Annotated in this window: 44 protein-coding genes, 5 tRNA genes and 1 other annotated feature (1 of these 50 only partly in view); of the genes, 11 read left to right on the top strand and 38 right to left on the bottom strand. The window is 36.5% G+C overall.

The window, feature by feature from the left end; all coding sequences use genetic code 11:
- Window positions 1-755: 755 nt before the first annotated feature.
- Both RZN25_03640 and RZN25_03635 read left to right on the top strand, forming a co-directional pair.
- Window positions 756-1,454: a helix-turn-helix domain-containing protein gene (locus RZN25_03640; protein ID MEQ6375917.1), complete on the top strand. Its 699-nt coding sequence runs from the start codon at window positions 756-758 to the stop codon at window positions 1,452-1,454.
- Window positions 1,455-1,634: 180 nt separating this feature from the next.
- A complete protein-coding gene (locus tag RZN25_03635) occupies window positions 1,635-1,874 on the top strand; it encodes a DUF2626 domain-containing protein (GenBank protein MEQ6375916.1) in 240 nt (79 codons plus the stop codon).
- Between the two features lie 302 nt (window positions 1,875-2,176).
- Here the strand turns inward: RZN25_03635 and RZN25_03630 are convergent, their stop codons facing one another.
- A complete protein-coding gene (locus RZN25_03630; protein ID MEQ6375915.1) occupies window positions 2,177-3,289 on the bottom strand; it encodes an SAM-dependent methyltransferase in 1,113 nt (370 codons plus the stop codon).
- A gap of 308 nt (window positions 3,290-3,597) precedes the next feature.
- On the bottom strand, window positions 3,598-4,227 hold the full coding sequence (locus RZN25_03625) for an MBL fold metallo-hydrolase (GenBank protein ID MEQ6375914.1): 630 nt from the start codon (window positions 4,225-4,227) through the stop codon (window positions 3,598-3,600).
- Window positions 4,228-4,384: 157 nt separating this feature from the next.
- Between RZN25_03625 and RZN25_03620 the strand changes: the two genes are divergently transcribed.
- Entirely contained in the window at window positions 4,385-4,561 is a 177-nt protein-coding gene (locus tag RZN25_03620) for a DUF2759 domain-containing protein (GenBank protein ID MEQ6375913.1), read from the top strand.
- Window positions 4,562-5,165: 604 nt separating this feature from the next.
- Here the strand turns inward: RZN25_03620 and RZN25_03615 are convergent.
- The 5 genes from RZN25_03615 to RZN25_03595 form a co-directional block, all read right to left on the bottom strand.
- Window positions 5,166-7,022 carry an LTA synthase family protein gene (locus tag RZN25_03615; protein ID MEQ6375912.1) on the bottom strand — a complete coding sequence of 619 codons (1,857 nt, stop codon included), beginning with the start codon at window positions 7,020-7,022 and terminating at the stop codon, window positions 5,166-5,168.
- A 233-nt stretch (window positions 7,023-7,255) separates the two neighbouring features.
- On the bottom strand, window positions 7,256-8,233 hold the full coding sequence (locus tag RZN25_03610; protein MEQ6375911.1) for an ROK family glucokinase: 978 nt from the start codon (window positions 8,231-8,233) through the stop codon (window positions 7,256-7,258).
- A 17-nt stretch (window positions 8,234-8,250) separates the two neighbouring features.
- Window positions 8,251-8,448, bottom strand: a complete 198-nt coding sequence (locus RZN25_03605) for a YqgQ family protein (GenBank protein ID MEQ6375910.1) — start codon at window positions 8,446-8,448, stop codon at window positions 8,251-8,253.
- A gap of 631 nt (window positions 8,449-9,079) precedes the next feature.
- On the bottom strand, window positions 9,080-10,534 hold the full coding sequence (locus tag RZN25_03600; GenBank protein ID MEQ6375909.1) for a spore germination protein: 1,455 nt from the start codon (window positions 10,532-10,534) through the stop codon (window positions 9,080-9,082).
- Between the two features lie 68 nt (window positions 10,535-10,602).
- Window positions 10,603-11,652, bottom strand: coding sequence for a M42 family metallopeptidase (locus tag RZN25_03595; protein MEQ6375908.1), 1,050 nt, complete (start codon window positions 11,650-11,652; stop codon window positions 10,603-10,605).
- 132 nt (window positions 11,653-11,784) lie between these two features.
- Here RZN25_03595 and RZN25_03590 point away from each other — a divergent pair, with 132 nt between their 5' ends.
- Entirely contained in the window at window positions 11,785-12,666 is an 882-nt protein-coding gene (locus tag RZN25_03590) for a hypothetical protein (protein ID MEQ6375907.1), read from the top strand.
- On the opposite strand, the gene RZN25_03585 is transcribed toward RZN25_03590, so the two are convergent.
- From RZN25_03585 to rpmG, 6 genes are all read right to left on the bottom strand, one after another.
- Window positions 12,640-14,196, bottom strand: coding sequence for a rhomboid family intramembrane serine protease (locus RZN25_03585; GenBank protein ID MEQ6375906.1), 1,557 nt, complete (start codon window positions 14,194-14,196; stop codon window positions 12,640-12,642). The genes RZN25_03590 and RZN25_03585 overlap by 27 nt on opposite strands.
- Before the next feature lie 85 nt (window positions 14,197-14,281).
- On the bottom strand, window positions 14,282-14,482 hold the full coding sequence (locus RZN25_03580; protein MEQ6375905.1) for a sodium:proton antiporter: 201 nt from the start codon (window positions 14,480-14,482) through the stop codon (window positions 14,282-14,284).
- A gap of 49 nt (window positions 14,483-14,531) precedes the next feature.
- The gene (locus tag RZN25_03575; GenBank protein MEQ6375904.1) at window positions 14,532-15,500 is read right to left on the bottom strand and encodes an L-lactate dehydrogenase; all 969 of its coding nucleotides are present in this window, start codon (window positions 15,498-15,500) and stop codon (window positions 14,532-14,534) included.
- Window positions 15,501-15,572: 72 nt separating this feature from the next.
- Complete coding sequence (locus RZN25_03570) at window positions 15,573-16,352, bottom strand: DUF92 domain-containing protein (protein MEQ6375903.1); 780 nt, start codon at window positions 16,350-16,352, stop codon at window positions 15,573-15,575.
- Window positions 16,349-16,912, bottom strand: coding sequence for a 5-formyltetrahydrofolate cyclo-ligase (locus RZN25_03565; GenBank protein ID MEQ6375902.1), 564 nt, complete (start codon window positions 16,910-16,912; stop codon window positions 16,349-16,351). The genes RZN25_03570 and RZN25_03565 overlap by 4 nt, the downstream gene beginning before the upstream one ends.
- A gap of 238 nt (window positions 16,913-17,150) precedes the next feature.
- Window positions 17,151-17,300: a 50S ribosomal protein L33 gene (gene rpmG, locus RZN25_03560; GenBank protein MEQ6375901.1), complete on the bottom strand. Its 150-nt coding sequence runs from the start codon at window positions 17,298-17,300 to the stop codon at window positions 17,151-17,153.
- A 429-nt stretch (window positions 17,301-17,729) separates the two neighbouring features.
- Here rpmG and RZN25_03555 point away from each other — a divergent pair, with 429 nt between their 5' ends.
- Window positions 17,730-18,116, top strand: a complete 387-nt coding sequence (locus RZN25_03555; GenBank protein ID MEQ6375900.1) for a hypothetical protein — start codon at window positions 17,730-17,732, stop codon at window positions 18,114-18,116.
- Window positions 18,113-18,595 (top strand): hypothetical protein, encoded by a 483-nt coding sequence (locus tag RZN25_03550; protein ID MEQ6375899.1) that lies wholly within the window; start codon window positions 18,113-18,115, stop codon window positions 18,593-18,595. Before RZN25_03555 ends, RZN25_03550 begins: the two co-directional genes overlap by 4 nt.
- A 237-nt stretch (window positions 18,596-18,832) precedes the next feature.
- Here the strand turns inward: RZN25_03550 and RZN25_03545 are convergent, their stop codons facing one another.
- From RZN25_03545 to RZN25_03505, 9 genes are all read right to left on the bottom strand, one after another.
- The gene (locus tag RZN25_03545; GenBank protein MEQ6375898.1) at window positions 18,833-20,986 is read right to left on the bottom strand and encodes a penicillin-binding protein 2; all 2,154 of its coding nucleotides are present in this window, start codon (window positions 20,984-20,986) and stop codon (window positions 18,833-18,835) included.
- Window positions 20,987-21,056: 70 nt separating this feature from the next.
- Window positions 21,057-22,334: an MFS transporter gene (locus tag RZN25_03540; protein MEQ6375897.1), complete on the bottom strand. Its 1,278-nt coding sequence runs from the start codon at window positions 22,332-22,334 to the stop codon at window positions 21,057-21,059.
- A gap of 323 nt (window positions 22,335-22,657) precedes the next feature.
- Window positions 22,658-23,266 (bottom strand): superoxide dismutase, encoded by a 609-nt coding sequence (locus RZN25_03535; protein ID MEQ6375896.1) that lies wholly within the window; start codon window positions 23,264-23,266, stop codon window positions 22,658-22,660.
- Between the two features lie 228 nt (window positions 23,267-23,494).
- A tRNA-Phe gene (locus RZN25_03530) sits at window positions 23,495-23,570 on the bottom strand.
- Between the two features lie 302 nt (window positions 23,571-23,872).
- Window positions 23,873-23,965 (bottom strand) — tRNA-Ser (locus RZN25_03525).
- Between the two features lie 16 nt (window positions 23,966-23,981).
- Window positions 23,982-24,058: transfer RNA gene (locus tag RZN25_03520), tRNA-Ile, on the bottom strand.
- Window positions 24,059-24,102: 44 nt separating this feature from the next.
- Window positions 24,103-24,178: transfer RNA gene (locus RZN25_03515), tRNA-His, on the bottom strand.
- Between the two features lie 19 nt (window positions 24,179-24,197).
- A tRNA-Met gene (locus RZN25_03510) sits at window positions 24,198-24,274 on the bottom strand.
- 357 nt (window positions 24,275-24,631) lie between these two features.
- Window positions 24,632-26,266: a Na/Pi cotransporter family protein gene (locus RZN25_03505; protein ID MEQ6375895.1), complete on the bottom strand. Its 1,635-nt coding sequence runs from the start codon at window positions 26,264-26,266 to the stop codon at window positions 24,632-24,634.
- Between the two features lie 287 nt (window positions 26,267-26,553).
- Here RZN25_03505 and RZN25_03500 point away from each other — a divergent pair, with 287 nt between their 5' ends.
- A complete protein-coding gene (locus tag RZN25_03500) occupies window positions 26,554-27,336 on the top strand; it encodes a DUF1189 domain-containing protein (protein MEQ6375894.1) in 783 nt (260 codons plus the stop codon).
- Window positions 27,337-27,387: 51 nt separating this feature from the next.
- On the opposite strand, the gene RZN25_03495 is transcribed toward RZN25_03500, so the two are convergent.
- On the bottom strand, window positions 27,388-28,020 hold the full coding sequence (locus RZN25_03495) for an NfeD family protein (protein MEQ6375893.1): 633 nt from the start codon (window positions 28,018-28,020) through the stop codon (window positions 27,388-27,390).
- Window positions 28,021-28,164: 144 nt separating this feature from the next.
- On the opposite strand from RZN25_03495, the gene RZN25_03490 reads away from it, so the two are divergent.
- Together RZN25_03490 and ispG are read left to right on the top strand one after the other, a co-directional pair.
- Window positions 28,165-28,569 carry a hypothetical protein gene (locus RZN25_03490; GenBank protein MEQ6375892.1) on the top strand — a complete coding sequence of 135 codons (405 nt, stop codon included), beginning with the start codon at window positions 28,165-28,167 and terminating at the stop codon, window positions 28,567-28,569.
- A gap of 72 nt (window positions 28,570-28,641) precedes the next feature.
- Window positions 28,642-29,745 carry a flavodoxin-dependent (E)-4-hydroxy-3-methylbut-2-enyl-diphosphate synthase gene (gene ispG / locus RZN25_03485; GenBank protein ID MEQ6375891.1) on the top strand — a complete coding sequence of 368 codons (1,104 nt, stop codon included), beginning with the start codon at window positions 28,642-28,644 and terminating at the stop codon, window positions 29,743-29,745.
- A gap of 65 nt (window positions 29,746-29,810) precedes the next feature.
- Here ispG and RZN25_03480 read toward each other — a convergent pair whose 3' ends face one another.
- Window positions 29,811-30,260: a hypothetical protein gene (locus tag RZN25_03480; GenBank protein MEQ6375890.1), complete on the bottom strand. Its 450-nt coding sequence runs from the start codon at window positions 30,258-30,260 to the stop codon at window positions 29,811-29,813.
- Between the two features lie 86 nt (window positions 30,261-30,346).
- On the bottom strand, window positions 30,347-31,033 hold the full coding sequence (locus RZN25_03475; protein ID MEQ6375889.1) for a transglycosylase SLT domain-containing protein: 687 nt from the start codon (window positions 31,031-31,033) through the stop codon (window positions 30,347-30,349).
- 139 nt (window positions 31,034-31,172) lie between these two features.
- Here RZN25_03475 and RZN25_03470 point away from each other — a divergent pair, with 139 nt between their 5' ends.
- A complete protein-coding gene (locus RZN25_03470; protein MEQ6375888.1) occupies window positions 31,173-31,454 on the top strand; it encodes a DUF2624 domain-containing protein in 282 nt (93 codons plus the stop codon).
- Window positions 31,455-31,482: 28 nt separating this feature from the next.
- Here the strand turns inward: RZN25_03470 and RZN25_03465 are convergent, their stop codons facing one another.
- On the bottom strand, window positions 31,483-32,376 hold the full coding sequence (locus RZN25_03465; protein MEQ6375887.1) for a deoxyribonuclease IV: 894 nt from the start codon (window positions 32,374-32,376) through the stop codon (window positions 31,483-31,485).
- A 14-nt stretch (window positions 32,377-32,390) separates the two neighbouring features.
- Window positions 32,391-33,716: a DEAD/DEAH box helicase gene (locus RZN25_03460; protein MEQ6375886.1), complete on the bottom strand. Its 1,326-nt coding sequence runs from the start codon at window positions 33,714-33,716 to the stop codon at window positions 32,391-32,393.
- 181 nt (window positions 33,717-33,897) lie between these two features.
- On the opposite strand from RZN25_03460, the gene RZN25_03455 reads away from it, so the two are divergent.
- Window positions 33,898-34,848, top strand: coding sequence for a 4-hydroxy-3-methylbut-2-enyl diphosphate reductase (locus RZN25_03455; protein MEQ6375885.1), 951 nt, complete (start codon window positions 33,898-33,900; stop codon window positions 34,846-34,848).
- A 156-nt stretch (window positions 34,849-35,004) separates the two neighbouring features.
- Here RZN25_03455 and RZN25_03450 read toward each other — a convergent pair whose 3' ends face one another.
- The 11 genes from RZN25_03450 to RZN25_03400 form a co-directional block, all read right to left on the bottom strand.
- Window positions 35,005-36,114, bottom strand: coding sequence for a Nif3-like dinuclear metal center hexameric protein (locus RZN25_03450; GenBank protein MEQ6375884.1), 1,110 nt, complete (start codon window positions 36,112-36,114; stop codon window positions 35,005-35,007).
- Window positions 36,101-36,817, bottom strand: coding sequence for a tRNA (adenine(22)-N(1))-methyltransferase TrmK (locus tag RZN25_03445; GenBank protein MEQ6375883.1), 717 nt, complete (start codon window positions 36,815-36,817; stop codon window positions 36,101-36,103). The genes RZN25_03450 and RZN25_03445 overlap by 14 nt, the downstream gene beginning before the upstream one ends.
- Window positions 36,818-36,877: 60 nt before the next feature.
- The gene (locus RZN25_03440; protein ID MEQ6375882.1) at window positions 36,878-37,243 is read right to left on the bottom strand and encodes a cytochrome c; all 366 of its coding nucleotides are present in this window, start codon (window positions 37,241-37,243) and stop codon (window positions 36,878-36,880) included.
- A 1,194-nt stretch (window positions 37,244-38,437) separates the two neighbouring features.
- Window positions 38,438-39,556, bottom strand: coding sequence for an RNA polymerase sigma factor RpoD (gene rpoD / locus RZN25_03435; GenBank protein MEQ6375881.1), 1,119 nt, complete (start codon window positions 39,554-39,556; stop codon window positions 38,438-38,440).
- Window positions 39,557-39,607: 51 nt separating this feature from the next.
- Entirely contained in the window at window positions 39,608-41,431 is a 1,824-nt protein-coding gene (dnaG, locus tag RZN25_03430) for a DNA primase (GenBank protein ID MEQ6375880.1), read from the bottom strand.
- Between the two features lie 505 nt (window positions 41,432-41,936).
- Window positions 41,937-42,734 (bottom strand): pyruvate, water dikinase regulatory protein, encoded by a 798-nt coding sequence (locus RZN25_03425; protein ID MEQ6375879.1) that lies wholly within the window; start codon window positions 42,732-42,734, stop codon window positions 41,937-41,939.
- A gap of 20 nt (window positions 42,735-42,754) precedes the next feature.
- Window positions 42,755-43,387: a helix-turn-helix transcriptional regulator gene (locus RZN25_03420; protein ID MEQ6375878.1), complete on the bottom strand. Its 633-nt coding sequence runs from the start codon at window positions 43,385-43,387 to the stop codon at window positions 42,755-42,757.
- A 194-nt stretch (window positions 43,388-43,581) separates the two neighbouring features.
- Entirely contained in the window at window positions 43,582-45,675 is a 2,094-nt protein-coding gene (glyS, locus tag RZN25_03415) for a glycine--tRNA ligase subunit beta (GenBank protein MEQ6375877.1), read from the bottom strand.
- Complete coding sequence (glyQ, locus tag RZN25_03410; protein ID MEQ6375876.1) at window positions 45,662-46,558, bottom strand: glycine--tRNA ligase subunit alpha; 897 nt, start codon at window positions 46,556-46,558, stop codon at window positions 45,662-45,664. The genes glyS and glyQ overlap by 14 nt, the downstream gene beginning before the upstream one ends.
- Window positions 46,559-46,717: 159 nt before the next feature.
- Window positions 46,718-46,888 (bottom strand) — a binding site (T-box leader).
- Between the two features lie 48 nt (window positions 46,889-46,936).
- Window positions 46,937-47,695, bottom strand: coding sequence for a DNA repair protein RecO (gene recO, locus RZN25_03405; protein MEQ6375875.1), 759 nt, complete (start codon window positions 47,693-47,695; stop codon window positions 46,937-46,939).
- Window positions 47,696-47,724: 29 nt separating this feature from the next.
- Window positions 47,725-47,792, bottom strand: the 3' portion of a protein-coding gene (locus RZN25_03400; protein MEQ6375874.1) for a YqzL family protein. It continues 64 nt past the right edge of the window; only the last 68 of its 132 coding nucleotides appear in the window; its start codon lies beyond the right edge, outside the window — the gene reads right to left on this strand; it ends in the stop codon at window positions 47,725-47,727.

The following is a 47,792-nucleotide window of genomic DNA, read 5'->3' as shown; positions in this document are numbered from 1 at the left end:
ACCTTGGTACCCTACTTACGGCCCAAGATAGATAGAAACAACGTAGGGGCACGATTTGCTATTGATTTTCCAAATCGCTTCTTCCGATTGATTTTCCCATTCTTTTGATTACGAGTAGTATGTTTCGAACGCTTTTGCAAGGACTGAAACCGCATGGTTTCGACTCGAACATCAGAACTGAGAGAGAGGATTTCATTCTCCGATTTTTCATGTACCATTTCCCGTTGAACCTTGATCTTACGATAATGTTCTTTTCTTTTTTTACGCAACTTCTCGTGTTTTTTAGAATATGTCCGGGTTAGCTTTCCTTTTTTCATGGTGACATTTCGAAAAATTTTGAGGGTTCGTCTTTCGTTTAGACCTCTCCATTTTACGCTGAATTCGTCTTACTTCTTTTTCATTGGTTTGGCATTCTGGTGCTAGTTTTTGTAGCTCAACTTTGTTTTCGCTACAAACGGCGACAGTTGAGGTTCCAACATCTAAGCCTATCCACTTTTATTCATCGTGAGAAATCTTTCGGTTTCTTTTGGTTGTGGGATAGCCTTCAAACCACCGGTTCAACAATGGTACCCAATATTTGACCTCACTCTCATCCACACCTAAAGGAGTGGGCTTTTCCGTTTGGAAAATCTGTAATAAAATATATCCAATTTGTGTACGTTTTTTTACAAATGCTCTCTAGCCCCTAAATAACATTCCCATGGTAAAAATTATGTACTATAATAAAACTAGAATTTAAGAATGGGGTGAATAAGGTGGAACAAACCTTAAGAATCACAAACGTGCTCAGTGATCCAACAAGATTTTACATTTATCAATATATAACGAAACGCCATTCAGAAGTTACGGTTCAAGAAGTTGCAGATGCGTTTGAAATACACCCAAATGTGGCTCGTCTTCATCTTTCAAAGCTAGAAGATGTTGACATGTTGGTATCAGAAACTAAGAAAACTGGAAAAGGTGGTCGACCTAGCAGACTGTATAGATTGTCTGATGAGGTAGTACAATTAAATTTTCCTTATAGAGACTATCAATTATTATCAAAAATAGCTATACAATCATTCGTTGAACTAGGTCCATTAGGAAGGGACGCCTTGTATCAAACAGGAAAACGTTTTGGAAAAGAAATTATAGATCAAGATCATTCAGGACATACAGAGTCTCCTCATTTAAGTATTGAAAAGAAAATTAACATCATTAAAGATGCATCGACTATGCTTGGATTATTTCCTGAATTCACTTATCGTGAAAAAGAAAATAAGATTTCTTTTAAAATTTTCAATTGTCCATTCAAAGAAGTGGCCCATCATAACCAAGAAGAAGTCTGTAAAATGCATGGCTATTTTATCAAGGGAATGTTTGAATCTCTAATTGGTGAAATTGAATTAACAGAAGAAGATAATTTAATTAATGGTTGTGAAGCATGTTCCTATGAAGTACTTCTCGCCACTTAAAAACCAAGTTCAATTCGCTTGGTTTTTTCTTTATTATTGGGCATAATATAAATAATAGAATTTCGAACGAACTGTGAACATTCGTTTACAATCTTGTGATGAACGTTTATAATAACTATGGGAATTCATTTTATTATACAAATAGAATCGGGATGCCGGAACAAGGAGGGGAATACACAAATGGATCGCGTATTTCGTGTAATAGCTTTTTGGACTGGAATTTTTTCAGTTATGTTCTACGTTGGACATATGTATCCAGCTGCATTACTTTTCATGGTACAAACAGCATTCTTTTTAGCAATTAGTTATTTGAAATTGTCAGAACGTATGTACATGTACATATTTGGTGCCTATTTAACGGTATTTTTTGTCGGTTTTTCCTATTACACCTCATTCATTATGGTTCCAGGGTTTGAATAGACCAATTAGAAAAACTAGGCTTATCGCCAAGTCATAATGGCGAATGCCTAGTTTTTTCATGTACTATAAACTGACTAATGTTATAAATTCTGATAGTGCAATAAAGTAAAACTTCAACCACTCGCCGTCCCTACTAATTGCTAGCACCCTAGGTTGTATTATCTAAAGGCCCTTGGACCAATCGGACATTTACGAGCAGTTTCCCCACCTACTCTTCACGTTTTACATACGATTTATGGTGGGAAACCGCCATTCATGCGGGATTAAAAAGAAGCAATTCCTTTTAAAGGAATTGCTTCTTTTTAATCATTTACATAAAGAGAATGTATAGCCTTTGGGGATAAACTTTTGGATTGTAAGCAAACATCGAAGGAATTCCCTATTCCATCCCCCAAAATTAGGGATCGAATGGCTCGATTTTTTTTACTCTCTGCTGAAAAAGGATCAGTAGAATGATGCTCTACTAATTGATCAAGAATTCCAGTATGCACTAAAAATTCTCTTTGTTTCATTCGGTCTACAAAAGTCCAGCCGAACCCCTGGCCCATTCTTTCAACCACATCCCAATGAACATGATGAGTTATATCCATTTCTCCAGGATCAAGCAATACATTATTTTTCATTTGATGCTTTTGATATCCTCTTAGGCTTCCCTTTTTACGAGATGGATGCTTTCTCTCCTCGGCAGTATAACCATAATCAACAGTCACTATTAAACCCTTAGAAAGTAGATGATCTACTTTTTTAAGTTCCCCTAAGAGAAAGGATGGAACTTCTATACGGAATCCCTCTTCCAAAGACAATTGATTTTTCTCTAACCAATCTTTTCTTTCAGTAGATAACGGTACGTATTTCTCGCATAAATATCCTTTCTGATCCATTGACACCATGATTTCGTAGTCCTTATTGTTCTTTTTTTCAATAACATCAACTGGAAAAGCATCTAACCATTCATTAGAAAAAATAATGCCTTCTAATCCGTTTACCGTTTGAACTGCTTTCTCTAAAGATCCAAATACTTGGAGTTTTTTAAAGCTAAAGGTTCTTTCTTTTATTTTTGCGCGGTGATATGGACTAGACTCAATTATTATATATTCCCATTCACTCTCCAAAAGAGAAGAGGAAAGCTGTTGCGCAAAACGACCATCACCCCCACCGATCTCACAAATTATTTTTGGCATTCCTGTATAACTACATACCTTGCTAAAAAATTCTCCTAATTGCTGAGCAAAAATTTCATGAACAAAACTGGAGGTATAAAAATCTCCTTCTTTTCCAATCTTAGTTTCATTGTTCTGATAATAACCTTCTGTAGGATGGTAAAGGGCAAGTTCAATATATTTTGAATAAGGGATTGCTTTATTTGAAGACTGCTCAATCTCATGATGAATTGCTTGTATTAAATTTTTCCTCAAAAAAATTCTCCTTTTCCGTTTAACACTATTGACATAGTGTTAATGTTGTTATATAGTTTCAATAGTAGCTTAACTTTTATCCCTAACCAACAAAAGAACAGAGCACATCCCCCCTAAATCCTTTCTTCTTTCGAAGAAAGGATTTTTTTCATATTATAAATTGAAACTTAAATCAGCCTCCCCCCGCTGAATGTTAGCACTCAAGGTATGACTGACTTAAAGGCCCTTGAACCAATCGGACATTTGCAGTTTATCCCCTGCCTACTCTTTTCGTTTCACTTAAGACTTAAGGTGGGTATTACTACCCGTTAATCCGGGATAAAGGGGTTTGTTGATTTCTCAAACCATACAGATGTTTTTGGACCATGCCCAGGATAAATATCAAAAGGATCAGGATATAGAAAGATTTTTTCTTTTATACTCTTAAGAAGTTGATCAAAATCTCCACCTGGTAAATCAGTTCTCCCAATCCCCCCTTGAAATAGGAGATCTCCTCCAATGATCATTGTTGCTTCTTCAAATACAAAACTAACGCTTCCTGGAGAGTGCCCTGGAGTATGTAAAACTTGAAATTGAAAATTTCCAATCTTATATTTATCCTCATGCATAAGAAAATCTGGGCCCCTTTCAGTCGTTATATCACCTAACCCAAACCACTTTGATCCATTTAATGAAGAATCTTGAAGCCACTCCTTCTCTTCTTCATGAAGATAAACTGGTAGTTGTTGAAAATGGTTTCGGAAAAAGTCAATTCCACCAATATGATCAAAATGAGCATGAGTCAAGAGGATAGCAATTGGATTTAATTCATTTTCTTTTAAAAAGGAGACGATTTCGGCTGATTCTCCTCCTGGATCAATGATCAATGCTTCCTTTCCTTCAAATAAAATATACGCATTTGTTCCTAGGGATCCCAAAGAGTATTGCTTAATTTCCATGATTTTACCCCTTTCATTGAGAAATTTAGATTTTTACTCGACAAATACAAGATAATTTTATAAAATGTATGAGGAGAAACTTTATGGCCTATATTACATAGTAGTAAAGAAACTAAAGAATCGCAATATACTTTTTCAACATAAGGAGGTTAGCGAAATGGTTTTAGCAATTTTATTTTTATTTGTTACCATTCTTTGTGTTATCGCTACACTCAGAGAAGTAAAAAGAAAGAATATATTGGCTCTTGGTTTTGCTGGGATATCAGCATTAGTTTTTGGTTGGTTTACAGTTATGACCATGTATTCAGAGCTATTTACTTCAGCAGCCCATTAATATCTTTAACAGACATCGGTTATACGATGTCTGTTTTTATTTGTTCAACTAAAAAATAAAGTGACATTTCAATTAGTCGCCGTCCCACACTGATTGTTAGTACCTAAGAGTATGACCTAAAGGCCTTGAACCAATCGGACTTATCTTTGCAATCAGGTAATTATTGCAATCTCGGAAGATTCCAAGTCGTTTCCGGCTTGTTTCTTTTCTGAGTTTCTCTTTCAATCGTTGTTTTACCAACCTACTTGGCCGACATCCTACTTTCCCAAGAAATTTTGGATAGTAAACCCCAGAAAGGTTGCTGTTGTTGCCCCGCACACTTTACTTTTCTTTTGGTTAATCGTTAATTGTAAATCTTTTTCGATGTATTTTGTAATGCTTCCCATAACCCGTTCGCCCACTTCAGCCTTGGATATATAGTTTCTGTTCGTCAGTTCAAGAATTCGCTTCCGGCTTCCTTCAGATCCCTCCTCACGGAGGAGACACCCTTGTCATTAGCAAAGAGTTCTTACTGCCAGGCCTGTAATGGACTTACACCACCAAGTTATCGCCATGCCGGGCACACAAAAAGAAAAGAATGCTTGCTAAATAGCAAGCATTCTTTTTATTTTTTAGTGAAAAAACGAAGAAGATCCCCATAAATTACTTGATCAGAAGTCTCTAATTCTTCACTTACCTGCTCTTTAAATGGTTCACAAGACTCCCCGTTATTTTCAATTCCTGTGAGTCTATCATAACATTTTGATTCTGTGTAAATAGAATCATTCGTAATAAAGCTTCCATTTCTCAAAGCAATATACGGTTTTCTTTCTTCAGCAAACAAATCAGAACCAAAGCTAATATCATTTCCAGTCTCAAGGCCAAGAAGGTTCATGATCGTTGGTTTTATATCAATTTGCCCGCCAATATTAGTCATAACTTTATTGTTCTCATATCCAGGTATATGAATGAACAATGGTACTCTCTGCAGTTGAATGTGATCATATGGTGTAATCTCATCCTTACCTAGAAACTGGCTCATTGCTTTATTGTGATATTCACTAATCCCATAATGGTCTCCATATAAAACGATGATAGATTCTTCATATAAACCAGATTCTTTTAGTAAGTCAAAGAACTCTTTAAGTGAATCGTCCGTGTAACGTGCTGTCTGTATATATTGATTTAATGTTTTCGAATTAGAATCATATTTGTCAATATTAGCTTCTTCTTGTGGCAAATCAAAAGGAAAATGATTTGTCAAAGTGATGAATCTTGAATAAAAGGGTTTTGGTAATGTTTCTAAATACTTAATGGATTGCTCGAAGAACGCTTTATCACTAAGTCCCCATCCTATAGTATTTTCCTCTGTCAATTGATAATACTCTTCTGAGAAGAAGTGATCGAAATCTAAAGCATCATACATTACATCACGATTCCAGAAACTTTTGTTGTTAGCGTGAAATACACTGGTAGCGTATCCTTGCTCGCCTAAGATTTCCGGAAATGAAGTATATTCATTTTGTCCATGAGTGAAAAATACAGCTCCTCTTGGTAATGGATATAATGAGTTTTCTACTAAAAATTCAGAGTCAGAAGTTTTTCCTTGCTCTGTTTGATGATAGAAATTCTCGAAATAAAAACTTTCGCTTATAAGATCATTTAAGAAAGGTGTGATTTCTTCCCCATTATGGGTTTCATTTATTACAAAAGCCTGAAGTGACTCCATAGATATATAAATGACGTTCTTACCTTCAGCAATTCCTTTTAGTTCCTCATTTACATCGTCTGGAATATTTTCCTTGACGTAATTTTCAACATCGTTTATTTCACTACCATCTGCAAATACACGCTGTGCCTTTGTTTTAGAAGATATAACTACATCGTATATATGATAATTAAATAATCCGATATTTTTCACTAAATACTCTCTGTCAAATGCTCTCGTAAATAATTGTGGTCGTTCAATTTCCGCCATGACAAAGTTTACAATTAATAAAGTGAGAGAGAGAGCTGCAACCAAAGTTTTCCTTGGCTTTGCGTAAGAAACGATCATTGGTGACAAATGATTTTTTCTAGTTAACCAAAAAACTAGAATGACATCAAATAATAAAAAGATATCTGTAATCTTAAACAATTCAAGTATACTACCGCCTAGATCTCCAACATTGCTAGATTGGAAAAGTACTGGGATGGTAATAAAATCATTGAAATTCCGGTAAAATAACAAGTTGGCAAAGATGACTACGGTTCCAATCATGGAGGTCCATCGAATAAAAGACGCTTGTCGTTTCGGTTTCATCCATACTCCCAGACCAAAAATAAGAAATGCACTTGCCATTGGGTTAATAAATAAGATCATTTCCTGCATAGGATTTTCAATTGATAAATCAAAGATAAAGCGGTATACAATATAAGTCTTTAGTCCAAACAAAAGCGATGCCAATATATATAATGGAATCCATCGATTTATAGATTTCATATTATTTCTCCTCCCTAGAGGGTTCTACCTCTCCTAGTATTCTATTCCCTTTTTTTTATCTATATAACATTTATACATCAATACATAAGACGTTTGAGAAGATGAAAAAGTTTCAGGTAATTTCTAAAAAACCAATTTTAATAGATTAGACCTATTTTCACCGAAATAGACCTTTTTTACAAAATTTTTAAAGGAATCAAAAAAGGAGAAAAACCTTGCATATACAAGGTTTTTTAAACGATTTCCTTAGATTTTAAATTTTGTTTAACTAAATAGGCTCCACCATAAACACCTGCATCATTTCCTAAAGATGCAATAACAAATTTAACGGCCTCTTTCGTTCTTCCTAATGAAAAGTGATTAAACCATTTCTCTATGCCATCTAATAGAAACTGGCCAGCTTTTGAAACTCCACCGCCGATTACTATTCTTTCCGGGTTTAAAGCTATTGCCAAGTTAGAAAGACTTAGTCCTAATTCCTTAGTTACATATTCAACAATCTCCAAGGCTTTTTGATCCTGATTTTTAGCAGCATCAAAAACATCTTTAGCTGTTAATTCTCCCTTTGCCTCAAAGCGTGCTTTTAACTCACCTGCTTCTGGACGATTTAACGCTTCAATGGCAAGTCTTATGATACCAGTCGCAGAGGCAACTGTTTCTAAGCAGCCATTTCTACCACAATTACATGGAGCACCATCTGCATTTACAGTGATATGCCCAATTTCCCCACCTGTACCATTGGCTCCACTGATTAATACCCCATTTGAGATGATTCCGGCTCCAACACCAGTACCTAGTGTTACACACATTAGGTCATTCGACTGTCTTCCGGATCCCATCCAGTTTTCACCAAGAGCTGCAAGATTTGCATCATTTTCCACAAAAACCGGTATACTGATTAAAGCTTTTAACCTATTCGATAAATCAAAGTTTTTCCATCCAATGTTCACTGCTTGGTATACAAATCCTTCTTTACTATCAACAAATCCCGGTGCTCCCACTCCACATCCTACAAGCTTGGATTTATCTAAATTATATTTACTCACATGTTCATTAATTGAAGATGCTATATCTGTCAAAATATATTGTCCATTATTTTCTATACGCGTAGGGATTTCCCATTTTGCAAGAATTGTCCCATCATCATGAATAAATGCGATTTTGACTGATGTTCCACCAATATCGACCCCAATATATAGTTTACTACTCAATTTAATTCATCCTTTACTCATTGATCTCGTAGACGAGCACTTTCTTGACGAAGTAACAAAATCGCCATTTGATATTCTTGTGTTGAAATACACTGTGATTGAAATAATTCTTTCACTTCAGCTTCCATTAATTCAAGATCAGCTAGACGATCCCCAATATATATTATGGTACCGAATTTTTTTAGTAGCTGTTGAACATCATATATTGTATTCATATCGCATCACCATGAACCATTATAACAACTTAATTCGCAAAATGGAAATTAAAAATTACCTATTTTTAAAATGTAACCGCATTTATTTTTGACATAAGACAGGTAAGAAAAACGCAAGCGCCCTTCTAAACAAGAAAAGCACTTGTTTCTGCGAAGTAGCTCTAAGTAGCTTTCCTTACTCGGGGCAAAAACTTTGAAGATTACTTGATGAAGCTGTTTCGCTGGAGCTAGACAAATTTTATACTTTTGTATGAAAACATACCCTGTAAAACTTTTGTATACGTGATCTAGTCACAATAGATGGTACTTCTATATCGGCACAACCCGTTTCTTATGCAGGGTATTCTTTTTCAGAATCCACCAATGTATATTTCGATCTGGTCATGTTGTTATTAAAGGTATTCCCAAAGATGAACAAGATTTATCCTCCTTGTTTGATTAGGAATCCATTTTCATGGTAGATGGTGGCTCCGCGAAGCCAGGCATAATGATTCTTATATAGTAAGAAAAGTTCATCGAATGGCGAGCCTTTAGGCGACGTTCAAAGTATTAGCTTTTCTTATACTTCGTACTTAAAAATTTTAACTACGTTAATTTTACACTTTAACGTGAAGAAGATCCTAATCGATTTTTATCGATCAGGATCTTGAGGATCAAGTATATATGGTCTTCGATTTTTTAATGGTATTGGCGCTCTAAATATAACATCTCTCATAGATCGATAGGAAAATGGTAAAAACGGCCAAAGATATGGTATTTGGAAGGACGTCATTCGAGCTAGATATAGGATCCATAGTGTTATACCGATCATAAATCCAATTGGACCAAACATTGCTGCAACTATTAGAAAAAATAGTCTAGCTAATCGATTGGCTAGGCTCATTTCATAGCTTGGTGTTGCAAAAGTCCCTATGGCAGCAATAGACAAATAAAGAACGACTTCATACGAAAACAGTCCTACTTCTACTGCAACCTGTCCAATTAAAATGGCAGCCACCAACCCTAGTGCCGTTGCAAGAGCAGACGGAGTGTGAATTGCAGCCATCCTTAAGATATCTATCCCTACCTCAGCAAACAAAAATTGAGCAATAAGGGGAATGGTGTAATCCTCTGATATTCCTATAAAGCTTAACCCTTCAGGTAATAGTTCTGAATTTGTCGCTAGCAAATACCAAAGTGGCAGAATAAATAAAGAGGCAAAGACTGCTATAAATCGAACAATTCTTAAATAAGCGCCTATCATTGGTTTTTGACGATACTCTTCTGCGTGCTGTAGGTGATGCCAAAAAGTTGAAGGAGTTATCATTGCACTTGGCGATCCATCGATAAAAATGATGACATGCCCCTCAAATAAGTGAGAGGCAGCTGTATCAGGCCTTTCCGTATATCTTACAGAAGGATATGGATTCCAGTGTTTACCAAATATATATTCTTCGACTGTCTTTTCTGCCATTGGTATTCCATCTGTATCAATTTTACTCAGAGTATCTTTAATATGTTGTACAAAGGATAGGTCTGCGATGTCTTCCAAATAAGATATACAAACATCTGTTTTCGACCTTCTCCCGATTTGCATATACTCAGAACGAAGACTACGATCTCTTACTCTTCTTCGTGTTAGAGCAGTGTTAAATACAATAGTCTCCACATACCCATCACGAGCCCCTCTTACAACCCGTTCTATATCAGGCTCTTGTGGGCCACGAACAGGATAAGTCCTTGCATCGATCATAATAACAGAAGGAACACCTTCTACTACAAGAGCAGTTGGCCCTGCTAATACTGCATCGACCACTTTATCTAGATCCTCAACCTCTTCTAATTCTACATACGGAAGGTGGGTTTTTAAGAGACGTTGTAGGGGCTTGGGTTCCAAGTCTTCTTCCGAAAGTTGACTTAGCCCCCACATGATCCGTTGAAGGATATCATCTTTTACAAAGCCATCAATCATATACAGTGCCATACGTTTGCCAGCATATTCTAAATCTAACTGAATGACATCAAAGCTCTTATCGACTCCCAATTCCTCACGCAAATAAGCAATACGCTGATCAAAGGAACGAGCCGCTTCTTTCTTTAAGTCCACGCTAATCACCTATCTTCCTGTCATACTCAGTAATTAGCGTGTACTTCTTTTAAGAATTCATTCACAAATTACTCACTGATCATTGGCTCTTGAAGATAATGATAGATAAGATCATATGTTGCTATTAGTGAAGATTCATGTGTCCTTTCAAATGCATGGGAAGCATCTATACCTGGCCCAATTAATCCATGTCGAATGTCATATCCTGACCGAATGGCCGCCGATGCGTCAGATCCGTAGTATGGGTATATATCAACAGTATACGGGAGCTTATTTCTTTTAGCTATTTCACTTAGTTGTTTCCTGAGTAAATAATGATAGGGCCCCGATGAGTCTTTAGCACAGATGGAAACATCAAACTCACTGGAGCTTTGACCATCGCCAATTGCTCCCATATCTACAGCAATATATTCTACAGTTTGTGAGGGCAAAGAAGCATTGCCACCATACCCTATTTCTTCGTTATTTGAAAAATAAAAGTTAGTAGTATAAGGTATTTCCACTTTTTCCCTTCTTAAAGATATTACCAGTTGTAGTAAAATGGCTGCCGATGCTTTATCATCAAGGTGTCTTGATTTAACAAAACCACTCTCCGATACTTGATAACGTGGATCAAAGGATACGAAATCTCCAACTTCAATCCCCAAACTCCTTACATCATTAGCAGATTTCACCTTTTCATCTAGACGTACTTCAATGTTTTCTTCATTCCTTTTAACATCACCAGCATTTTTATACACATGGACGGAAGTTTGATGGATGAGAATGGTCCCTGTGACATTTTGGTCATTGGAGGAGTGAATCGTGCAATATTCTCCTTCCACACTATTCCAACGAAATCCTCCAATCATAGATAAGGAAAGCCTACCATCACTCTTTATTTCTTTCACCATTGCACCTAATGTATCTACATGTGCTGTTAATAAGCGCTGCTGATCTTTATTTTGACCTTCAATGGTAGCTATTAGCGCACCCTTTGCATTTCTTTCTGTATAAATTCCTTCACTTCGAAGCAAATTTTCACAGAAACGAATAACATCTGAAGTGTAACCTGATGGGCTAGGTATAGAAACTAACTGTCCTAAAATTTCAATAATAGATTGACTTTTATTGCTCATATGTAAAACCCCTTTCTACTTCCTATAATTATTCCTTCATTACATTTCCATTTTATAAAGAATAAATAGTACTCACCCTTCATAGTGTTTATAGACAAGTTATTTAACCACTAAGACAAGGGAGTATAATATATGAAAAAAAAATTAACCATATGGTTTATCTTTATTGCTTGTTCCTTTTTATTCCTTTTTCTCTTCGGAAAAGGAACTGGTATAGGAGAACAGCCAGTTATAAAATATTTCCCCCTTGAAACGGATGTTTATTATAAAAAAGCTAGCACAGATTTGCAGGTAAACGAGCAAACTGATGAGGATGAATATGAAATTGACTGGGGTGTCTCATCAGAACTAGACAAGCCTGCTTATTTGAGACAGGATATTTCTCTCTTATATGCTGATGGCATTCTCATAGGAATGATTGGGAAATGGAAACAAGATACAGCTCTTTTATCTCAAAGGACTACTATTCATGGAGAGGACCATAATCATTATTCTTCCATTTCCTATCATCATTCTGAAATACATTACCCTGATGATCAAATTAAAAGTATACAACTAATGTCTAAAGATGAACTATATGTTATTGATTCACCTATGTCACCTTTAGAATCTTTTAAAAAGCCTGAAACAAATCAAGAGCAGGAATGGAAAGAGACACTGGATCATGCAACTAGTCAACAACTTGAAGTTTATTGGGAGAAATGGATGAATTACTTTCAGATTCCAAAGGAAAACTATCATCTCATTCCACTTACCTCGTTACCTGAATATAATCAAAAGCCTTTGCCTGGACTTTCCATGGATGATTCTCAAAGGGTGATTGGTCAGTTATGGGAAGGTCTTTATCGTGAATATTTCCTTCGTGCAAAAATGGAGAAATCACCTAAAAGAAGCGTTCTTAAAAAACCAATTCCACTAATATTGTTGCAAAAAAACAGCAAACAACTGCTTGTTCTTTTTGAAGATAGAAGTGGCCGAATTGAAAAACTAATTCAGTTCATCGACCCGATTTAAATATTGTTCAACTTTTTGAATATCAGGATGATTGGGATCAATCTCTTTTGCTCTATTAACCATTTCTTGGGCTTCGGATTGATCTCCTTTTTCTATATACAAAAGACTTAAGTAATAATATGATGCAATATCCTGGTTATCTTCTTTTATGACTTTTTCAAAATCTTCAATTGCTAAATCAATTTCATCTAATTGAGCTCGGACATAACCGCGAAAAAAATAAAATTCTAAAGTATCTGGCGACCAAGCAATATCTCTTGTTAAAAGACTTTCTGCTTTTTCAAACCTTTCCTGTTGTATAAGATTTTGTGTAAGATCCAGTTCCGTCCTAATATCTAACTGTTCTCGACTATCGCTAAATCCATAAATAGATAGACCACCGGCAATTAATACCAATGCTATGCCAGCTAAGGTTTGATACCATACATGTTTCATTTTTGGGAAATGGACGAGTTGAGCAGCAAGAAAGCCGCCCACTAAGCCACCTATATGAGCACTCATGTCAATTTGGGGTACGGAAAATCCCAAAAGTAAGTTAATCACCAAAATGAATAAAACATTTCTTCCCATAGTTCTGAAAAAAAGTTTTCGATGTACAACGCCAAAAAAAAGCAATGCACCAAACAGGCCAAAAATGGCTCCGGAAGCACCCGCCGCTACATGTACGGTTAAAGAAAAACTGGCAATTCCTCCCACAATTCCGGCTAAGAAATAGATAATGATAAATCGAATGCCCTTATACATTCGCTCCACTATCATGCCTAGATAATAAAGTGCTAACATGTTCATCGCTATGTGAATCCATCCAATGTGAAGAAACATGGAGGATATTATACGCCACCATTCACCCTCCAGGATAGCTGGATTATACTTTGCGCCAAACTGAACTAACTGCAGAGTATTTGTACTTCCACCTGTAAATTCAAGTAAAAAAAACAATATGACATTCAAAGTAATCAAAGCATATGTGATCAAGGGACGCCCGGTTTGAAATAAGTCCTTTACTTCTTTGTCTTTTTGTTTCTTGATATCGAATAGAGTCTGCTGCATATACTGAATTTGCTCTATAAGAACCTCTTCGCTACTGACCGGAATATCCAATTTATTGTAAGAGCCATTAAATACTTGATATAGTTTCGATATTTCTTCTTCTCTATTTTCATCAGTAATGAGATAGGTAGTCCCAACTATTGTCTTCTTTCCTTTTTTCTCAAGTGGGATTTGTATATCTTCCCATTGGTCTACAGGGGGGAACTCGGATATGTATACATTCAGAAATCTTATGTTTTTCCCTAGCAATAAGTTTTCTAATTGTTGGGTTTGACGAAACGATCTTTCTATATCTTGTTTCCACTGATTCGACCAATCAAATGTTTGCTGGGTGGCTCGAATAAGATAAGTAGTCTTTTTTTCTTCTTTTTCTAACCACAATACACCAGGATTTTGCTCTAATTTAAGAATTTCAAAACCTTGATTTACTACAAGATCATATGTAATCTTCCAAAATAAGTAATGTTCTTTTATATACATAAAACCCCCCCTTCCGTTACATCATACCACTTTTGGTTAACATGTACATGCATGGTGTATATGGAAAGGGGACAAAAATTTAAAACTAATAAGATTTCGTTTGAGGACTAGTTCCAAACACGCTTCCCATCATAGCACTTCTTAACTTTGGCCATCTAAAAGCAAATCGGATTCCCAGTTTTCTAATCACACCAACTGACAAAACAGTTGATAAGATGCGATACTTGTATTTCCATAATACGCCAAAAGAAAGAATAATCATGATCATACTCAGGATGCGATTCATATTAAAACCCCTTTCCTTAATTCCTAGGTATAGGATTTGATATGAATCACTATTTTATTCCACCTTCGATTTTTTGAAGAACTGGTGTTAAAGTATCTTTAAGAATTTTAGATGACCTTGCAAACTGTTCCTTTTCCTTTTCATTTAATGGGAGCTCCACAATTTCACGAATTCCTTCCCGGTTCACAATGGCAGGGACCCCAATATAAACATCATCTTCCCCATATTGACCTTCGCAGTAACAGGACACTGTTAAGACTGAATTTTCGTTATGCAAGATGGCTTTTGTTAAACGAACTAACCCCATCGCGATGCCGTAGTATGTGGCACCCTTTCGTTGAATAATATGATAGGCCGCATCTCTTACATTTACGAAAATATTTTCTAAATCAGAAGGTGGATATTTATTAGGGTTAGAGTTTATAAGGTCTTGAATATCTCTTGCCCCTATCGATGCATTACTCCATACAGGAAGTTCTGAGTCTCCGTGTTCCCCAATGATATAGGCATGAATATTTCTTGAATCAACATCAAAATACCTTCCGAGTAGGAATCGAAATCTAGCCGTATCTAGTATGGTACCTGATCCGATGACTTGATGAGAAGGAAGGCCTGAAAACTTCCATGTCATATAGGTTAAAATATCAACTGGATTGGTAGCTACTACAAAAATACCGTTAAACCCTGACTCCATGACATTTTCTACAATCCCCTTAAAGATATAACTATTCTTCTCTACAAGATCCAATCTTGTTTCACCCGGTTTTTGATTGGCACCTGCAGTGATCACTACAATATCAGCATCTTTGCAATCAGAATAATTTCCAAACCAAATTTGCTTGTAAGAAGGGGCAAAAGCCAGACCATGGTTCAAGTCCATAGCATCTCCTTCTGACTTTTCTTTATTGATATCAAGAAGAACTAGTTCATCCGCAATTCCTTGATTTAAGAGGGCAAAGGCGTAACTTGATCCCACAAATCCTGTTCCTATTAATACTACTCTATTTACTCTTCTCATAACTAAAATTCCACTCCTTACTGTTCAATGTATTTTATAGGTTCCCTCTTCTTAAAAATAACCATTCGCTTATCATCTTATTTCAAAGTAAAGGACGGCCAATATAGCAGAAAAGGAGATGGCTATGAAGTTCACGGCATCGTTTTGAAGCCAGTACCATCCCGATTGATGGACTGTTTTCATTTCACAATGGACCTTCTGCTCCGTCAATTGCCCGCATTTTGTACATTTTAACTTTCTTTGCTTTAAAGCACCTAAAATGGTATCTATCCATTGTCCGAAAAAGCCAATCATGCTTAAAATTAGCAAATCTAAAAAGCTAATATTTCTATCCAAGAAAAAAGAAATGGTTACAATAAATGCACTTCCAACAAGAGCCGCGATCGTTCCAAGAACAGAAATTGCTCCAGAGGTACCGGGAGTAACTGATTTCATGGTTCGTATAGATATTGGCCTCTTGGAAGACAAGGGACCAATCTCAGATGCCCAAGTATCACTTGTTGCACAACTAAAGTCCCCTATTATCCCAAACCAAAGTGCTTCTGTTGGATAGGTCATATAAAGGGTTGATAAAAGAGCCGCAACACCTCCATTGGCTAGAACCTGAACTCCATCTCTTTGAGAGCTCTTTTGTTCTATACCATAATAATTGGCTATCCTTTTTCTTCTTTGACTAACTAAGCTAGAGGAGACAAAGAAAGCTCCTAAAATAACGATTCCTTTTAGGCCTACCCCAAACATGATGAGGGAACCCACTATGACAGAAAGAAGGGAACCAGATATCGTCAGCCACTTTTTACGATAGCTTATATAAGCAGCAAGGCAAATGAGTAAGAAGAAAATATACTTCATTTTATTACACCTTTATTACTTATATTGGATTGAATGGGAACATCATGCTCTTCGTGTGGCAGATCCCCATTAAATAATTGCTCTTCAAAAAACACAGATATCGTTTCCCCTTGAAAGTCAACCAAATACCGATCAAAATATCCTCCACCATAACCTATTCGAAAGCCTTTTTTATCAAAAAGAAGTCCTGGTACAATGATTCCTTCTAATTGACTTTTTGTTACAACTCTTGTTTCCATAGGGATAGGTTCATGTAGACCATAAAAAACCACTTCTAATTGATCAAAAGATGTGATTTCATAGAAAGTTAATTTTTTTTGCTTTGGATCACATTTTGGAACACAAATTCTTTTGCCATCCTCCCAACCTGATTGAATTAGTGAATATGTATCTACTTCATGCTCTTGGGAGATGGTTAGACCAATCCAATGGTTGTTCTTCCAAAAAGAGTGGTTTGTAATTAGCCTATGTATATTTTGAGATCGGGCTTCTCTTTCATTTTTAGGAATCTCTTTCAGATAATTTATCATTTCATTTCTTAGCTCTTTTTTTGATTGCATCCAAACACCCCTCTTTTTCTTACAATAAAGAGAAACTTCAATCAGTAGCCGTCCCCCGCTGATTGTTAGTATCCATGGTTATGACCTTGTGGCCCTTGAACCAATCGGACATTTCCGGCAGTTTTCCCCCACCTACTCTTCTCGTTGTACTTATGATTTGAGGTGGAGGTATTATCACCCGTTCATGCGGGGATAAATCCTGATTGTACAAAAAAACAGTAGGAAAACTACCCTACTGTTACTTTGTCTCACGATGCAATGTGTGTCTCTTTAGACGTGGACTGTATTTCTTCAATTCAATACGCTCTGGGTTTTTACGCTTATTTTTAGTCGTAATATAATTACGATCACCAGTCTCTGTACAAGCAAGTGTAATGTTTACACGCATGGTTTATCCCTCCATCTATAAGAACTTCTTTTTTACAATAGCTCCATACTTTATCAGACTTAACTATATTATCAAACTTCGTTTCACTTTTCAAGTAGTGTATGATAATAAAGTGAAACTTCCATCAGCGCTATCCCCACTGATTGTTAGCACCCAAGGGTATGATCAAAAGGCCCTTGAACTAATCGGATATTTACAAGCAGCCAACCATGAGCAAGCTTCACCAACAAGGATGAAAAATTTAATGTTTTATTTTCATGTCAGTTTATCCCCCACCAACTCTTTTTATTTCCCTTAAGACTTGAGGTGGGGGTATTACTGCCTCTTAATGGGGAAAACTTTCTCGAAAAAATATATCAACACTATTAAACCTATGTTATAAATGTAATGTAGACTTAAATGAAACATTCCAAACTAGAGGTGACTCAAATGTACGTAGCAAGCATTACTTTGATTAGTATTTCAATAGTCCTATTTATTGTATCGCTTTTTATGAAAAATCGTTTTAATCAAATAGACGAACAAATAGAACAGTTATCTTTATCCATGATGCAAGAGAATTATCAATTAAAGAAAAAACTAAAAATACTAGAAGAAGAATTATTAGTGACCGACGATTCTCCATTAAGTTTTTCTATTCCTGAACAAAAGGGAAAATCATTTCAAAATGTTCCGTTACTTGTGGAGGTGCAACGACTTTCTAAAGCGGGAAAATCACCGGAAACTATAGCCAAGCAAACTTCCTTAAGCATTTATGATGTCCGTTCCATTCTTCAACAAATACAGAATAGTGAAACAGGAGGGACTTTTTCATGAGGATTATCCTTCAATCCTTTTCTTTAGGGATTTTATTCTCAACCATCCTTCTCTCTGTTCTTTACTTAAATGAAGGCAAAAACAATATCCAACAGGTAGGAAAAATGACACAGTCTGAAATGAAAGCAGAGTTAGAGGAGCATGGATTCTTTGTACTTACATCTGAACAATATGAACAAATACAGTGGCCTGAATCAAGTAATAATGAAAAAGATGTAAATGAGATTAGTTCATCTAATAAAGAAAACACTACTACTCAAGAAAGTGTTATCTATCTGCTACAAATTGAAAGTGGAATGAATTCAGAGTTCATTAGTAAGCTGTTAGAGGAAGAAGATATTATTCAAAACTCCAAAGAATTAGATAAGTACTTACAGGAAACAGGATTGAGTACAAAAATCCAAATAGGCTCATATGAGCTTTCAAGTAAAATGACTTTTGAAGAAATCGCCCGTACCATAACAAAAAATATGGAATAAGAAAAGTGCAGGCGCCCTTCGAAACAAGAAAATCGCTTGTTTCTGCGAAGTAAATTCTCGAGAAGTATTTCTTGTGGCCATCGACGTAAGGGGGTGGACCTCACCTCACCTTAGATTAAGGATCGTTGGCAAAAACTTTGAAGATTACTCCATGAAGCTTTTTGGCTGGAGCTAGACAAATTCTCTAACAACTTATAAATTCTGATACCATAAAAAAGCAGGGGAGCCCCTGCTTTTTTATTCTGTCGTATCTAAATTATTATTTTCTTGTTCTGGTAATTCTCCTTCCGAAGTTTCCTCCGTTTCTGAAGAATCTCCCCCTTCTAGCGATCTCGTATTTCTTTGTTCTTTAAGGTCAAAGTAAGCATCCATGATTCTTCTAGAAATCACTTTATTAATATCATATTCATTCTTTGATCCTGTATCAGGAACAATCACTGCAAAAGCGACCTCAGGCTCATCATATGGAGCGTATCCGACTAGGGTAAGATTTTCAGTGTTAACTCTTGTTACCTTTCCGTCCACAATAGGATAAACCTCATTCTCTGCAGTACCTGTTTTTCCTGCAGGATTATATTTTGCATCCTTAAAGTAAGAAAAAGCAGTCCCACCCGGTTCTTGTAACGCTTGCCTAAAACCCTCTTGGACTAAATCTATATATTCATCATCCATTTCAATTTTGTTCAAAACATCGGAACCCATCTGTGTAACAACAGAACCTAATCCTTCTCCTTCCTCACTAGGATTGCGAATTTCTTTAACCAAGTGTGGTTGAATTCGATATCCATCATTGGCAATAGTCGAAACATATTGGGCCAATTGAAGGGGTGTGTAGGTATCATACTGCCCAATAGCAAAGTCCATCATTTTACCTAACATTAACTCATTACCTTTTAAACCTGTAGATTCGTAGGGCATATCAACACCGGTTGGAACACCTAAACCAAATTGATAAAAGTAATTTCGAAACGTTTGAAAAGACTCTCTATTGTAGGTAGGTTTGATTTCCGGATAATAATCAAATTCTCCTCCTAGCCTCATGGCAATGAAAAACATAAAGACGTTGGAAGATTCTTTTAAGGCCGCAATTGGATTAACATTCCCTAGATTCTGCCATGAACCTTTCGGGGCCGTATCCTTTAATTTTATTGGGCGGTCTTTAATGACTTCATTTTCTCTAATTACACCAGAGTCTAAACCAGATAATACGGTTGCTCCTTTTATCGCTGATCCTGGACGATAAGCCGAAAGAATATTGTTATAGGAAGTATCATAGAACTCTTTATCTTCTTCATCCCAGTGCTGCCCTGAGATCGCTAAAATATCACCAGTTTTGGGTTCAATCATAACTACATTAGTATCAGTTAGATATTTGTTTGCCTGTGGGTGTCTCTCCCGTGCAATTGTTATTTCTTCCTGGATGATTTTATCTACTATTTGTTGAAGTTCAATATCAATGGTAAGGACAAGATCTTTTCCTCTACTACCGTCATGAATAACATCCGAATTGATTACGTTCCCAGCTTTATCCGTGGTATGTTGAACAATTTCTTTTTGACCCTTTAAAACTTGCTCATACTCTTGTTCTAATCCACTAATTCCTACACGATCATTTCTGTTATAATTTTGGGAAAGATAAAATTCTAAATTTTCACTAGGTATACCTTCTTTAGAGGTTGTGATTTTACCAATATAGTTCCCTAATGTATACCCATGTAAATTTTTTCGATCCCAAGCCGTACTTACATCAATTCCCGGTAATTCACTCAAATGCTCTGCAACACGTGCATATTCTTCTTTTGTAACACCCTCGTTTTTTACTGGTTGAGGGGCTAGTGCATAAGCCCGATCTAACTCTCTTTTTATAGCCACAATTTCTAGTTCTGTATCAGAGATTGCGCTTAAGTCTTTTTCAGTTATTCGATCAATAACTAATTGATATTCTTCGTTATTCGAAAGAGCTTCTTTTTCTTCTCCGGTTAACTTCCTATATGCCTCATCTTTTCTTGTCAAGACAAAGTAATCCTTTAAATCCCTTGTCGTTACATCCTTGGGATCCTTTTCAATAAATTGGGCTAATTCCCCAGCAAGGTCTAGGTGGTCTTGCTGTGAACTTGCCCCTGTTGTGGTATACGTAATGGCGTACTTCGGCTCATTATCAACAATTAAGTTCCCAAAACGGTCATACATTTTACCGCGTGGAACTGGGATTTCAGTTTTTACATTTTCTGTCCGATTTATTTCATCCTGCGCTTCTTGTCCATAAAGGATTTGTACCACGCCTAGTTGTAAAATTAAAATGGAGAATAACAGAAAGACCACAAAGAAAAGGATATTTAAACGAAAGGGAAGCTGTGCTTTCTTTTTCTTGTTTTTGTTTTGTTCTACCATAAATTGTTCCTCCCTCTGCCTTATCCCTCCTATTATACAATGAGTATCAATAACCTTCTATCCTAAATATTTATCTATTTTCATTTTCCTGCATTCTCTCTTGAAAAGGAAAAGCCTCCTCTTCCTGTTCTTGTTTTGGAGAAGTGAAATTGATCTGTTTGATAAAGAAATAGGTCAAAAAGTGACCAGCTCCTACAGTAAGCAAAACATAAGGAATGATTCTTTCTGGCGGAAATAGTGTTACAGCTGTTATAAACAATAATATCGAACTAACTCTACCTAAATTTAAATAAAGCTCACGTACAACAATGTATTCAATTCTCATTTCAGCCGCTTTCCATGACTTACCTATCACATCATAAGTCAGTGATAGGTAAGGAACAAAAAAGATAGGAATTGCAATCCCTATAAGTCCCGCATAAATTAATAATGTTTCAAAACTTAATTCGATAAGTATCAGACTTAGCGCTAAATAAAGCATAAGCCCTCCAGCAAAGATGGATCCTTTTCTATATCTTGGTTTCAGAAATCGGGTGACTAAAAAATAGAAAACAAAGGCCATTGCTGAATAAGTAAAATTGAACTTCCCTAAAGCAAATTCACTTTGAGTCGTGATGAAAACCCAAACGGCAATAATAAACATAAAGGTACCTTCTCTTAAGCCCTGTAAAACATGGGCGTTGGTCACCATTCTCCAGTTTTTATTATTTCTCCTCTCCTTTATAATTCTACGAAAGGAAAAACTCCCTTTGGCTGGTCTTCTATTCAAAAACATACTGGTAATGACTGATAAAAAGAACAAAGTAAAAGAAATCCCAAAGACTAAAGTATACCCTGTATTACCAGTCATTCTTGAAATCAAAAATCCTGCTACAATTGGACCAATCATTCCAGCGAAGGATTGAAGTAACCCTAGAAATCCATTAAAAAAATCACGTGTATCTGGTTCAGTAATTTCAAAGGTCAGTACATTAAAAGCTAACCAATAAAAACCATATCCTATTCCTAGAAGTCCTCCAAGCAACAATTTATAACTTGCTGCATGTTCTCCAGAAAGTAAAACAGTTAAAAAAAATAGGGATAAAAAAATTACCCCTAACCTTAACACAATCACTCGATCAATCTTTTTTGCCCACTTTCCTGCAAGAATAAAGGTTATGGGTTGTAGAACGTAAATAGCTAAATTATAAAGCGCTATTGCTACAAACTGACCAGATTGCTTCCACAAATAAATATTAACAAAAGTATTGGAAAGAAAAATTCCCAAAGAATATAATCCCCCAATGGAAAGTAATAAAAGCAAATCTTTATTTACATCTATTTTCTCCGTTATTTTTAAATGCTTCATTACAAAACCCCTTTTCCTTTCACTTTTATCTTTATCAAAAGAAAAGGAGTTATTCTATAACGAGATTAACAAAAGTTGGTTTTAGTAACAAAAGCGCAAACCAATTGACCATCAACGTAAGGATGTGAGATCCACAGTATAGTGAATGCTACAATAACCCCATTTTTCACTTCTACTTAAAAATTCTGATTAGAAAAACTTGGCATTCGCCAAGCCTTTGTAGCGAATGCCTTAGTTGTACTTATGCAGATAGGAAAGTGTTATACTTTCCTATCTGTTAAAAAAAAACAGGAGATGTATACTCTCCTGTTTTTACTCGCTATTTATTTTGCAGCTTCGTATCTTCTACTTACTTCATCCCAGTTTACAAGATTCCAAAATGCAGAAATGTAGTCTGGACGCTTATTTTGATACTTTAAGTAATAAGCATGCTCCCAAACGTCTAAACCAAGGATTGGAGTTTTACCTTCCATTACTGGAGTGTCCTGGTTTGGAGTGCTGGTTACTTTTAAAGAACCATTATCAACGATTAACCATGCCCATCCAGAACCAAAACGAGTTGCTCCTGCATTGGCAAACTCTTCTTTAAACTTATCAAAGCTTCCAAAAGCCTCATCAATTTCAGAAGCTAATTCTCCTTTTGGAGTTCCTCCACCATTTGGAGATAACACTGTCCAGAACAAGCTGTGGTTCGCATGTCCACCACCATTGTTTCTAACAGCTGTACGAATGTTTTCAGGAATTGCATCTAGGTTAGAAAGTAATTCATCTAAAGTCTTTTCTTGAAGATCAGCATGTCCTTCTAAAGCACCATTAAGTTTTGTTACATAAGTATTATGATGCTTTGTGTGGTGAATATTCATTGTCTCCTTGTCAATATGAGGTTCTAGTGCGTCATATGCATAAGGTAATTCTGGAAGTTCAAATGCCATTTCATATTCCTCCTTCAATTTAATATGTAATTTGAAATTGGGTTTCCACTACATAAATGTGAATAACCTAATCTCTTTAGTCAAAGATTACCAAACCATTGACCTAGTTGCAAATATAATGCTTAACATCCAACAAAAGAATTTTTCCCTTCTTTTGTGATTTTAAAACTTTATTTAAAGAATTTTATATAAAAAAAATAACAGGTATCCATACCTGTTGTTTTTAAATGGTGGCTCGGGACGGAATCGAACCGCCGACACACGGATTTTCAGTCCGTTGCTCTACCGACTGAGCTACCGAGCCATAATATAAGAATAAATTGTATAAAGCTCTCTGACATCATTCATGTTATGTGCTCGTCGTGTTGCATGTCTATTCGATGATGTCGCACTTCTCGCATGCCTTCACAGATGGTTATTCACGGAGTTGGCAAGCTACCGAGCCATAATATAAGAATAAATTGTATAAAGCTCTCTGACATCATTCATGTTATGTGCTCGTCGTGTTGCATGTCTATTCGATGATGTCGCACTTCTCGCATGCCTTCACAGATGGTTATTCACGGAGTTGGCAAGCTATAATATCTTATTTGAAATATGTATATATGGCGGAGGAAGAGGGATTCGAACCCCCGCGGGCTTTAACACCCCTGTCGGTTTTCAAGACCGATCCCTTCAGCCAGACTTGGGTATTCCTCCATGCCTCATATAAAAATGGTGGACCCTGCAGGATTCGAACCTGCGACCGATCGGTTATGAGCCGATAGCTCTAACCAGCTGAGCTAAGGGTCCGTATATCATAAGTAAGCAAAACTAAGAAAAATAATTCATAAGTATGGGGCGACCGGAGGGAATCGAACCCTCGAGTGCCGGAGCCACAATCCGGTGCGTTAACCACTTCGCCACGACCGCCATACAAATATTGATATAATGGTAGCGGCGGAGGGGATCGAACCCCCGACCTCACGGGTATGAACCGTACGCTCTAGCCAGCTGAGCTACACCGCCAAAAAACTCATTCATCTCGAAGCGACAGGTTATAATATAGCATGTTACTGTTATATTGTCAACAATATAATGAAATATTTTTCGCTTGTCCCACTTCTCTTTCCTCGCATTCAATGGAATTTTATGTGTTGGGACAACTAGCAGCTTATACTGGATGTATCGCTCTATTGTTTCCCTTTCTCTTCTAGCTCTTCATGGGTGCTAGATGCATGGGGAAAAAACTCGTAGCATTTTCATAGATGTATCGATCGTAGCTCGTGGCAACACAAATAATAATAGCACGGACTGTCCTGCATATCAAGAGGTTAATCAAGAGAAATGGGGTGCCAATTATTAAAATCGTCCCCCATTTCCAAATCAACCTTTCTTGCCCAGCACTTCTTCTGCAATATTTAATGCATGGTCACCAATTCGCTCAAGATTACTCACTATATCAACAAATACAATACCAGCTGCCCCCACACATATCCCCTCATTTAAGCGGATAATATGTTTCTTTCGAAGAGTTCTTTCCATCTGGTCAATTTGATTTTCTTTTTCAACAACAGCAAGAGCTTCTTGTCGATCCATATTGTCTAAGGCATTTAACGCCTGTTTTACTGTGATTTGGGCTAGGTTAATCATATCATTCAAATCATTTTGGGCTTGTTCGGTAAGTACTAATTTATTAGTGATTTTATACTCTACAAGCTCAATTATGTTTTCAAAATGATCCCCAATTCGTTCAATATCACGAACTGAATCCATTAGAGCAGAGTGTTTCACACTATCTTGCTCCGATAGATTAGCCGAAGAAATTCGGACAAGATAATCTGTAATTTTACGATCTAAATTATTAATAGCATCTTCTAGTGAGAGAGCCATATCAGCATGCTTCTTTTGAAAATTATTGAGATAGTAGCTTGTTTCTTCCAAACCTTTCATCGCAAATTCACCCATACGAGAAACTTCTTTCTTAGCTTGTTCTAAGGCCAAGGCAGGTGATTGCTCGATAAAAATTGGATCTAAATTTTTAGGCTTGTATTCAATTTCTTCTTCAGTACTAGGAATTAGTTTGATCACAATAGCTGCTAACAAACCAATGAAAGGCAGCTGAATAATTGTATTAGTCACATTAAAAATACCGTGTGCAAAGGCTATTGTCATCTTTTCATTTAAATCTAGAGATGCACTTAAGTTGGCAATAAACGGTGTATAAAGTCTGATTCCAATAATAAAAATGGATGCTCCAATTACATTAAAAAGAACATGGGTTAATGCAGCGCGTCTCGCTGCCACAGTCGCACCAATAGAAGCTAAAACAGCTGTTATAGTTGTTCCAATATTATCTCCAAAAAGAACTGGCAAAGCTGCATCAAGTGTCATAGCACCTTGGGAATATAACTCCTGCAGAATCCCAACAGTTGCACTTGAGCTTTGGACAATAACAGTAAATATCGCGCCGACAGCTGCACCAAGAATAGGATTATGACTCATAGAAACCGTAAGGTCTTGGAATGCTTCCAATGATCTTAATGGCTCCATTCCGTCCCCCATAAGAGATAAACCAAAAAATAAAGCTCCAAATCCAAAAAGGGTTTGACCGATATAGGTAATATTCTTTCTTTTAAAGAAAAATATCAAGAAAGCTCCCAACGCTAAAATAGGTAAAGCATAATCTTCAAGTTTGATACCGATAATGAATGCTGTAACTGTAGTCCCAATGTTTGCACCCATAATAACACCAATAGCTTGTCTAAGTGTCATGAAGCCGGCGCTAACTAAACCAACCGTTAAAACAGTAGTCCCTGAACTACTTTGAATTAAGATTGTAACAAGTATACCTGCAATAACTCCCATAAGTGGGTTTGATGTAAAACGGTCAAGAATATCTCTTAAGCGATCTCCAGCGGATTTTTGAAGGCCATCTCCCATATACTTGATACCAAAGAGAAATATTCCTAAACCACCTATAAATTCAAATATTAATTGTTGGACATTTAATTCTTCCACGGATGTTCATCCCCCCCTATGATAAAAATATGAATTCATTTGCCTTTTTCATTATTAATGAAATATAAACATTTTGTAAAGATTTTTCGTCACAAATTTACATAGTATTAATATTTCATTTATCAAAAAATGAATTAATTTTTCTTTCTTGTCTTATTGTTCCATTTTCAAGGCTTCATACCCAATATTACACATTAACTTTTGGATTAAGTAACTCTACTTGTATAGCTAAGATAATTTAGCTAAGATAGAATTGAGACGAAAAAAGAAAGGAACATAAATTATATATGAATATTTTTACTCAATTCGTTAAGAGTTTTTATGATTTTAAAATGTTATCTGCCTTCCGTTTTCAAAAAATCGGAAAAACGATTGGCTATGTTTTTTTCATGATGGCAATTGCTACATTTCCATTTGCAATTAGTTTTGGCGTATCTATAAATAATATGATGAACTCTGTAGATACAACCTTGAATGGCTGGCCGGATTTCGAAATAGAAAATAACAGACTTGTTATTGAGGGGGAACCTTCCAAAGTAGAACAAAACGGTTCAACTTTTATTATTGATGACACAGGGGAAACTACTAGTGAGGAATTCATAGATGAAAGTATAGAAGGTGTTGCCCTTTTAGCAAATGAAATGGTTTTTCTAGCTGATAATGAACCCTTCCAAATTTCATATAAAGCCGCGGCTATCGAAAATATTTCAAAAAATGAAATTCAAGATCTCGTTGATTCGCTTCAAAGCATTAAAGTTGTTGCAATCATAATCATTTCAATCGGTGTCTATTTGTTTACAACAGCTTTAAAGTTTATCGGCATCTCCTTTTTAGGATTACTTGGATTACTAATTGCACGTTATCAAAGTAAAACATTAGATTACAAAAAGCTATGGGTATTATCTGCTTACGCCGTTACAGCACCTACTATCCTGTTTGCCATCCTAGACTCAACAAAAGTAATCATCCCATTTGGATTTTGGATTTATTGGATCTTGTCAATTCTTCTGTTGCATTTCATTATTAAAAAGATTCCTACTCCTAAAAGACAAGAAGAAACAACCATGTAAAAAACCGAGCCTTATTTTCGTAAGGCTCGGTTTTATCTCATTATAAAACCTTTAATCTCCAATTTTTCTTACCAAGATTCTAGTTCCGTCGACTTTATCTACAACGATTTTATCGTTTTTTTCTAACCATTGACCATTGGAGATAGCACTATATTCTTTCCCTTCCACTTGTATAGTTCCAACTGGCCGGAAAGGCGTTAGTGTAACTCCTTCTTTCCCAATTAAATAATGGTAGCTTTCGTTAATGGAATTATATCCAGCTTCGGAAGTTAAGCGATCCACAAGAGCGATTTTCCCCCACATTTTCCGTTTTGGAAACACTTTGAGAAACAATAAAGAACCCCCCGCTCCAATCAAAACTCCCATGGCCCCATAGGCTCCTGTCACCCAACTAGGAGCGCTAAATCCTACGGTGAGTAACATACAGACCATGCCAATTACCGAGAGTGTTCCATCATTTAAAACTTTCCCATCAATTATTATTAAGATAATTCCAAGAATATACAAAGATAACATAAGAAAAAACATACCTGGTTCCAGGTAAGCCATAAAATATAAGGTGATGAATCCTGTACCGACAATTGCAAAAATGCCTTTCATATTAACCAGTAATTCACCTAATAAGAACAATGTTCCGAGACCTGTAATGATAAAAGCTACCCAACTAAGATCTAAACTTAACATTCCGACTCCCCCTAACAACTCAATACCCTATTTACGATTTAATTTCACATATAGTTTCTATTAAATTTTAATTTTTTTGAAGGAATTTTTAACTTTTACTTTAATTAGTAAAGATAAGTTTAATTTAGAAATGAGGGGTTCACCATGCCTTCCAAAGCTAAAAAACTTTTACTATTTATTACTGTTATTTTTTTGTTGAAAAGTATCTATGCAGATCTAACGGTCGGTACTCCTATTGCAACATCCTCACCAGATTCTTCTCCTACCACTGAAGAATTATTAAACGAATTAGACATAGATAAAAACAACACTGAACAAGGTGAAGAGGAAGAAGAAAAACTTCCATACGAGGTTATCACTTATGAAATAAAGGGTGGTGATACAGTTCTAGCGGTTGTAGAACAACTTCATCCCGATGGAATTCCTTACTCGATTAACAAGGTTCTAGAAGATTTTTTGTATTTAAATCCTGACACAGAGCCAACTAGACTAAAAATTGGTGAAAATTATCGATTTCCACAATATCTTAATCAGGAAGAAAAAGAATAATATCTTCTACTTCTCATTTCGAACTATACCTATTATAATAGAGGATGTTATGTAAAGGAAGGAGCTATGTATATGTCGTCTATTACACATCGTACAAAGACAAGACCTGTCCGAGTAGGAAACCTTGTGATCGGAGGAAACGATCAGGTAGTCATTCAAAGTATGACAACCACTAAAACGCATGATGTGGAAGCAACTGTTGCTCAAATTAAACAGTTAGAAGAAGCTGGGTGCCAGGTTGTTCGAGTTGCATGTCCAGACGAAAGAGCTGCTAACGCCATAGCAGATATAAAAAAGCAAATTAATATTCCTTTAGTTGTTGATATTCATTTTGATTATAAACTTGCATTAAAAGCCATTGAGGGTGGTGCGGATAAAATCCGTATCAATCCTGGCAATATCGGAAAACGCGAAAAGGTGGAAGCAGTGGTTAAAGCTGCAAAAGAACGGGGAATTCCCATTCGCATTGGTGTAAATGCAGGTTCCTTAGAAAAAAGGATCTTAGATAAATACGGCTACCCTACAGCAGATGGCATGGTTGAAAGTGCCTTACATCATATTAAAATCTTGGAGGATTTAGATTTTCACGACATTATTGTTTCTCTTAAAGCAAGTGATGTGAAACTTGCCATTGAGGCATATGAAAAGGCCTCTATGGCTTTTGACTACCCACTTCATCTTGGGATAACTGAATCCGGAACTTTGTTTGCAGGAACAGTAAAAAGCGCAGCTGGTCTTGGTGCTATCTTAAGCAAAGGAATCGGTAACACGGTTCGTATTTCTTTAAGTGCCGACCCTGTTGAAGAAGTAAAGGTTGCTCGTGAGTTACTTAAGACCTTTGGACTTGCAGCCAATGCTGCAACACTCATTTCCTGTCCTACTTGCGGAAGAATTGAAATTGATTTAATTTCTATTGCAAATGAAGTGGAGGCTTACATTGCACAGATTAAAGCTCCGATAAAGGTCGCTGTCTTAGGCTGTGCTGTGAATGGTCCTGGAGAAGCTAGAGAAGCTGATATAGGTATTGCTGGTGCTCGTGGAGAAGGATTGCTCTTTAGACATGGTAAAATCATACGAAAAGTTCCTGAAGAAACAATGGTGGAAGAACTAAAAATCGAAATAGATAAAATTGCGGAAGAATATAAGCTAAAAGAGACAGAAGCAACTAAGGTGTAAAAATAAAAAACCCCTGGTAGTTCCACTACCAGGGGTTTTTTTCATGAATGAAATTTCATCTCCCATTACGTGAAGGGAGCAAAAAATAATGATAACACAATAGAAATGACACCAACTACAATAGCTGTGTTCCCTAAAGTGTTTGCACCTCTTCTTCTCGCTACAAATCCTGAAATGATCCCAACAGCTCCCAAAATGACTGGCATCATAAAGAAAGATAAGAATGACAGGATTACTCCTGTCCAGCCCCATCCTACTGGAACATCCGACTTCATTTCAGTTTCTTTTTCTTGATTGCGAATAGGCTCATGGGGAAAATCCTTGCGATCAATGGCAACTTCCTGAGCAATTTCCTCATCGAAATCATCATTCGGATAGCCTTTATCAAACACAACATCCTTGGTCTCAGCAACTACTTGTTGGTTACCTTGTCCACCCTGTTGATTGTTTTGAAGATCGTCTCGATCGTTAGGCCATGTGTTGAATCCGGGTTCTTGGTTTTTATAATCGTCCATGGTAATTCCCTCGCTTTCCTAATCAAGAGGTGCCTTCTTAGTGTATGAAAGAAGAGAGATATCAATCATGGAATTATTTACTTCATTTATTTAATTTGAATCTCCGCTTGATTCGTAATCTGCACTGCATACCAGCTTTTAGCATCGCCATTTATCGCTTTATATGTTTTCATTCCACTTACTCCACGGTGATAAGCAGTTAAGGCCTCATCCCAGTTTTTAAAACTGGAATACAAATAATCTAAATACGTAATGGTAAGTTTTATGGAATATTTAGGATCGAAAAGTTTTTGATCCTCATATGGTAAGTTTGCCATATCCGCTACCCAAGGTGCTGTGTTTTTCATGAATTGTCCAAGTCCGTAGGCACGACCATATTTTGTTAGAGGACCCACTAGTTTTTCATTATATGTTCCCCCTGTTTCCACTTTAATCAATTCATAAACAAGAAATGGATTTATATCCTTTTTATCTGCTTGTTCTACAAGAGATTTTGCCCAACTGCTTTTAAACTTACCCTTTGAATTTTTGACCATTTGTTTTGCAACGTCCTCTTTTGTTTTCCAAACAAAATATCCTTTATCCTCATGGTAATCTTCACTGAGATTTTCTAATGATTTCTTTTCCAGAGTATACATATTTTTCTCCAACATAGGCAAAGCAGCTTGTTGTTTATTCCCCAATGCAAAACCTACTCCAAAAGTAAAAACACTAATAAAAAGTAATAAGGTCAAAAAGTACCTTGACCAGGTAATGCTTGTTTTAAAATTCATTGATTTTCACTCCTTTAGACCCAGCGACCATAATAACGAAAAAAATTAGACAAATCAAATGTTAAGCATTTTTTTAAATAGAAGCACGATGTAAAGCTACTTTTCATAAAGTAATGTGGAGAGGAGACAGGAGATCGATATGAATAAATTTATTAAACAAATTGTTCAGCAGAAGCTTAAAAATATAACCCCTAAACAGTTAGTAGAATATTCCAGAGAATATGATATACCTATCACTCAAAGAGAAGCAGAAAACATTTTAAATATTGCTAATGAGTCTGACCTTGACCCATTTGATGAAAATGACCGATTGAAAATTATTAAAAAAGTTGCAAAAGTTACAGACATGAAAAGAGCCCAAGCAGCTAATAAACTATTTTTAAAACTTATGAAAGAGAATAATTTGGATAAATGGATATAAAAAGAGATGACAAAGTCATCTCTTTTTATTATTGCGCTTCTATCTTTTGTTTTAAATCTTCTGCAAATTTTCGATTATTCAACATTTCAATTTCAAATTTATAAGGTGGCTTTTTATTCTTCTTATCTTCCCCTACATAAGGGGTTTCTAATATCTTCGGAATATCTGTAAGCTGCGGATGATGAACAACATAGGATAATGCATCAAAGCCGATATGGCCAAACCCAATATTCTCATGCCGGTCTTTCCGTGATCCACGAGGATTCTTACTATCATTTACATGTAGAACTTTAAGGCGCTCTAGTCCAATAATTTGATCAAATTCATTTAAAACACCATCAAAATCTTCAACAACATCATAACCAGCATCATGGATGTGGCAGGTGTCCAGACAAATGGACAAATTCTCATTATGAGTCACTCCATCCATGATTTTTGCTAATTGATCAAACGTCCTCCCGCACTCAGACCCTTTTCCTGCCATTGTTTCCAAAGCAATTTGGACAGGATGATTTTTTTCTAATACTTCATTTAAGCCTTCAATAATCCTTTTGATACCTTCGTCATCTCCAGCTCCGACGTGGGCACCAGGATGTAATACAATTTGTTTTCCGCCTATTGCTTTTGTTCGTTCAATTTCACTTCTAAGAAAATCGACGCCTAGTTGAAACGTCTCTGGCTTAGTTGTGTTGGCAATATTAATAATATAAGGAGCGTGAACAACTATCTCTTTCATACCATTTTCCTTCATGTGTGCTAAACCAGCTTCTATATTTAAGTCCTCAATAGCTTTTCTTCTTGTATTTTGAGGAGCCCCTGTATATATCATAAATACATTAGCACCATAAGAAGCTGCTTCTTCACTAGCCCCTAGCAACATTTTTTTTCCACTCATGGAAACATGCGATCCGATTTTCACCATCTACCTCTTCCCCTTTACTTTTTCTTCTTAAAACTATTTCTTTCCAACTTTTTTTGAATTTGTTTTGCTTGCGTCTTCATTTTCTTCTTATATCCCGGCTTAACTTTAGTTGGCTTTTTTACTTTGCTCCATGCCTGTTTTTCTATCTCCGATTCCTGTTTCACTCGAGTTGCTCTTTCATTCCACTTCTTAATAGGCTGCCACTCGCCTTTATTTACATCGTAAGCTGTAAATACAAGTCCTTTTTTCTCTAGTTTGGAAATTAGCTGTGAATCATCTTCTTTATACAAGCTTAAAGCAGTTCCCTCTAATCCAGCTCTTGCTGTTCGACCAACACGGTGGATATATACTTCTTCTTCTTGAGGAAGCTCAGCATTGATAACATGACTCACACCAGGAATATCAATTCCTCGAGCTGCCAAATCTGTAGCTACTATATATTGGTAACGTAGATCTTTAATCTCCTTTAATACTCTTTTTCTTTCTCGTGGGCTTAGCCCTCCGTGGATGACACCTACATTTAAACCTCTAGATATTAAGTCGTCAGCTAATACATCACATGCGTCTTTTCGATTAACAAATATTAAAGCTAGAAATGGGTTAATTAACTCAGCTACCTTTTCTATGACTTGTCCTACCTTACGGTGCCTTAAAGGAATAAGGCGATGCTCCATTTTTTCAGGGGCAATCGTTTGTTCTTTTATTTTGATAAGAGTAGGATTATCCATATATTTTTTTAATAAAGGAGCTAGCTTTTCAGGAATAGTTGCTGAGAAAACCATCATTTGGGAGTCTTGATTCATACGAACAAGGATTTGATCCACTTCTTGCAAAAATCCTAAATCAATTGCTAAGTCTGCTTCATCTAATACCAAACTCTTAGCGGTATATAAATCTAGAACTCCTTCTTTAGCCAAGTCCAATACTCTTGTTGGTGTTCCCACCACAATATGAGGTGCTTCCTTTAATTTTTCTATATCCTTCTTTTTTTCTGTTCCACCAATGAGTAGCTTAGAAAACCATTTCCCCTTTTTTTCTGCAAAATCAATAAACTTTTTAACTTCATCATATATCTGAATAGCTAATTCGCGAGTTGGTGCAATAATGACAAATTGAACTACGCGCTTATCTTCTTCTAATGATTGAAACATGGGTAATAGATAAGCATGTGTTTTTCCAGAACCTGTATGGGATTGTCCAATTACACTTTCTCCTCTTAAAATAGGTGGAATTACTTTTAATTGTATAGCTGTTGGTTTTTTAAACCCTAATTGATTTATTCCCTTTTGGACACTCTCTGAAAATCGAAAATTGTGAAATTCATTTGCATTTTGAGCCATTTTTTAAAAACTCCTTTTCATAACGTTCTTAACCATTATAGTAAAGTCACAGGAATATTGCCATTCTTATAAATAACAGGAAATCATGGTCAAATGGAGAAATACCCTTTATAATAGGATTTGTAATTTTCTTTAAACATATTAGCATAGATCTTATATGTTTTTCATAAGGGGGAGCCAAATGGAAGTTATAAAAATTGCACCACGTGGTTATTGTTATGGCGTGGTAGATGCTATGGTTATTGCACAGAATGCTGCCAAGGACCCAAATTTACCTCGCCCCATTTATATATTAGGTATGATAGTTCATAATGCCCACGTAACAGAAGCATTTAAATCTGAGGGCATTATTACTCTTGATGGAAAGAGTCGTCTAGATCTACTAGAGGATATCACGGAAGGAACTGTAGTCTTTACTGCACACGGAGTCTCACCCGAAGTTAAAGAACGTGCTCGCGAAAGGGGATTAACTGTCCTTGATGCGACATGTCCAGATGTAACACGGACTCACGATTTAATTCGTGAAAAAGTTAAAGAAGATTATGAAATAGTTTATATTGGTAAAAAAGGACATCCAGAGCCAGAAGGAGCTATAGGTGTGGCACCTGGAAAGGTTCACCTTGTTCAAACAGAAGAAGACGTGGAGAAATTAAAGTTAGAACATGTTGAAAAATTAATTGTTACGAATCAAACGACTATGAGTCAATGGGATGTCTATGATGTCATGATGAAAGTGAAGGAAAAATTTCCTCAAACCGAAATGGTTAGAGAGATTTGTATGGCAACGCAAGTTCGTCAAGAGGCTGTGGCTGAACAAGCAAAAGATGCAGACCTAACAATTGTTGTAGGTGACCCACGAAGTAACAACTCTAATCGCTTAGCACAAGTATCCGAAGAAATCGCAGGGACTAAAGCGTACCGTGTAAGTGACGTAAGTGAAATAAAATTAGAGTGGTTAAAGGGTGTTCAAAAAGTTGCTGTGACGGCAGGGGCTTCAACTCCAACACCCATTACTAAAGAAGTCATTAAGTTCATAGAAACCTATGATCCAAATAGTCAAAACACTTGGAAACGAGTATCTCGTGTAGAAGAACGTAAAATCCTACCTAAAGTGAGAGAAAAGAAGCAATGATCTCCAAAGATCATTGCTTCTTTTTTTAAAAGATAAAAGTATAAAATTTGTCTAGCTCCAGCGAAAAGGCTTCATCGAGTAATCTTCGAAGTTTTTGCCCCAAGTAATCGCAGGAAGGAACTACTTAGACCTTCTTCGCAGAAACAAGTGCTTTTCTTAATAATATTCAAATGGGTTTGTATTCACTTTAGAGGTAAGAACAGTAGGTGCTTGTGAGATTGTTTTGAACTTAGATTGAAAAAAGTGCTGTACTCCTTCTTTCATTACTTCCTCGATATAATGCCCCGGGTCAATCAAATGTAATCCTATAGGCTGTGCATCTTGTGCATCATGGAAGGTTAAATCTCCTGTAATGTAGACATCAGCACCAGCATGCTTAGCAGCTTCTATGAAATCCTCTCCACTTCCACCAAGAACAGCAACTTTTTGAACCATATCTTTTTTGGTACCTACAAATCTTAGTTGAGGAAGTTTGAACACATTTTTGATATGGGATAGAAGCTCCTCAAACATCATTGGTTTTTCTAATAAACCAATTCTTCCAGCTCCATAAACTTTACCTTTATTTCTCAATCTATAGAGATCATAGGCAACTTCTTCATAAGGGTGTACTTCACGCATAGCGTTCAAAACATTAGATATCATGTACTTTGGTACAATTGTTTCTATACGATCTTCTTCTACCGTTTCCAGCGTGCCCTTAGTTCCTAAAAAGGGATCGGTTCCTTCCAATGGCTTAAACTGCCCCTTTCCAACAGTATGGAACATGCAGTGACTATAATTTCCTATATGGCCTGCGCCAGCATCACCAATCGCCCCTTTTACTTTTTCAGCATGAGAAGTAGGAACAAAAATCACAAGCTTGTATAGCTCTTCCTCACCATCTGGTAATAAAACCTTCGTCTCTTTAAGACCTATTTTTTCAGCTAACAAATCGTTTACGCCACCCTGTACAACATCAAGATTGGTATGTGCTGCATAAACTGATATATTATTTTGAATGAGTTTTTGAATAATACGTCCTTTGGAATCTTGTACATCAATGAACGGTAAGGGTTTAAATAAAAGAGGATGATGAGCGAATATGAATTGAACTCCCGCTGCTATTGCTTCATCAACCACTTCTTCTCTAACGTCAAGTGTAATTAATATTTTCTCAACCTCTGTTTCTTTACTGCCCACCTGTAGGCCTACTTTATCCCAATCATAGGCTAATGTTTGGGGACACCATTCTTCAAATATATCAATAATATCATGAATCTTCACGATTTAACTCCTCCTCAATCCATTCAGTTTCTTTTTGAAACTCTTCTAGTTTCCTTTGATTTGGTTCTTTGGCTTTTTTCATACTTTCCATGATTCTTTTCTTGTTTCGTAGTTCACGTTCCCATTTTTCTATAAAAACAGGGGAATGTTCTTTTAACAAAAATGGCCCCATCATTAATTCTTTTTTTATATAATCCCTATCATAAGGCTGTGGTTCTTCAAGGAAATCGGCAACTAATACTTCATAAATTGGCTCACCCTCTTTTATTATAATTTCCGCTGTGAGACAATACTTATTTTCCAGAAACCACTCTCTAACTACCCACTCATCAATATTAGGCTGTGCTATGATGCGTTTCACTCCTTGGAGGCGATCTTTCCCTTGTTCTAAAATTGTTCGAATGAGGCTTCCTCCCATTCCGGCAATTACTACCGTATCAACCTCCTCGGGCTGTAACACGGATAAACCATCACCTTTCCTTACTTCAATACGTTTCTCCAAACCAGTCTGTCTTACCTGTCTTTGAGCAGATTGAAAAGGACCTTGATTCAGTTCGCCGGCAATGGCATTTGCTGTATCATCTTTCAAGCATACATAACAAGGAAGGTAGGCATGGTCTGAACCAATATCAGCAAAGAATGATCCTTTTTTTATAAACTTAGCGACGGTTGATAATCTCTTAGATAACTCCGATTCATTCATATGATTTCCTCCAAATAGAAAAAGCCTTCTGGCTACCAGAAAGCTTCCTTTTTCATTTACTTATTGCTCTAAAATCCAATCCGCCAATTTTGAGATAGTTTCTTCATCAAATTTTTGTTCAAAAGCTGGCATTCCTCCACGACCATTAGTAATAACATTTACTAAATCCTCGTGAGATAAATTTGTCCCAGCTAAAGCCGGTCCGAATACACCTTCCAAATTTCCACCATGACAGGATTGACAGTTTCCACTATAAATTTCTGCTGGATCTCCAGACACTTTTTCATTTTCTTCAACTACCCCTTGATTATTATCCCCTTCTGCTATGTCCTTTTGTTGATTAAGACCAATAAAAGACATAACCAGCATAAGTGCAATTCCGATAACCGCTATAAGTGCGTAAGGTATGATTGGATTATTTCTCATTTATTTTCCTCCTTATGTATCCCCATCTTTATTCTTTATCATAACCTTCATTTTACTGTAAAATAGTTCATTCGAAAAGTGTTATGTATAGATAATTTACTATAAACAGCATAAAAAACCACAAAAACAATACAACGAGTGTGTAACCTAAAGGCTCTTTAGCCAATCGGACATTTTTCCCCAAGCATTTCTTCCCGTTTTACTTAAGATTTGAGTGGGGTATCGCTCTCCGTTCATGCAGGATAAATCCTTCCAATTCCTAACCACATTGCAAATTAATTCCCTATCATTCCTAGATTAACCCAAAAGGAGTTAGTCCATTCACTAAGAAAACCATGACTATTAATAAAGTGAAACTTCAATCAGTCGCCGTCCCCCATTGATTGTTAGCACCCAAATGATGTGACCTAAAGGTCCTTCCCCCATGAGAATAAAACATTAAATTTTTCACCCTTGTTGGTGGAGCTTGCTTCATGGTTGGCTGCCCGTTCATGCGGGGTAAACACAAAACAAAAGATTATAAAAAAGATTTTCTCCTAAAACAAAAAAGTAAATAATTTTTTGTCAACAAACCATGACTAAAGCCCCGAAGGTTCTCCGCTAAAATTTAAAAAGATCACCAAAAATAATATTATAGCCATTTGCAATCCGAGATCGAAATCAGTAAAATAGTGATCATAAGGCATGATGGTAGAGCCAACACTAATCAACTTAAGTAATCTCTTCCCAAATAGTCACTGAAGTCTTGTTTGGGTTGTCACCTTCTGTATACAAGACCAAAAAAATAACTCTCATTCTAAATTTTTTCGCTGAGGCTAGTTAGGTTTTATACTTTTGTATGAAAACAGACCCTGTAAAACTTTTGTTTACGTGATCAAGTCACAATAGATGGTACTTCTATACCGTCACAACCCGTTTCTTATGCAGGGTATCCTTTTTCAGGATCCACCAATGTATATTTCGACCTGGTCATATTGTTATTAAAGGTATTCCCAAAGATTAGGAATCCATTTTCATGGTAGATGGTGGCTCCGCGAAGCGAGCCATAATGATTTCTTATCTTTTTAGAAAAACTTGGCTTATCACCAAGTCTTAATGATTACTTATACATCAACAACCGACCAAAGTTATAAATTCGTATAAAAAAGGTCAGCCACTAGGTTAAAACCTAATGACTGAGTATGTTTAAATTGACTATTCAAGAAAATCCTTCAGACGTTTACTTCTACTCGGATGACGTAACTTTCTTAATGCCTTAGCTTCAATCTGTCTAATTCGTTCTCTAGTGACTCCGAATACCTTACCCACTTCTTCTAGGGTTCTTGTACGACCGTCATCTAGACCGAAACGTAGACGTAGGACATTTTCTTCTCTATCTGTTAGCGTATCTAGAACATCTTCAAGTTGCTCTTTTAAAAGCTCATATGCAGCGTGATCAGAAGGGGAAGTTGCTTCTTGGTCCTCAATGAAGTCTCCAAGATGTGAATCATCTTCTTCTCCAATTGGTGTTTCTAAGGAAACTGGTTCTTGAGCTATTTTTAGTATCTCACGGACTTTATCAGGAGTAAGCTCCATTTCTTCCCCTATTTCCTCAGGAGAAGGCTCTCTTCCAAGGTCCTGTAGCAATTGACGTTGGACTCTGATAAGCTTATTAATCGTCTCCACCATATGGACAGGTATTCGGATCGTTCTTGCCTGGTCTGCGATGGCTCTGGTAATTGCTTGACGAATCCACCATGTCGCATAGGTACTAAACTTATATCCTTTACGGTAATCAAATTTTTCAACGGCTTTAATTAAACCCATATTCCCTTCTTGAATGAGGTCTAAAAAGAGCATCCCTCTACCCACATATCTTTTAGCGATACTTACCACCAAGCGAAGGTTCGCCTCAGCAAGACGACGTTTTGCCTCTTCGTCTCCCTCTTCAATTCGCTTAGCAAAGCTAATCTCTTCATCAGCCGATAAAAGATTCACCCTTCCAATTTCCTTTAAATACATTCGGACTGGATCATTAATCTTTACCCCAGGAGGAACACTTAGATCATTTAGATCAAATTCTTCTTCCTTAGAAAGTTGCTGCATATTCGGATCTTCATCAGAATCACCGATTACCTCAATACCTTGATCTGTAAGGTACTCAAAAAATTCATCCATTTGATGGGATTCAAGTTCAAAACTAGAAAGCCTTTCTGCTACCTCTTCATAAGCTAAAACCCCACGTTTTTTACCAATCTCTATGAGTTGTTCCTTGGACTGCTCTAAGGTAAGCTCATTTTCTGTTTCTTTTGAACGAGCTGGCTTTTCTGCCATGAGTCCCCCTCCTTCCAAACTTCCATTCAATTTCAACAATCCATATACAAGTTATCGCTTTGCACGTTTTTTTAATTCAAGGATTTGCATAGCGATTTTAGCCGCTGTTATGTGGTCTTGATTTTTTTCTGCTTCATGTTGTTTCTCTTTCAAGCCCTTGATTTCATTCTTACTCATTCTTTCTTGACGTATAACCTTAAGATAATCCATTAATTCCTGTGTAGATAACTCTTCCTTTACAGAAAGCATACCTAATTCAGAAATTAGATCCTTTAATTTAGGGTCATCCACATATTCCATGAAGTGACTGACATTTGGTTCATGCCCCTCTTCATAATACCCATATAAATGGGATAAAAGAACACAATGCTCTGAAGTATTAAAATTGACTCCTAGTTCATCTCTAACCTTTTCCGCTACCCACAAATCCTGTAACATATAGGCAAGCAGAATTCTTTCTGCCTTTTGAAATGCGGGTAAAAGTCGTTTATCGTGCGCTATAGTGTACGTATTATTTTTATTATGACCAGTTGAATGTTCCTTATCCTTATGATTATGGCGACTTTTTCGAAGAATAAACGCTAATTCCCTTTCAAGAACCTCAATTGATAAGTCTTGATCCCGACTTAACTCTCTTAAATGGTAATCACGTTCTAAAGGTTTGTCCAACAAAGCAATCTCATTCAAGACCTTTTCTACGTACTTAATTTTGTCTCCTTCATCCTTCAGATGATAAGACCGTTTTAAATACTTCATAAAAAAAGTAACATACGTTACACTAGATTGAATGATTTTTTCCTGAAATGCTTTAGGTCCGTTTACTTTGATATAGTCATCTGGATCCATACCATCTGGTAACATTGCCACTTTTATTTGACAGCCCTCTCTTTTAAGAAGATTTGCGGCCTTTTGAGTAGCTTCAATTCCAGCCTGGTCAGAATCATAACAAATCATGACCGTGTCCACATATCGTTTTAAAAACTTAACTTGCATATCAGATAAAGCCGTCCCTAACGTTGCCACTCCATTTGTAACACCAGCTTGATGAGCTGATATTACATCGGCATATCCTTCAAACAAAACTGCGTATTTTTCTTTACGTATAAACGATCGTGCTTGATCAAAATTATAGAGCAGTTTCCCTTTTTGAAATAGTTCGGTTTCGGGAGAATTTAAATATTTAGGTCCGTGGTCTGTTAAATCCCGGCCACCAAAACCAACAGTCTTCCCTTGGTGATTTTTTATTGGAAAAATCACTCTTCCTCTAAACCTATCTAAATAACTTCCATCTTCACTCTGAGCTAACAAGCCCGCTTTCACCATACTATGAAGATGATATCCTTTTTTCTCCAAAAATCGCGCCGTGAAATTGGCAGTATTAGGAGCATATCCAATATGAAAGGTTTCAAGAGTACTCTCACTAAATCCACGACCAACAAGATATTGGTAAGCTTGCTTTCCTTCTTTCGTATGCATGAGTAAATGATGATATAGTTTTTCTAACCATTCATGTGCAGAAAGTATATCTTGAAGCTCTGGGGCAACAGTTTCTGATTCATTCGCTTGAGAAAGGAACTCATCTGAAATAGACTTACCAATTCTCTCAGCGAGTTTTGCTACAGCTTGATTAAAGCTTAAACCCTCTATTTCCATAATAAACCGATACACATTTCCACCTTTATGACATCCAAAGCAATGGAAGATCTGTTTATCTGGTGAAACGGAAAAAGATGGAGTGCTTTCTCCATGAAAAGGACATAAACCAAAGTAATTGCGTCCTTGTTTTTTTAGTTGAACAAATTCTCCAACAACTTCAGTTATGTCGTTAGATTGTCTGATTTCCTCAACTAAATCTTCTGGTATTCTTCGTGACATATTAATCACCATATTTACTTTGTATTCGTGATAAAAAAAGAAATCCCTGCAAACTTCGACACTTTTTTTGGATCCGATCTTCTCTAAAACAGAGAATGAAGCAAAAATGGACTGATGGGATTGTTTTTTTGGCTACGTGAATTATTCTACATAAACCTCCATATTCCTTCTTTCCAAAATGAATATTTTATCATTCCATTAGCAGGATATAGAAAGCATTTCTACGATCATTTTTACACAAAATATAATTATAATACAATTTTTTTAAAATTGCTATGATTTTTTTAAATAAAGCAATAAGAAATATGTTGAAGCTTGAGCATATTTTTACTGTATTATCTTGCGGTTGATCAACTAACAATCAGTGGGGATGAAGAAATCCCCACTGATTGTTAGCGCCCAAGGGTATAACGTAAAGGCCCTTGAACCAATCGACATTTACGGGTACCCGTTCATGCGGAATAAATTCCGATACTATAAAAAGAGCCTGCCATATAGCAAGCTTTTATCTCTTTATTAATTGTAAGATTATATTTGCAGTTTCCTCGACGGCCTTATTGGATACATCAATGACTTTGCAGTTGATTTTCTCTACTATTTTGTCAAAATGATCTAGTTCTTTTTTTATTCGATCTAAATTGGCGTAACTTGCATGGTCATCAAGGCCAAGTGCAATCAATCTTTCCTTTCTTATATTGTTAAGTATCTCTGGAGTTATTCTCAATCCAATACACTTTTTAGGATCTACTTTAAATAACTCTTCAGGTGGTTCCACTTCGGGGACAATTGGAACATTGGCCACCTTTAACCTTTTATGTGCTAAATATTGAGATAGGGGAGTTTTAGAAGTTCTCGACACACCAATTAGGTTTATATCAGAACGAAGAATTCCTCTAGGGTCCCTTCCATCATCATATTTGACTGCAAATTCAATGGCTTCCACTCGTTTAAAATAATCCTCATCTAATTTATGAACTAACCCCGGCTCAAGACGAGGAGTTTTTTCAAATTGTCGCTCCATCTCATCGATCATGGGTCCTATAATATCGAAAACTACGACTCCCATTTTTTTTGCTTCAGCCAACAGAAAGTTGCGCAACTCTCTTTTTACTAAAGTGAATGCAATCATGCTCCCATCACTCTTTGCGCGTTCCAATGCTTCGGAAATATTTTCTGTATTCTCCACATAAGGTATTCTCTGTACTGGATATTGGCCACTATTGAATTGGCTTAATGCCGCCTTAACTACTAACTCAGCAGTTTCACCCACTGAATCGGACACAATATATACAACTGGTTTCACGACGTTTCCCTCCCTTAAACTTAAGCCAATCGCTCGTCTCTCGCTAGTTCAACTAAAGCTTTGGTAATATTCGTCTTTGTAAGCCTTCCTACTACAATAAGGCCCTTTTCTTCCTTTTTTACTACCGGTAACCCATCTATTTGTTTATCTATTAACTTTTGGGCGGCATCAAGGAGTAAATCTTCCCGATAACACCAAGTTATATTCGGCATTCTTGTCATAATGATATGTACTGGTAACTTTTGTAGATCTTGATTACCGATACTTGCTCTTAAAAGATCTTTTCTTGATAATACTCCTACTAAACAGTTATTTTCATCTACTACAAATAATGTTCCCACATCTTCTAAAAACATAGAACAAATGGCATCGTAAACACTTACATTCTCATGCACTACTACAGGGATAGATTGATACTCATGCACTTTATATTTTTTTAGACGCTCAGTTAATAACTCGGTCCCGGTTTTACCCGTAAAAAAGTATCCAACTCGTGGTCTTGCATCTAAAAATCCAGCCATTGTTAATATGGCTAAGTCTGGACGAAGGGTGGCACGTGTTAAGTTCAAGTTATCAGCGATCTGTTCTCCGGTAATTGGTCCTTTTTCTTTGACAATTTCAATAATTTTCAGTTGTCTTTTGGATAAATCCATTATTTCACCACCTTACCAATGTGTCATACTATTTAACATTTATTATAACTTTCTTCCTGAACGATGAAAAGCATCGTGTTCCACGAGTATGAAAAAGTATAAAGTGAAACTTCAATAGTGGCTTTCCCCACTGATTTGAGTTTCACTTTATTGTTCCTTTTTAAATTCTTATTTTAGTTATTCAAAACGTTTAATCAGCCCATTTGTTTTTGCTTCCATTGAATTTCATTTAAGTCTCCAAAAGCAAAAATTAATTGAGCAATTTGATTGAGGAGAGCCAAACGGTTCTTTTTAACAGACTCATCCTCTACCATGACCATCGTTTTATCAAAAAACGAATGAATAGGTTTTGTCAATTGCTCCAGTTCTTTTAAAGCATCCGATGCTCGATGTGATTCCATATGTTCTCTATACACTGGAGTGACCTTTTGGAGTATGTCATACAATTCTTTTTCTGTTTCGTTTTCAAATAATTCTGGTTCTACCAGGTTACTTTCAGCTTTAGAAGCCAAATTCAGCACACGACCAAAAGCCTCCTGAGAAAGTTTAAATTCCTCCTCGATTCTTTTCGATGATAGGAGTGTTCCCTTATCCACTAAGAAAGCAATATTCCCGATTTCTTTGTAAGTTACGGCGTTTGTCACATCATAATCAACTTGATGTTCCTTTAATAAGAATTCACATCGCAATTGGAAAAACTCATGGAGGTCTTTTTCAATTTCTTGTCTTGATCTTTTTAATAATTTAGATTCTTCCAATCGATCAAGACTTATTTTAAGTAATTCTTCCACATGGATCTTCCACTTCTTCCTCAACAAAATTTGAAGAATTCCTGCTCCTTGACGGCGTAGGGCATAAGGGTCTTGTGAGCCAGATGGAATGATACCTATTCCAAAGCAACCAACTATGGTATCAAGTTTGTCTGTAATACTGACAATACTGCCTTCTAAGGTTTCAGGTATTACATCTCCTGAAAAACGAGGGTAATAATGTTCCCGTATTCCTTTTGCGACGATTTCGTTTTCACCAAATAGCTTAGCATATTTTTCTCCCATTACCCCTTGAAGTTCTGGGAATTCATCGACCATGTGGGTTACCAAATCAAATTTGCTAATGCTTGCTATTCGAATAGCATTCTGAGTTTCCTTTTGAGAAGCTCCCAACACTTGTGCCAGTTTTTCTGTTAGGTTTGATACTCTTTTTACTTTTTCACCAATAGATCCCAATTCCTCATGAAATACCATTCGATCTAATTTTTCTAAATTTCCCTCAATACTGGCTTTTTGATCTTCCTCAAAAAAGAATCGGGCATCTGCAAGGCGAGCCTTTAGTACTTTTTCATTTCCTTTTGATACCACTTCAATATATTGCTCATTTCCATTTCGCACAGCAACGAAATAAGGTAATAGCTTATTTTCTTGATCCTTTACTGGAAAATAACGTTGGTGTTCCTTCATAGATGTGATAAGAACCTCTTCTGGTAATTCCAAATACTCTGGCAGAAATGATCCATAAAACACAGTCGGATACTCTACTAAATGAAGAACCTCCTGAAGTAATTCTTGATCCACAGGAATTTTCCATCCTTGGTCTTTCTCCAATTTAGCAATACCCTCTAGGATCATTCCTTTTCTTTTTGAACTATCTACTATTACGAATTGAGATTCTAAAGCAGCAACATACTCAGTTGCGTTAGAAAGTGAAACATCTTCTCCAAGGAACCTGTGTCCATAAGTTTGTCTTCCACTTTTAACCCCACCAGCTTGAATGGTGACAAGTTCTTCTCCAAATAAAGAAACAATCCAACGAATCGGTCGAATATACCTTAATTTCTTGGTTCCCCACTTCATATTTTTAGGAAAAGAGAGATTTTCAATAATATCTTTTAGCTCTGGTAACAATTCAATCGTACGTTTCCCTTTGATGAATTTTGTTAGGAAGACATACTCCGTACCATTATGCTCCTTGATCGTCAAATCCTCTACTTGACCCCCTTGTCCTCGTGCAAATCCAATAGCTGCTTTGGTCCAATTCCCTTCCCCGTCTTGTGCGATTTTTTTTGAAGGACCACGTGCTTCCTCCTCCTGGTCTTCCTGTTCTTCTGCTAAAGCATGGATAGATACAGCAAGTCTTCTTGGAGTTGAAAAGACTTCACTATGTGAAAAAGATAAATTCTTTTCATTTAACCAATTCTCTATCTTAGATTGCAACTGATGTAATGCATCATCTATATAGCGAGCAGGCATTTCCTCTAGTCCAATTTCTAAAATAAAATCACGCGTTTCCATTCAGCTTACCCCCCTCTTTATGAAGCATAGGGAACCCTAATTTTTCTCTCTCATTCACATAGGCCTTCGCTATTTCTCTAGCCAGGTTTCGAACTCTACCAATATAACCCGTTCTTTCAGTGACTGATATAACTCCTTTAGCATCTAACAAATTAAAGGTATGGGAGCATTTTAATACATAATCATAAGCTGGAAAAACCAATCCCTTTTCCATGATTCTTTTCGCCTCTTGTTCATAGATCGTAAATAGTTCAAAAAGCATATCTGTATTGGACTCTTCAAAAGTGTATTTGGAGTGCTCATACTCAGGTTGTAAAAATATATCTCTTACTGTAAATCCCTTTGTCCATTCGAGATCAAAAACATTTTCTTTGTCTTGGATATAGGAAGCTAATCTTTCCATTCCGTATGTTATTTCAACTGATACAGGATTTGCTTCTAAGCCTCCAATTTGTTGAAAATAAGTAAATTGAGTGATTTCCATTCCATCTAACCAAACTTCCCAACCAAGCCCGGCAGCACCTAGGGTTGGATTTTCCCAGTTATCCTCAACAAAACGGATATCATGTTGAAGTGGGTTAATACCCAAAGCTTTAAGTGAATCTAAATACAAATCTTGAATGTTATCTGGAGAAGGTTTCATAATGACTTGAAATTGATGATGTTGATATAAACGATTTGGATTTTCTCCATACCGTCCGTCTGCTGGGCGTCTGGATGGCTCTACATATGCCACATTCCACGGTTCTGGTCCCAGACTTCTAAGTAATGTCATGGGAGACATAGTACCTGCTCCTTTTTCAACATCATATGCTTGAACAAGAATACAGTTTTGATCAGACCAATATTTTTGAAGGGTTAAAATCATCTCTTGAACATTCATGTTACTTTCCTCCTTATCGTTATGTAGCAAACTTAGAAAAACTTAGCTTATCGTTAAGTCCTAATAGAGATAGCCTGATTTTTATCATGTTCTAGCAACCGACTAAAGTTATAAATTCTGATACTATAAAAAAACTCTCGTCCCTATGCCTTTTACTGGCATAGGGACGAGAGTTTACCCGCGGTTCCACCCTATTTGCTTCCTAAAAAGAAAGCCACTTTATTAACATGCTCAGAAGTGCCATTCATCTTGGAAACCAGTCTAGCTTTCACTACCCTAGACTCGCTAATTGGCTTGATCAAGATTACTCCTCTTCTTCAACGCATCAGACTAATTTTTTGTACTATGAATCATACTGTTTTCTCTATCATTTGTCAACTAATCGGTGGAATGAAGGCTCCATTTCTCCATTTGTTGAAGGAATTTTTTAGATTTTAATGCATAACCTCCGTACCGGTCATAATATTCATCCATCAAATGTATAAGTAATTTTTGATTCTCTGGTTTAACATTTATTTGTCCAACTCGATCGATGCCTACTGATACTCCCATTTGTAATATGCGAATGAGAGATGGGATTAAAGGAAAGGAGTGTTCATCCTGGGAGCAACACCGCGTACAAAGTAAGCCACCCTCTTGGATAGAAAAAGCATGTAAGTTTTCCTTTGTTCCACACGATACACAATGACTAACCTCAGGAGCAAAACCTGCAATGGAGTAGAGCTTCAACTCAAAAAAAATACGGATAATATTAGGTTGGTCCCCTTCTCCAATTCTATTTAGGGACGAGACAAACTCTTGAAATAAGAAGGGGTTTGGACGATGTTCTTCTATAAGCTTATCAAGCAATTCCGCTAAATAAGCTGCATAAGCCGTTTTTTCAATATCTTCCCTAAGTTTTCGAAGGCTTTCTATGATCTCACCTTGTTGCATGGTCCCTAACTGCTGGCTTCTCTGTATAAGATATTGGCCAATAACAAACGGTTGAGTGACAGAGGCCATACGACTCTTCGGCTTCCTTGCTCCTCTGGCCATTAAACCAATTTTTCCAAACTCCTTTGTAAAAAGTGTTACAATCTTATTTGTTTCCCCGTAATCTCGTGTTCTTAAGACAACTCCCTCTACCTTTTCAAGCAAGTTATTCACCTAGCTTATTTTATTTTTCCCTAATTGGGTTCATCTTCAGTTGTTAAAACATCTTCATCATCATATTCATCGAGGCGTTCTAACTCTT

The sequence above is a fragment of the Bacillaceae bacterium S4-13-56 genome (assembly GCA_040191315.1).
GTDB lineage: Bacteria > Bacillota > Bacilli > Bacillales > JAWJLM01 > JAWJLM01.
The sequence above is the reverse complement of the archived record's forward strand: the minus strand, read 5'-3'. Positions and strand labels throughout refer to the sequence as shown.

Coding starts and splice junctions, on each gene's coding strand:
- RZN25_03465 (MEQ6375887.1), bottom strand. CDS start 32,376: ATGGTGAAAATCGGATCGCATGTTTCCATGAGTGGAAAAAAAATGTTG.
- RZN25_03555 (MEQ6375900.1), top strand. CDS start 17,730: ATGTACGTAGCAAGCATTACTTTGATTAGTATTTCAATAGTCCTATTT.
- RZN25_03585 (MEQ6375906.1), bottom strand. CDS start 14,196: ATGTATATAAAAGAACATTACTTATTTTGGAAGATTACATATGATCTT.
- rpoD (MEQ6375881.1), bottom strand. CDS start 39,556: ATGGCAGAAAAGCCAGCTCGTTCAAAAGAAACAGAAAATGAGCTTACC.
- RZN25_03615 (MEQ6375912.1), bottom strand. CDS start 7,022: ATGAAATCTATAAATCGATGGATTCCATTATATATATTGGCATCGCTT.
- RZN25_03460 (MEQ6375886.1), bottom strand. CDS start 33,716: ATGGCTCAAAATGCAAATGAATTTCACAATTTTCGATTTTCAGAGAGT.
- dnaG (MEQ6375880.1), bottom strand. CDS start 41,431: ATGTCACGAAGAATACCAGAAGATTTAGTTGAGGAAATCAGACAATCT.
- RZN25_03540 (MEQ6375897.1), bottom strand. CDS start 22,334: ATGAAGCATTTAAAAATAACGGAGAAAATAGATGTAAATAAAGATTTG.
- RZN25_03440 (MEQ6375882.1), bottom strand. CDS start 37,243: ATGAGAAATAATCCAATCATACCTTACGCACTTATAGCGGTTATCGGA.
- ispG (MEQ6375891.1), top strand. CDS start 28,642: ATGTCGTCTATTACACATCGTACAAAGACAAGACCTGTCCGAGTAGGA.
- RZN25_03545 (MEQ6375898.1), bottom strand. CDS start 20,986: ATGGTAGAACAAAACAAAAACAAGAAAAAGAAAGCACAGCTTCCCTTT.
- RZN25_03535 (MEQ6375896.1), bottom strand. CDS start 23,266: ATGGCATTTGAACTTCCAGAATTACCTTATGCATATGACGCACTAGAA.
- RZN25_03625 (MEQ6375914.1), bottom strand. CDS start 4,227: ATGGAAATTAAGCAATACTCTTTGGGATCCCTAGGAACAAATGCGTAT.
- RZN25_03635 (MEQ6375916.1), top strand. CDS start 1,635: ATGGATCGCGTATTTCGTGTAATAGCTTTTTGGACTGGAATTTTTTCA.
- RZN25_03455 (MEQ6375885.1), top strand. CDS start 33,898: ATGGAAGTTATAAAAATTGCACCACGTGGTTATTGTTATGGCGTGGTA.
- RZN25_03495 (MEQ6375893.1), bottom strand. CDS start 28,020: ATGTTAAGTTTAGATCTTAGTTGGGTAGCTTTTATCATTACAGGTCTC.
- RZN25_03580 (MEQ6375905.1), bottom strand. CDS start 14,482: ATGAATCGCATCCTGAGTATGATCATGATTATTCTTTCTTTTGGCGTA.
- glyQ (MEQ6375876.1), bottom strand. CDS start 46,558: ATGAATGTTCAAGAGATGATTTTAACCCTTCAAAAATATTGGTCTGAT.
- RZN25_03420 (MEQ6375878.1), bottom strand. CDS start 43,387: ATGGATTTATCCAAAAGACAACTGAAAATTATTGAAATTGTCAAAGAA.
- RZN25_03590 (MEQ6375907.1), top strand. CDS start 11,785: ATGAAAAAAAAATTAACCATATGGTTTATCTTTATTGCTTGTTCCTTT.
- RZN25_03605 (MEQ6375910.1), bottom strand. CDS start 8,448: ATGAATACAATATATGATGTTCAACAGCTACTAAAAAAATTCGGTACC.
- RZN25_03445 (MEQ6375883.1), bottom strand. CDS start 36,817: ATGAATGAATCGGAGTTATCTAAGAGATTATCAACCGTCGCTAAGTTT.
- rpmG (MEQ6375901.1), bottom strand. CDS start 17,300: ATGCGTGTAAACATTACACTTGCTTGTACAGAGACTGGTGATCGTAAT.
- RZN25_03475 (MEQ6375889.1), bottom strand. CDS start 31,033: ATGAATTTTAAAACAAGCATTACCTGGTCAAGGTACTTTTTGACCTTA.
- RZN25_03565 (MEQ6375902.1), bottom strand. CDS start 16,912: ATGCAATCAAAAAAAGAGCTAAGAAATGAAATGATAAATTATCTGAAA.
- glyS (MEQ6375877.1), bottom strand. CDS start 45,675: ATGGAAACGCGTGATTTTATTTTAGAAATTGGACTAGAGGAAATGCCT.
- RZN25_03480 (MEQ6375890.1), bottom strand. CDS start 30,260: ATGGACGATTATAAAAACCAAGAACCCGGATTCAACACATGGCCTAAC.
- RZN25_03595 (MEQ6375908.1), bottom strand. CDS start 11,652: ATGAGCAATAAAAGTCAATCTATTATTGAAATTTTAGGACAGTTAGTT.
- RZN25_03570 (MEQ6375903.1), bottom strand. CDS start 16,352: ATGAAGTATATTTTCTTCTTACTCATTTGCCTTGCTGCTTATATAAGC.
- RZN25_03575 (MEQ6375904.1), bottom strand. CDS start 15,500: ATGAGAAGAGTAAATAGAGTAGTATTAATAGGAACAGGATTTGTGGGA.
- RZN25_03620 (MEQ6375913.1), top strand. CDS start 4,385: ATGGTTTTAGCAATTTTATTTTTATTTGTTACCATTCTTTGTGTTATC.
- RZN25_03490 (MEQ6375892.1), top strand. CDS start 28,165: ATGCCTTCCAAAGCTAAAAAACTTTTACTATTTATTACTGTTATTTTT.
- RZN25_03500 (MEQ6375894.1), top strand. CDS start 26,554: ATGAATATTTTTACTCAATTCGTTAAGAGTTTTTATGATTTTAAAATG.
- RZN25_03550 (MEQ6375899.1), top strand. CDS start 18,113: ATGAGGATTATCCTTCAATCCTTTTCTTTAGGGATTTTATTCTCAACC.
- RZN25_03470 (MEQ6375888.1), top strand. CDS start 31,173: ATGAATAAATTTATTAAACAAATTGTTCAGCAGAAGCTTAAAAATATA.